The organism is Micromonospora sp. WMMD730, from assembly GCF_049178955.1.
Taxonomy (GTDB): Bacteria; Actinomycetota; Actinomycetes; order Mycobacteriales; family Micromonosporaceae; genus Micromonospora; species Micromonospora wenchangensis.
In genome coordinates, this window is record NZ_JBMHML010000002.1 from 6,300,958 (window position 1) to 6,358,628 (window position 57,671).

Annotated in this window: 49 protein-coding genes and 1 tRNA gene (2 of these 50 only partly in view); 17 read left to right on the plus strand and 33 right to left on the minus strand. The window is 73.6% G+C overall.

Annotated elements, in window-relative coordinates; all coding sequences use genetic code 11:
• A protein-coding gene (locus ACN265_RS26715) for a glycosyltransferase family 4 protein (RefSeq protein ID WP_421410364.1) crosses the window boundary here: on the minus strand, positions 1 to 1,095 show its 5' portion. The gene continues 51 nt to the left of window position 1, outside the view; the window shows 1,095 of its 1,146 coding nt (coding positions 1-1,095); the start codon lies at positions 1,093 to 1,095; its stop codon lies beyond the left edge, outside the window.
• A 151-nt stretch (positions 1,096 to 1,246) separates the two neighbouring features.
• On the opposite strand from ACN265_RS26715, the gene ACN265_RS26720 reads away from it, so the two are divergent.
• Positions 1,247 to 1,936 (plus strand): TIGR03089 family protein, encoded by a 690-nt coding sequence (locus tag ACN265_RS26720; RefSeq protein WP_421410366.1) that lies wholly within the window; start codon positions 1,247 to 1,249, stop codon positions 1,934 to 1,936.
• Positions 1,937 to 2,053: 117 nt separating this feature from the next.
• Here the strand turns inward: ACN265_RS26720 and ACN265_RS26725 are convergent, their stop codons facing one another.
• Both ACN265_RS26725 and ACN265_RS26730 read right to left on the minus strand, forming a co-directional pair.
• Positions 2,054 to 4,030, minus strand: a complete 1,977-nt coding sequence (locus ACN265_RS26725) for an acetoacetate--CoA ligase (RefSeq protein WP_421410367.1) — start codon at positions 4,028 to 4,030, stop codon at positions 2,054 to 2,056.
• A gap of 370 nt (positions 4,031 to 4,400) precedes the next feature.
• The gene (locus ACN265_RS26730; protein ID WP_204928266.1) at positions 4,401 to 4,916 is read right to left on the minus strand and encodes an acyl-CoA thioesterase; all 516 of its coding nucleotides are present in this window, start codon (positions 4,914 to 4,916) and stop codon (positions 4,401 to 4,403) included.
• 23 nt (positions 4,917 to 4,939) lie between these two features.
• On the opposite strand from ACN265_RS26730, the gene ACN265_RS26735 reads away from it, so the two are divergent.
• The gene (locus tag ACN265_RS26735; protein ID WP_421410368.1) at positions 4,940 to 5,611 is read left to right on the plus strand and encodes a hypothetical protein; all 672 of its coding nucleotides are present in this window, start codon (positions 4,940 to 4,942) and stop codon (positions 5,609 to 5,611) included.
• 144 nt (positions 5,612 to 5,755) lie between these two features.
• On the opposite strand, the gene ACN265_RS26740 is transcribed toward ACN265_RS26735, so the two are convergent.
• Complete coding sequence (locus ACN265_RS26740; protein WP_421410370.1) at positions 5,756 to 6,919, minus strand: acyl-CoA dehydrogenase family protein; 1,164 nt, start codon at positions 6,917 to 6,919, stop codon at positions 5,756 to 5,758.
• Between the two features lie 249 nt (positions 6,920 to 7,168).
• Here ACN265_RS26740 and ACN265_RS26745 point away from each other — a divergent pair, with 249 nt between their 5' ends.
• Both ACN265_RS26745 and ACN265_RS26750 read left to right on the plus strand, forming a co-directional pair.
• Complete coding sequence (locus ACN265_RS26745) at positions 7,169 to 8,596, plus strand: UDP-glucose dehydrogenase family protein (RefSeq protein ID WP_204928269.1); 1,428 nt, start codon at positions 7,169 to 7,171, stop codon at positions 8,594 to 8,596.
• Positions 8,597 to 8,752: 156 nt separating this feature from the next.
• A complete protein-coding gene (locus ACN265_RS26750) occupies positions 8,753 to 13,654 on the plus strand; it encodes an SCO7613 C-terminal domain-containing membrane protein (RefSeq protein ID WP_421410373.1) in 4,902 nt (1,633 codons plus the stop codon).
• A 252-nt stretch (positions 13,655 to 13,906) separates the two neighbouring features.
• On the opposite strand, the gene purE is transcribed toward ACN265_RS26750, so the two are convergent.
• From purE to ACN265_RS26765, 3 genes are all read right to left on the minus strand, one after another.
• Positions 13,907 to 14,398, minus strand: coding sequence for a 5-(carboxyamino)imidazole ribonucleotide mutase (gene purE, locus ACN265_RS26755; protein ID WP_204928271.1), 492 nt, complete (start codon positions 14,396 to 14,398; stop codon positions 13,907 to 13,909).
• Complete coding sequence (locus ACN265_RS26760; protein WP_357931756.1) at positions 14,395 to 15,555, minus strand: 5-(carboxyamino)imidazole ribonucleotide synthase; 1,161 nt, start codon at positions 15,553 to 15,555, stop codon at positions 14,395 to 14,397. The genes purE and ACN265_RS26760 overlap by 4 nt, the downstream gene beginning before the upstream one ends.
• A gap of 188 nt (positions 15,556 to 15,743) precedes the next feature.
• A complete protein-coding gene (locus ACN265_RS26765; RefSeq protein ID WP_421410377.1) occupies positions 15,744 to 17,834 on the minus strand; it encodes a thioredoxin domain-containing protein in 2,091 nt (696 codons plus the stop codon).
• Between the two features lie 135 nt (positions 17,835 to 17,969).
• On the opposite strand from ACN265_RS26765, the gene ACN265_RS26770 reads away from it, so the two are divergent.
• Positions 17,970 to 19,004: a phosphatidylinositol-specific phospholipase C domain-containing protein gene (locus tag ACN265_RS26770; protein WP_421410380.1), complete on the plus strand. Its 1,035-nt coding sequence runs from the start codon at positions 17,970 to 17,972 to the stop codon at positions 19,002 to 19,004.
• Between the two features lie 178 nt (positions 19,005 to 19,182).
• On the opposite strand, the gene ACN265_RS26775 is transcribed toward ACN265_RS26770, so the two are convergent.
• The 3 genes from ACN265_RS26775 to mca form a co-directional block, all read right to left on the minus strand.
• Positions 19,183 to 21,657, minus strand: coding sequence for a putative bifunctional diguanylate cyclase/phosphodiesterase (locus ACN265_RS26775; protein WP_421411635.1), 2,475 nt, complete (start codon positions 21,655 to 21,657; stop codon positions 19,183 to 19,185).
• 242 nt (positions 21,658 to 21,899) lie between these two features.
• Positions 21,900 to 22,175, minus strand: a complete 276-nt coding sequence (locus tag ACN265_RS26780; RefSeq protein ID WP_204928275.1) for a hypothetical protein — start codon at positions 22,173 to 22,175, stop codon at positions 21,900 to 21,902.
• Between the two features lie 50 nt (positions 22,176 to 22,225).
• A complete protein-coding gene (mca, locus tag ACN265_RS26785) occupies positions 22,226 to 23,107 on the minus strand; it encodes a mycothiol conjugate amidase Mca (protein ID WP_420117590.1) in 882 nt (293 codons plus the stop codon).
• A 179-nt stretch (positions 23,108 to 23,286) separates the two neighbouring features.
• Here mca and ACN265_RS26790 point away from each other — a divergent pair, with 179 nt between their 5' ends.
• Both ACN265_RS26790 and greA read left to right on the plus strand, forming a co-directional pair.
• Complete coding sequence (locus ACN265_RS26790) at positions 23,287 to 23,721, plus strand: DUF4307 domain-containing protein (RefSeq protein ID WP_421410384.1); 435 nt, start codon at positions 23,287 to 23,289, stop codon at positions 23,719 to 23,721.
• 143 nt (positions 23,722 to 23,864) lie between these two features.
• Complete coding sequence (greA, locus tag ACN265_RS26795) at positions 23,865 to 24,365, plus strand: transcription elongation factor GreA (protein WP_204928278.1); 501 nt, start codon at positions 23,865 to 23,867, stop codon at positions 24,363 to 24,365.
• A gap of 61 nt (positions 24,366 to 24,426) precedes the next feature.
• On the opposite strand, the gene ilvA is transcribed toward greA, so the two are convergent.
• Genes ilvA through ACN265_RS26810 form a run of 3 tightly spaced genes read right to left on the minus strand, consistent with a single transcriptional unit; the run spans position 24,427 to position 28,237 of the window.
• Positions 24,427 to 25,647 (minus strand): threonine ammonia-lyase, encoded by a 1,221-nt coding sequence (gene ilvA, locus ACN265_RS26800; protein WP_420117588.1) that lies wholly within the window; start codon positions 25,645 to 25,647, stop codon positions 24,427 to 24,429.
• On the minus strand, positions 25,644 to 27,080 hold the full coding sequence (locus tag ACN265_RS26805) for an amidase (RefSeq protein WP_204928280.1): 1,437 nt from the start codon (positions 27,078 to 27,080) through the stop codon (positions 25,644 to 25,646). Before ACN265_RS26805 ends, ilvA begins: the two co-directional genes overlap by 4 nt.
• A 17-nt stretch (positions 27,081 to 27,097) precedes the next feature.
• Positions 27,098 to 28,237 carry a cystathionine gamma-synthase gene (locus ACN265_RS26810; RefSeq protein ID WP_420117587.1) on the minus strand — a complete coding sequence of 380 codons (1,140 nt, stop codon included), beginning with the start codon at positions 28,235 to 28,237 and terminating at the stop codon, positions 27,098 to 27,100.
• A gap of 113 nt (positions 28,238 to 28,350) precedes the next feature.
• On the opposite strand from ACN265_RS26810, the gene ACN265_RS26815 reads away from it, so the two are divergent.
• From ACN265_RS26815 to ACN265_RS26835, 5 genes are all read left to right on the plus strand, one after another.
• Positions 28,351 to 28,764, plus strand: coding sequence for an HIT family protein (locus ACN265_RS26815; RefSeq protein WP_421410388.1), 414 nt, complete (start codon positions 28,351 to 28,353; stop codon positions 28,762 to 28,764).
• A gap of 109 nt (positions 28,765 to 28,873) precedes the next feature.
• The gene (gene msrA / locus ACN265_RS26820; protein WP_377684464.1) at positions 28,874 to 29,536 is read left to right on the plus strand and encodes a peptide-methionine (S)-S-oxide reductase MsrA; all 663 of its coding nucleotides are present in this window, start codon (positions 28,874 to 28,876) and stop codon (positions 29,534 to 29,536) included.
• 197 nt (positions 29,537 to 29,733) lie between these two features.
• Positions 29,734 to 31,524 (plus strand): N-acetylglutaminylglutamine amidotransferase, encoded by a 1,791-nt coding sequence (locus ACN265_RS26825; RefSeq protein ID WP_421410390.1) that lies wholly within the window; start codon positions 29,734 to 29,736, stop codon positions 31,522 to 31,524.
• 2 nt (positions 31,525 to 31,526) lie between these two features.
• Complete coding sequence (gene ngg, locus ACN265_RS26830) at positions 31,527 to 33,359, plus strand: N-acetylglutaminylglutamine synthetase (protein ID WP_421410392.1); 1,833 nt, start codon at positions 31,527 to 31,529, stop codon at positions 33,357 to 33,359.
• Positions 33,356 to 34,531, plus strand: coding sequence for an osmoprotectant NAGGN system M42 family peptidase (locus ACN265_RS26835; RefSeq protein WP_421410394.1), 1,176 nt, complete (start codon positions 33,356 to 33,358; stop codon positions 34,529 to 34,531). Before ngg ends, ACN265_RS26835 begins: the two co-directional genes overlap by 4 nt.
• 117 nt (positions 34,532 to 34,648) lie before the next feature.
• Here ACN265_RS26835 and ACN265_RS26840 read toward each other — a convergent pair whose 3' ends face one another.
• Complete coding sequence (locus ACN265_RS26840; RefSeq protein WP_421410396.1) at positions 34,649 to 36,385, minus strand: alpha/beta hydrolase domain-containing protein; 1,737 nt, start codon at positions 36,383 to 36,385, stop codon at positions 34,649 to 34,651.
• 474 nt (positions 36,386 to 36,859) lie between these two features.
• Between ACN265_RS26840 and ACN265_RS26845 the strand changes: the two genes are divergently transcribed.
• Together ACN265_RS26845 and ACN265_RS26850 are read left to right on the plus strand one after the other, a co-directional pair.
• Positions 36,860 to 37,789, plus strand: coding sequence for a ribonuclease Z (locus ACN265_RS26845; RefSeq protein ID WP_421410398.1), 930 nt, complete (start codon positions 36,860 to 36,862; stop codon positions 37,787 to 37,789).
• A complete protein-coding gene (locus ACN265_RS26850) occupies positions 37,786 to 38,304 on the plus strand; it encodes a GNAT family N-acetyltransferase (protein WP_421410400.1) in 519 nt (172 codons plus the stop codon). The genes ACN265_RS26845 and ACN265_RS26850 overlap by 4 nt, the downstream gene beginning before the upstream one ends.
• 10 nt (positions 38,305 to 38,314) lie before the next feature.
• Here ACN265_RS26850 and ACN265_RS26855 read toward each other — a convergent pair whose 3' ends face one another.
• The 3 genes from ACN265_RS26855 to ACN265_RS26865 form a co-directional block, all read right to left on the minus strand.
• Entirely contained in the window at positions 38,315 to 39,223 is a 909-nt protein-coding gene (locus tag ACN265_RS26855) for a hypothetical protein (protein ID WP_421410402.1), read from the minus strand.
• Positions 39,224 to 39,382: 159 nt separating this feature from the next.
• Positions 39,383 to 40,753, minus strand: a complete 1,371-nt coding sequence (locus ACN265_RS26860; RefSeq protein WP_204928291.1) for a cystathionine beta-synthase — start codon at positions 40,751 to 40,753, stop codon at positions 39,383 to 39,385.
• A gap of 75 nt (positions 40,754 to 40,828) precedes the next feature.
• Positions 40,829 to 41,185, minus strand: a complete 357-nt coding sequence (locus ACN265_RS26865) for a YkvA family protein (protein ID WP_204928292.1) — start codon at positions 41,183 to 41,185, stop codon at positions 40,829 to 40,831.
• A gap of 182 nt (positions 41,186 to 41,367) precedes the next feature.
• Here ACN265_RS26865 and ACN265_RS26870 point away from each other — a divergent pair, with 182 nt between their 5' ends.
• From ACN265_RS26870 to ACN265_RS26880, 3 genes are all read left to right on the plus strand, one after another.
• Positions 41,368 to 42,417, plus strand: a complete 1,050-nt coding sequence (locus ACN265_RS26870) for an SGNH/GDSL hydrolase family protein (RefSeq protein WP_204928293.1) — start codon at positions 41,368 to 41,370, stop codon at positions 42,415 to 42,417.
• 85 nt (positions 42,418 to 42,502) lie between these two features.
• Positions 42,503 to 43,306: an SGNH/GDSL hydrolase family protein gene (locus ACN265_RS26875; RefSeq protein WP_420118854.1), complete on the plus strand. Its 804-nt coding sequence runs from the start codon at positions 42,503 to 42,505 to the stop codon at positions 43,304 to 43,306.
• A 133-nt stretch (positions 43,307 to 43,439) separates the two neighbouring features.
• Entirely contained in the window at positions 43,440 to 44,702 is a 1,263-nt protein-coding gene (locus ACN265_RS26880) for an acetyl-CoA C-acetyltransferase (RefSeq protein WP_421410406.1), read from the plus strand.
• 3 nt (positions 44,703 to 44,705) lie between these two features.
• Here the strand turns inward: ACN265_RS26880 and ACN265_RS26885 are convergent, their stop codons facing one another.
• From ACN265_RS26885 to ACN265_RS26960, 16 genes are all read right to left on the minus strand, one after another.
• Positions 44,706 to 45,026 (minus strand): hypothetical protein, encoded by a 321-nt coding sequence (locus ACN265_RS26885; protein ID WP_421410407.1) that lies wholly within the window; start codon positions 45,024 to 45,026, stop codon positions 44,706 to 44,708.
• A gap of 103 nt (positions 45,027 to 45,129) precedes the next feature.
• On the minus strand, positions 45,130 to 45,951 hold the full coding sequence (locus tag ACN265_RS26890) for a Bax inhibitor-1/YccA family protein (RefSeq protein ID WP_088642890.1): 822 nt from the start codon (positions 45,949 to 45,951) through the stop codon (positions 45,130 to 45,132).
• A gap of 108 nt (positions 45,952 to 46,059) precedes the next feature.
• Positions 46,060 to 46,143, minus strand: a tRNA-Leu gene (locus tag ACN265_RS26895).
• 150 nt (positions 46,144 to 46,293) lie between these two features.
• Positions 46,294 to 47,631, minus strand: a complete 1,338-nt coding sequence (locus tag ACN265_RS26900) for an NAD(P)/FAD-dependent oxidoreductase (RefSeq protein WP_420118857.1) — start codon at positions 47,629 to 47,631, stop codon at positions 46,294 to 46,296.
• A gap of 91 nt (positions 47,632 to 47,722) precedes the next feature.
• Positions 47,723 to 48,283, minus strand: coding sequence for a hypothetical protein (locus ACN265_RS26905; protein WP_421411637.1), 561 nt, complete (start codon positions 48,281 to 48,283; stop codon positions 47,723 to 47,725).
• Between the two features lie 5 nt (positions 48,284 to 48,288).
• Complete coding sequence (locus tag ACN265_RS26910; RefSeq protein WP_372444654.1) at positions 48,289 to 49,653, minus strand: DUF58 domain-containing protein; 1,365 nt, start codon at positions 49,651 to 49,653, stop codon at positions 48,289 to 48,291.
• A gap of 5 nt (positions 49,654 to 49,658) precedes the next feature.
• Positions 49,659 to 50,666 carry an AAA family ATPase gene (locus tag ACN265_RS26915; protein ID WP_204928298.1) on the minus strand — a complete coding sequence of 336 codons (1,008 nt, stop codon included), beginning with the start codon at positions 50,664 to 50,666 and terminating at the stop codon, positions 49,659 to 49,661.
• Positions 50,666 to 51,253 carry a hypothetical protein gene (locus ACN265_RS26920; protein ID WP_421410411.1) on the minus strand — a complete coding sequence of 196 codons (588 nt, stop codon included), beginning with the start codon at positions 51,251 to 51,253 and terminating at the stop codon, positions 50,666 to 50,668. The genes ACN265_RS26915 and ACN265_RS26920 overlap by 1 nt, the downstream gene beginning before the upstream one ends.
• Before the next feature lie 34 nt (positions 51,254 to 51,287).
• Positions 51,288 to 52,025: a DUF4129 domain-containing protein gene (locus tag ACN265_RS26925; protein WP_421411639.1), complete on the minus strand. Its 738-nt coding sequence runs from the start codon at positions 52,023 to 52,025 to the stop codon at positions 51,288 to 51,290.
• Between the two features lie 19 nt (positions 52,026 to 52,044).
• Positions 52,045 to 52,818 (minus strand): uracil-DNA glycosylase, encoded by a 774-nt coding sequence (locus ACN265_RS26930; protein WP_421411641.1) that lies wholly within the window; start codon positions 52,816 to 52,818, stop codon positions 52,045 to 52,047.
• Positions 52,819 to 52,837: 19 nt separating this feature from the next.
• The gene (locus tag ACN265_RS26935) at positions 52,838 to 53,524 is read right to left on the minus strand and encodes a dienelactone hydrolase family protein (RefSeq protein ID WP_420118650.1); all 687 of its coding nucleotides are present in this window, start codon (positions 53,522 to 53,524) and stop codon (positions 52,838 to 52,840) included.
• A 239-nt stretch (positions 53,525 to 53,763) separates the two neighbouring features.
• Positions 53,764 to 54,255: an LppU/SCO3897 family protein gene (locus tag ACN265_RS26940; protein WP_232378857.1), complete on the minus strand. Its 492-nt coding sequence runs from the start codon at positions 54,253 to 54,255 to the stop codon at positions 53,764 to 53,766.
• Between the two features lie 108 nt (positions 54,256 to 54,363).
• Entirely contained in the window at positions 54,364 to 55,413 is a 1,050-nt protein-coding gene (locus ACN265_RS26945) for an HAAS signaling domain-containing protein (RefSeq protein ID WP_421410414.1), read from the minus strand.
• Positions 55,410 to 55,742 (minus strand): PadR family transcriptional regulator, encoded by a 333-nt coding sequence (locus ACN265_RS26950; protein ID WP_088642881.1) that lies wholly within the window; start codon positions 55,740 to 55,742, stop codon positions 55,410 to 55,412. Before ACN265_RS26950 ends, ACN265_RS26945 begins: the two co-directional genes overlap by 4 nt.
• A 332-nt stretch (positions 55,743 to 56,074) precedes the next feature.
• Entirely contained in the window at positions 56,075 to 57,010 is a 936-nt protein-coding gene (locus tag ACN265_RS26955; protein WP_421411643.1) for an exopolyphosphatase, read from the minus strand.
• Positions 57,011 to 57,158: 148 nt separating this feature from the next.
• Positions 57,159 to 57,671 carry the end of a hypothetical protein gene (locus tag ACN265_RS26960; protein ID WP_421410417.1) on the minus strand. It continues 729 nt past the right edge of the window, so only the last 513 of its 1,242 coding nucleotides appear in the window; the start codon falls outside the window, past its right edge; the stop codon is at positions 57,159 to 57,161.

Consider the following 57,671-nt stretch of genomic DNA (forward strand, 5'->3'; position numbering starts at 1 on the left):
CCAGGTGAACTCCTTGGCCCGGTCGAAACCGGCCTTGGCCAGCGACGACCGGCGCTGCTCGTCGTCGAGCAGGGCGGCCAGGTCGGTGGCGATCTGGTCCGGGTCCTCGCTGGTGTAGGCGACCGCGTCGCCGCCCACCTCGGGCAGCGAGAGCCGGGGGGTGGTGAGCACCGGCGCGGCGCAGGCCATCGCCTCCAGGATCGGCAGGCCGAACCCCTCACCGTACGACGGGTAGGCGGCGACCAGCGCGCCGCCGAGGAAGCCGGGCAGGTCGGCGTAGCGCAGGTAGCCGGGGCGCAGCAGCCGCAGGTGCGACGGGACCTCGGCCACCGCGCGGTCGATGTCGTCGTCGTGCCCCTGACCACCGGCGACCACCAGGGCCGGCGGGTCCTTCCGGTCGGCCACCGCCCGTGCCCAACCCCGGATCAGGTTGGGTACGTTCTTGCGCGGCTCCTTCGCCCCGAGGAAGGCGACGTAGCTGCTGCCGCCGAGCCCGAGCCGGGCCCGTACCCGTGCCTTCTCCTCCTCGCCCGGAGCGTGGAAGGCCTGCTGGTCGACCCCGTGGTAGGCCACGTCGATCCGGGTCGGGTCGGCGTCGAGCAGCCGGATCAGCTCGTCGCGGGTGGCCTTGCTCGGCACGATCACCCGGCTGGCCCGGCGCAGCGACGTCTTGATCGCGCTGCGGAAGAACGTCCGGCGGGACTTGTCGTAGTGCTCCGGCTCGGTGAAGAACGTCGCGTCGTGCACGGTCACCGTGACCGGGCAGCCGGCCCGCAGCGGGCAGGTGTAGAACGGCGAGTGCAGCACCTCGGCACCGACCTGCTGGGCGAGCAGCGGCAGGCCGGTCTGCTCCCAGGCGAGCCGGGCCGGGCGGTGGGCGACGGCGGCCGGGGCCGGGATCACCTCGGCCTTGGGCAGCATCCGGGTGTAGCGCTCCAGGTCGGTGCGGAGGCTCACCACGACCAGGTCGACCGTCTGACCGCACACTTTGCCCAGGGCGCCGAGCAGGCCATCGACGTATCTACCGACGCCGCCTCGGTCGGCGGGGACACTCGTGGCGTCGATGAGCACGCGGGGCGGGCGACCGGCGGTCACGGGGCGACTCCTTGCAGTGGCGGGTCTGTGGGGAACAACACTCCGGGCAAGCCTACGCCGGAGCGCGGCACGGACGCTGACTCCGACCCGACCGTACGCCGACTTGTCATCGCCATCGAATACGGACGGCAGGGGCGTATCGTTCGCGCCGATGGCCGACAACATTGCCCGGGTGTTCGCCGCCGCGATCGCGGCCGACCCCGCCCGCCCCCTGCTGACCTGGTACGACGACGCCACCGGCGAACGCACCGAACTCTCCGGCGCGACCCTGGCGAACTGGGTGGCCAAGACCGCCAACCTGCTCGTCGACGAGCTGGCGCTGAGCCCCGGCGACCCGGCCGGGGTGCTGCTGCCGCCGCACTGGCAGACCGCTGCGGTGCTGCTCGGCTGCTGGTCCGCCGGGTTGACGGTGCGTGACGAGCCGGGTGCCGTGGACGTGCTCTTCATCGCCGCCGACCGGGTTGCCGAGGCAGACGCCTGGCCGGCCGGCGACCGCTACGCCCTGGCCCTCGCCCCGTTCGCCGCACCGCTGCGCGAGGTCCCCGCCGGGTACGCCGACTACGTGGTCGAGGTACGCACCCAGGGTGACCACTTCACCCCGTCCGGCCAGGGTGGCCCCACCGACGCGGCCCTGCTGGCCGAGGCGGACGCCCGCGCGACGGCCCTCGGTATCTCCCCCGGCGACCGGCTGCTGGTCGACGCGGCGGTCCACCCCGACCCGCGCGACTGGCTGCTCGCCCCGCTGCTGCGGGGGGCGACGGTCGTGCTGACCGGCAACGCCGACCGGTCCCGCCTCGCCAGCCGCGCCGACACCGAACGCACCACCCACACCCTGACCTGACCCCCGCCCCACCGCGCGGCCTGGCCCGGTGATCAAGAGGTTTGCGTCAGGGATAGCGGGTGGGGTGACGCAAAGCTCTTGATCACCGGGGCAGGGCGGGGCCGGGTGGGGGTGGGGTTACGGGGTGGGGCGGGTCTGGGCGAAGGCGACGAAGGCGGTCAGGGACTCAGGGTTGGCCAGGGCACCCTTCGCGGCGGCCGACTCCACCGGGGTGCCGGTGAGGATCTTCTTGACCGGCACCTCCAGCTTCTTGGACGACAGGGTGCGCGGCACCGCCCTGACCTGGTGAATTTCGTCGGGGATGTGCCGGGGCGACAGGGCGGTACGCAGCTCGCGGGCGATCTTCTTCCGCAACGCGTCGTCGAGTTCCAGGCCCTCGGCGAGCACCACGAACAGCAGCAGCTCCCCCGCACCGCCCTCGTCGTCCTCCAGGTGCACCACGACCGAGTCGACCACCTCGTCGAGGCCCTCCACCACCGAGTAGAACTCGGCCGTGCCGAGCCGTACGCCACCCCGGTTGAGGGTGGCGTCGGAACGGCCGGTGATCACGCAGCCGCCCCGCTCGTTGATGGTGATCCAGTCGCCGTGCCGCCACACCCCGGGATAGACGTCGAAGTACGCCTCGGCGTAGCGGCTGCCGTCCGTGTCATTCCAGAACCCCACCGGCATGCTCGGCATCGGCGCGGTGATCACCAACTCGCCCAGTTCGCCGAGGACCGGGGTGCCGTCGGAAGAGCGGGCCTCCACCTTCGCCCCGAGCGCCCGGCAGGTGATCTCCCCGGCGTGCACCGGCAGCAGCGGCACCCCGCCGACGAAACCGGTGCAGACGTCCGTCCCGCCGGACAGGGACTGGAGCTGAAGGTCGGTGCCGACCGTGTCGTACACCCAGGTGAAGCCCTCGGCGGGCAGCGGCGCGCCGGTGGAGCCGACCCCGCGCAGCGCGGACAGGTCGGCGATCTGCTTCGGCACCAGGCCGGACTTGCGGCAGGCCAACAGGAACGGCGCGGACGTGCCGAAATAGGTGGTGCCGGTCTCCTCGGCCAGCCGCCACAGCGCACCCAGGTCAGGGTGGCCGGGGTTGCCGTCGAACAACACGATCGTCGCCCCGACGGCCGGCCCGGAGACCAGGAAGTTCCACATCATCCAGCCGGTGGTGGTGAACCAGAAGAACCGGTCGGCCGGGCCGAGATCGTGGTGCAGGGCCAGCATCTTGAGGTGTTCGAGCAGGATGCCGCCGTGCCCGTGCACGATCGGCTTCGGCAGCCCGGTGGTGCCCGAGGAGTAGAGCACGTAGAGCGGATGGTCGAACGGGACCGGGGTGAAGGTCAACGACTCGTCGGTCTCCGCCGCCAACTCGGCCCAGCTCAGAGCATCCTGCGGTACGTCGGCGGTGCCGCTCGGGTGCAGATAGGGGACGTGGACGGTGCGGGTCAGCGACGGCAGGGCGGCCCGGATGGCGGCCACCTCGGCCCGCCGGTCGACCGGCTTGTCGCCGTACCGGTATCCGTCCACGGCCACCAGGACCTTCGGGGCGATCTGCTGCCAGCGGTCGACGACACTACGGGTGCCGAACTCCGGGGCGCAGGACGAGAAGATCGCCCCGAGGCTGCTGGTCGCCAGCAACAGGACGTACGTCTCGGGGATGTTCGGCGCGTACGCGGCCACCCGGTCCCCGGCGGTGACGCCGAGCCGGCGCAGCCCGGCCGCCACCCGGCGGACCTGCTCCCGCAGCTCGGCGGCGGTCAGGGTGACCGGCGGGCGGGTCTGGGAGTGCGCGACCACCACCGGGTCGTCGTCGGCCCGGCCGGGCATCCGCAGCACGTTCTCGGCGTAGTTGAGCGTCGCGCCGGGGAACCACCGGGCACCGGGCATAGCCGCATCGCTCAGGGTCGCCGTCGGCGGAGTGTGCGCCACCACCGCGAAGTAATCCCAGATCGAGCGCCAGAAGGCGTCCAGGTCGGTGACCGACCACTGCCACAGCGCGTCGTAGTCGGCGAAGTCCAACCCCCGGTGCTCCCGCAGCCACCGCAGGTAGCCCCCGATCCGGGACCGTTCGCGTACGTCCGCCGGCGGCGTCCACAGCACGTCACCCACCGCTCCACCCTCCCTGAGGCCCCACACGGCACTGTGCCCGGCCATGCCGCCATCTTGCCTACCTCGCAGCGCCATCATCCACACCGGGGCCCGACACGGAAACGTGCCCCGCGCACACAATCCGTCCCCACCTGCACACACAGCCCTCCCGAGCCGGGCGGGCTCGGGCCGGGAGCCGGACCCGACTCGCGCCGGGCTCGGGCTCAGGCTCGGGCTGGGCTGGGGCTCGGGCTGGGCTGGGGCTCGGGCTGGGCTCGGTGATCAAGAGATTTGCGTCAGTCTCGCGTCGGATGTTGACGCAAACCTCTTGATCACCGGGACGAGGGCGGGCGGGGAGAGCGGGAGGGGAGGGCCGGGGAGCGGGTGGAGGTCAGGAGGCGCGATGGGCTTGGATGGCGCGGCGTTTGGCGAGGCGGTGGGCGCGGCGGATCTCGGCTTCCTTGTAGCGGCGTTCGTCCTCGGCGGTCTCCGTGAGCACCGGCCGGACCGCCCGGGGCGCGCCGCCCACGTCCACCCCGACGAAGACCAGGTACGCGGTGGCCACCCGGACCGGTTCCTCCTCGGCCGAGTCCCACCGCTCGGCGACCACCTTCACGCCCACCTCCATCGAGGTGTTGCCGGTCCAGTTGACCTGGGCGTGGGCGTGCACCAGATCGCCCACCCGGACGGGTTCGGAGAAGACGATCTCGTCGATCGAGGCGGTCACCGCCGTACCGCCGCTGTGCCGGGCCGCCGCCGCCCCGGCCACGTCGTCGACGAACTTCATCAACACCCCACCGTGCACGGTCCCGTACAGATTGACATCGACAGCGGTCATGATGCGACTCAGCGTGACCCGGGAGTACGACGTCGGCTTGCCGGCAGGGGTGGTGGGGTGCTCGGTCATGGCAGAAACGGTACGGTGCGCCAATGCGACATCTCTGGAGCTTCCTCGCCGGGTTGGTGGTGGCGCCCGTCACGTGGGTGTTGATCACTCTCGGGCAGGACGGGTCGGGCCGCACCGTGGACCGCTGGGTGGAGATCGGTACGTACAGCACGGCCAACCTGATCGAGCCGGCCGTCTACCTCGGCGTCGCCGGCATCCTGCTCGGCCTGGTCGGCACGTTGCGCACCTCGCCGGTCGGCCCGCTCGTCGCCGGGCTGCTGCTGGTCACCCCGTACGTCGGGATGTTCATCGCACCGTTCACCGTGCTCGACCGGATCCCGAGCGACTGGAAGGTGCTCGGTGACCCGCTGCCGCTGCGTCAGCCCGTGCAGGACGGCACCCTGTTCCTGATCGGCCTGCTGCTGCTGGTGGCCGTGTTCAGCGCCCAGCGGTGGCGGCGCTGGCCGCAGCCGGCGACCGGCGCGGAACCGGCCCCGGCCGACGACGACGCCCCGCCGCCGCCCAGTTTCGCCACGAGCGACTGGCCGCCGCCCCCGCCGGCCCGCAGTGAGCCGGACACGGCCCCGCTCACCCTGGGCTACCCCGATCTGGACACCCCCACCGAGCCGCTGCCCCGGCGGACCAGCAGCGAGTCGCCGTGGTCCGCGCCGCCGCGCTACGGCGCGAAGCCGGAGAACAGCACCGACAACCGTTGACGTCGCCGGGTGGGCCGGACTGGAGCCGGCCCACCCGCACCACGATGATCACGGCCGGGTCGCTGTCAGGATGGCCCGGCTCCAGTCCGGCGCCGACCACCTGCGCGGCAGGCGTCCGCCACGGAGGAGTTACGCGTCCGCCCGTCAGTCCTTGAGGAGTTGGCGGGCCATGACGATGCGTTGGACCTGGTTGGTGCCTTCGTAGATTTGGGTGATCTTGGCGTCGCGCATCATGCGTTCGACGGGGTAGTCGCGGGTGTAGCCGTAGCCGCCGAGGAGTTGGACGGCGTCGGTGGTGATCTCCATGGCGGCGTCGGAGGCGAAGCACTTGGCGGCGGCGCCGAAGTAGGTGAGGTCGGCGTCGCCGCGTTCGGACTTCCCGGCCGCCGTATACGTCAACTGGCGGGCGGCTTCGAGTTTCATGCCCATGTCGGCGAGCATGAACTGCACCCCCTGGAACTCCGCGACCGCCTTACCGAACTGCTTGCGCTCCTGCACGTAGCCCTTGGCGTAGTCCAGGGCGCCCTGGGCGATGCCGACGGCCTGGGCGGCGATGGTGACGCGGGTGTGGTCCAGGGTCCGCATCGCGGTGCCGAACCCGGTGCCCTCCGCGCCGATCATCCGGTCGGCGGGGATGCGCACGTTGTCGAGGTAGACCTCCCGGGTGGGGGAGCCCTTGATGCCGAGTTTCTTCTCCGGCGCGCCGAAGCTGACCCCGGGGTCGGACTTCTCCACCACGAACGCGGAGATCCCCCGCGACCGGGCGGCCGGGTCGGTGACGGCGAACACGGTGTAGAACTCCGACACCCCGGCGTTGGTGATCCACCGTTTCACCCCGTTGAGGACCCAGTGGTCCCCGTCCCGGACCGCCCGGGTGGACATCGACGCCGCGTCACTGCCGGCCTCCGGCTCGGACAGGCAGTACGAGAACATCGCCTCACCCGCCGCCACCGGCGTCAGGTAACGCCGCTTCAACTCCTCCGACCCGGCCAGCAGCAACGGCATCGTGCCCAGCTTGTTCACCGCCGGGATCAGCGACGACGAGGCGCACGCCCGCGCCACCTCCTCGATGACGATCGCGGTGGCCAGGGCGTCCGCGCCGGCCCCGCCGTACTCGACGGGGATGTGCGGGGCGTGGAAGTCGGCGGCCCGCAGCGCGTCGTACGAGGACTTGGGGAACTCCCCCGTCTCGTCGGCCTCGGCCGCGTGCGGGGCCACCTTGGCGGCACAGACCTCGCGGACCGCCTCGCGGACCGCGTCGTGCTCCTCGGGCAACCGGTAGACGTCGAACGTCTGTTCTGCGGCCATGTCGGCCCTCCCCTTTCACCGCTATCATGCGCAGTCTGTGTGCCGTCTCCAGGCCGCCGACTGCCGCAGACTGAAGGATAGCCATCGTGGTTCCCCACCACGTTACCGGCCGGTAGGATCGTGCCGGGCAGGCGTCGACAGCGCACAACTACGCTGACCGAACGACAGGTTTTCCATCGGTGCCCGGCCAGGCGCCGCAGCCGATTGCGACGCAGTGAAGCGCCGCCAGTGCGAGCGGAGAAGACAGGCGTGACGATCCCGTACCCGAACATCCAGCCGGCGCCGACCATCTCCCCGGTGGCGCCCCCCTCGGGTGCGCCGCGTCCCCGGGTGACGTTCCTGGGCACCGGCTACCTCGGCGCGACGTACGCCATCTGCTACGCCGAACTGGGCTACGAGGTGCTCGGCTTCGACGTCGACGCCGACAAGATCGCCAAGCTGAACGCGGGCGAGGTGCCGATCCACGAGCCGGGCCTCGACGAGCTGCTGCGGCGCAACCTGGCCGCCGGCCGGCTGCGGTTCTCGACCGACATCGCCGAGACCGCCGAGTTCGGCGACGTGCACTTCATCTGCGTCGGCACCCCGCAGCGGGCCGACGGCATGGGCGCCGACCTGTCGTACGTCGAGGCCTCGGTGACCGCCCTGGCCCAGCAGCTCACCCGCAAGGCGTTGATCGTCGGCAAGTCCACCGTGCCGGTCGGCACCGCCGAGTGGGTGGAGCAGCTCGTCGGCAAGCACACCCCGGACGACCTGGGCGTCGAGGTGGCCTGGAGCCCCGAGTTCCTCCAGGAGGGCTTCGCCGTCGACGACGTGCTGCGCCCCAACCGGATCGTGGTGGGCGTCAAGACCGAGTGGGCCAACGCCATGCTCTACGCCGCCCACAAGGGCGTCTTCGACCTGGCTGCCACCGAGGACCGGGAGGTCCCGCTGGTGGTCACCGACTTCGCCACCGCCGAACTGGTCAAGGTCGCCGCGAACGCCTTCCTGGCCACCAAGATCTCCTTCATCAACGCGATGGCCGAGGTCTGCGAGGCCAGCGGCGGCGACGTCACCCAGCTCGCCCGCGCCATCGGCTACGACCCCCGGATCGGCAACCGGTTCCTCCAGGCCGGACTCGGCTTCGGCGGCGCGTGCCTGCCCAAGGACATCCGCGCCTTCCAGGCCCGCGCCCAGGAGTTGGGCGCCGGTGAGGCGCTGCGCTTCCTGCACGAGGTCGACCTGATCAACCTGCGTCGCCGCACCCGGGTCCTCCAGCTCGCCGCCGACCTGCTCGGCCGCCGGTCCGGCCCGGCCGGCCCCGACTTCTCCGGCACCCGGATCGCGGTGCTCGGCGCGACCTTCAAACCCAACACCGACGACGTCCGCGACGCCCCGGCCCTCGCCGTCGCCGCGCTGCTCGCCAAGGCCGGCGCCGACGTGCACGTGTACGACCCCCAGGGCACCGAGAACGCCCGCCGGGTCGCCCCCGAACTGGTCTACGAGTCCAGCGTGAACGACGCCGTCTCCGGGGCCGACCTGGTCTGCGTACTCACCGAGTGGGCCGACTTCCGCAACGCCGACCCGGTCGCCCTCGGCGAGCTGGCCGCCGGCCGTCGGGTCGTCGACGGCCGCAACTGCCTCGACGCGGCACTGTGGACGCAGGCCGGCTGGGAGTACCGGGGCATGGGTCGCCCCTGACGACACCGCGACGCGCCGGCGCGGGAGGTGATCCTCCCCGCGCCGGCGCGTTTTTTGTACCCCTAACGGAGCGGCAGGTGTCGAAATCCACGCCCGCTCAGGGCATGCTGCGTGGGGGCGGCGTCCACAGTGCGTCCGGCCGGGTGGAGGGATGTCGTGGAGAGCTTCCAGTGCTCCTCGTGCGGGCGGCAGATCAAGCCGGCGGCCCGCTGCCCCAACTGCGGGGCCGAGCAACCGCAGTGGCGCGAACACCTGGCCGAGATCGAACGCTCCATCGCCGAGATGAAGGCCCGCGACGCCGAGATCGCCCGGGAGCAGCGGCAGATCGCCGCCAAGATGCAGGCCGCCCTCTTCCAGCGGGACATCCTCGCCCACGCCGGTGAGGAACGCATCAAGCAGGCCACCCGGCCGCGCCGGGTGCTGCGCCGCAAGGCGGACCGGCGACCGCCCACCGCCACCGCCGGGGCACCGCCCCGGGTGCCCCGGCAGGGTGCCCCCACCGGGCCGGCCGGCCCCGACGAACCACCGCTCCCACCGCCGTACCGGACGGCCACCTGGCTGGGTGCGGACAACCCGGAGCACCCGGCCGAGGCGTCCTCCCGCGAGGTGCAGAACATCCCGCTCGGGCTGGGCGCGCTGGTGCTGGCCGTGGCCGCGGTGGTCTTCGCCGCCGTCGCGACCAGCTCGATGGACGCCCTCGCCCGGCTCGGCATCCTGCTGGTCGCCACCGTCCTGCTGCTGCTCGCCCCGCCGGTGCTGGCCCGCCGGGGGCTGACCTCCACCGCCGAGACGATCTCCACGGTCGGCCTGTTGCTGGTGCCGCTGGCCGGGTACGCGCTGTGGGCGGTCGACCGGATCGGCGCGTCCGGGGCGGTCTTCTCCGGGGTGATCTTCGCGCTGACCACCGGCGTCGCCCTCGCCTACGCGCTGGGCACCGGCCTGCGGGCTCCCCGGTTCGCGGCGGTGCTGGCCGCCCAACCCGTGGTGCCGCTGCTCGTCTACGAGTGGATCGGCGGCCCGACCGGCTGGGCGGTGGTGCTCACCGTGGTGGCCGTGCTCGACCTCGCGCTGGTCCGCTCCGGCATCATGCGGGAACGGCCGGCCGCGCCGGAATCCACCCCCGACCGGCCCGCCGGGCCGCCCCGGCAGCGGGTCGCCCCGGACGGCCGGCCGGAGGGGGCACCCGAGGAGTCGGGCGAGGTGCTCGACGCCACGGCGGCCACCCCGGACAGCGTCCCCCGGCCGGTGCCGTGGCTGGCCCAGACGACCTGGCTGCTGCACGGGGTGGCGGTGGCCCTCGCCCTGGCGTACGCGGTCACCGCGCTGCTGCGGGCGCAGACCGTACCGGCGGCCACCGCTGCCGGCGCGGCGCTGCTGCTGGCCGCGGCGGTGGGCCTGGCCGGCACCCTGCTGCTGCGCCGCGCACCGTTGCCCGACGTGGGCGCCGGCATCCTCACCCTGGCCGTGATCGGCGCGCTGGGACGGGTCGCGTCGGTGGCCTTCCCGGGCCGGGCGCTGCTGCTGATCGCCGCGGTCATCACGGTGACCGGGCTGGCCGTGCGGGCCGTACCGGAAGCCGCCCGGCGGGGGCCGCAGCTCGCCTCCGCGGCGGCGCTGACCGTCAGCGGCCTGGTGGTGGCCGGCGGTGCGCTGCGGGCCGGGCTGGCACCGGTCCAGGCGGCGCTGCCCGCCTGGCGGGCCGACCTGACCGCGTTCCCCGGCGAGGTGGCGGCGGCGGCCGGTCCGTCCGCCGGGCAGCTCGCCGCCAGCGCCCTGCTGCTCACCATCGCGGCGGTGCTCGCCCTGCCGCCGGAGATCCGCCGCGAGTTCGCGGTGGTCGGCGCGGGGCTGACCGCGCTGGCGGTGCCCGCCTCGCTGGGTCTGGGCTGGGCGGCGGCACCCTGGCCGATGGTGCTGGCGGCGGTCGCGATCGGCGTCGCCGGGCTGTGGGCCGGCACCACCCGGGCGGCCGTGGTGCACGCCGGAGCCGCCACCGTGGTCGGGTTCCTCGGGGCCGGTGCCGCGCTGAGCCGACCGGCGCTGACCGCCGCCGCCCTGGCCGTGCTGATGCTGGCCGGCGTGCTGGTGGCGCTCGCGCCCCGGGTCCGGATCGCCCCGGCCGCCGCCGACGTCCTCTCCGGCTGGGCGGCCGGCGGCGCGTCGCTCGCGCTACCCGGCGCGGTCACCGCGTTCGTCGCGGCCACCGAGCCGTCCGGGCCGGTGCTCACCCCGGCGGTGCTGCGGGAGCTGACGGTGCCGATCCTCGCGGCGGGGTTCCTCGCCGTCTGCGTCACCCTCGGCTATGCGGCGATGATGCAGGTGTCGCAGCGGCACCTGAGCCTGCCGCACGCCGTCGGCACCGGGCTGGGTGCGCTGGCGGTGATCGGGGCCGCCTTCTTCGCCCCGGGCCGCACGGCCGCCGACGCCTGGCTCGGCGGGCTGGTGCTGATCGCCACCGTGCTGCTGCTCTTCGCCGGCCGGATCGACGCACGTCGCCGCTCGGATCTGGCGTTGGACGGCGCCGACCTGGCCGCCGCCGCCGTCACCACGGCGCTGATCGCCACCCTCGCCCGGATCACGGCGGTCATCTCACCCGGCGGGCAGCTCGCGGTCGCCGCCGTGCTGGTGCTGGTGGTCGCCGTCGCCGCGCGGGCGATGCCCGAGGAGTGGCGGCGCGGGCCGGTGCTCGGCATCGCCGTCGGCGCCGCCCTGATCGGGGTGCTGGCCGGCTGGTCGGCGCTGCGCGGCGGGGTGGGTGTGCTGGCCACCCCGGGTCCGATCTGGGCCGGTGACCTCACCGGTTGGCCGGCCGCGCCGACCGGCGGCTCGACCTGGCAGGCTCCCGTCGCGCTGGCGCTGCTCGCGCTGGCCGCCGCGATCCTGCTCCCCACCCCCTGGAAGTACGACGTAGCCGGGGTCGGCGTGGTGCTGGCCACCGTCGGCGTCCCGGCCGCCTTCGACCTGCCGTGGTGGTCGCCCGTCCTGGTGGGGCTGACCGTAGCCACCGTCTTCGGTACCGCCGCGGTGGCCTCCGCCGACCCGCGTGCCGGGCTGTCCCGGGCCACCGTGGCCGGGGTGGTCGCGCTGCACGCCGCCGGGGCCGGGCTGGTGCGCCCGTGGACGACCGCGCTCGCCCTGGGCGGCATCGCGCTGATCGGCCTGACCGTGGCGGCGATGGCCCGGTCCCTGGCCCCCTCGCTGGTCGAGGACGTCGAGACCGAGGGGATGCCGCCGCACCTGGTGCAGATCGGTGGTCTGGCGACCGCCGCCGCGCTGCTCGCGCTCCCCGGCGCGGTCGCCGCGCTCGCCGCCGAGTTCGGCCACGGGGCGCAGGTGGTGCTGACCGCCGCGCTGGCCGCGTCCAGCTTCGGGCTCGCCGCGGTGGCCGCCGTCCGCCGGCAGGTCCCGCAGTATCTGCCGTACGCGAGCGCGGCGGTCGCCGGCGGGGCGACCGTCAGCGCCGTGGCCGCCATCTTCGTCGACCTCCCGTCCGGGGTGTTCGCCGCCGCGGCGGCGCTGCTCGGGGTCCTCGCCGAACTGGTCCGGGCGGCGACCGTGCCACCGGTCGGGTCCGCCCAGCCGGTACGTCGCTGGGCGGTCCTGCTGGACGGCGCGCTGCGCCGGCTGCCCGACGACGGCACGCAGCGACGCTGGCGGATCGACCCGGCCGCCGGGGCGCTGGCCGCAGCGGCCGTGCCCACCGTGCTGGCCCTGATCTCCCTCGCGCCGCTGCTGTTCGTGGCGCTGGTCGAGCCGCACCGGATGCTCGCCCACGTCTGGCAGGGGCCACCGCCGCAGTTGCGGACCCCGCCACCGGAACTGGTCGACCCGACACACGTGCTGACCGCGCTGCTGCTCACCGGCACCGCCGCGCTGGCCGCCACCGGCCTGGCCGGTGGCCGCCGGTCCCGGGCGGTGCCGGTGGTGCTGCCCGGTCTCGCGGTGACGCTGCTGATCACCCCGATCGCGTTGGGCATGGCCTGGCCGCAGAACGCCCTGGCCGCCCTCGCCGTCTTCACCATCTCGATGCTGGGGCTGGCGTTGACCCCGCCGCCCCCGCTGGCCGAGCGGGCCCGGTCGCTGCGGCTGGCCCGGGTGCTGGTCTTCGTCATCGGGTTGGCCGGTGGTGGCGCGGGGCTGGCCGGCAGTCTCGCCAGCGAGGGGCTGACCCTGTTCACCCTCGGTGGCGCGGTCGGCGTCGGGGTGGTCGCCGCGCTCTTCGGCACCACCGGGCGGGCCCGCATCCTCGGCTGGCTGTTCGCCTCGCTGATGGCGCAGCTCTTCGTGCTCACCGCCGGTCTGGTGGCCGGTTTCCCCGCCGTCTGGTCGGCGTTCGGTGTGCTCGCGGTGGGCGCGGCGTTGCAGGTGTTCGCCGCGACGCTGCCCCGGCTGCGGCGACCCGAGGCGCACCGGGAAGCCGCCACCGTCGAGTGGAGCGGGTACGCCGCAGCGCTCATCGCCCTGGCGCTGGCGTTCGACTCGCCCCGGCACATCGCCGCCCTGCTCGCCGCCTGGGGCGCCGTGCTGGGGGTGGCCGCCGTCCGGCCGGGGCGGCGACCGGTGGAACGCCGCATCCTGTTCTGGGCCGTGGTCGCCTGCGAGATCGTCGCCTGGTGGATCATGATGCGGGTCGCCGACGTGGCGCTGCCCGAGGCGTACACGTTGCCGTTCGCGGCGCTCGCCCTGCTGGTCGGCATCCTCGAACTGCGCGACCGCCCCGACCTGTCGAGCTGGGTGGCGTACGGCCCGGCGCTGGTCGCGGCGTTCGTGCCGACGCTGGCGATCGTGCTGGCCACCGACTCCAGCATGCTGCGTCAGGTGCTGCTGCTGCTCGGCGCGGTCGCGGTGCTGGTGTACGGCTCGACCAGCCGGCAGCAGGCCCCGGTCATCGTCGGCGCGGCGGTGACCGCGATCGCGGCGGTGCACGCCCTGTTCAGCCTCGGCCCGTGGCTGGTGCTCATCCCGGTCGGCCTGGTCCTGCTGGTGCTCGGGGCGAGCAACGAACGCCGCCGCCGCGCCCAGGACCGGCTCCAGACCGCCCTGCGCTCCATGCGTTGAATCGGAGGGTCACGGCGGGGTCGGACGTGGTCGGGCTCGGTGAGCCAGGTGGTCGTGGGCGGGCGCATCGCGGCCAGGGGTGGACCGGGCGGTCACGCCCCGGCCGGAACAGCCCGGGGCCGGGCACGGTGATCGACTCGCCTGGGACGACGTTGCGGTATCGACGGGGCCGGATACCGCAACATCGGCCCCATTGCGCGGGCTGCCTGGCCCGAAGGGCGGCCCCGCCTCGCGGGCGGTCCCGCCTCAGGGTCAGGTCAGGGAGGCGCGGAGGGCGGCGTCCTTCTCGGCGACCAGGTCCTCCAGATCGGCCTGGAAGGAGACCATCCGGGCGCGCAGGGCCGGGTCGGTCGCGGCCAGGATGCGGACCGCGAGCAGGCCGGCGTTGCGTGCGTTGCCGATCGACACGGTGGCCACCGGGATCCCCGCCGGCATCTGCACGATGGACAGCAGCGAGTCCATCCCGTCCAGGTGCTTGAGCGGCACCGGCACCCCGATCACCGGCAGCGGGGTGACCGAGGCGACCATGCCGGGCAGCGCGGCGGCTCCGCCCGCCCCGGCGATGATCACCTTGAGTCCCCGGTCGGCGGCGTCCCGGCCGTACTCGATCATCTTGACCGGGGTGCGGTGCGCGGAGATCACCGCCACCTCGTACGGGACGTCGAACTCGTCCAGGGTGGCGGCGGCGGCCTTCATCACCGGCCAGTCCGAGTCGCTGCCCATGATCAGCCCGACGGTGCTCACCCGTGCCCCTCCCGCAGCCAGCGGGCGGCCCGCGCCGCCCGCGCCCGTACGTCGTCCAGGTCGTTGCCGAGCACCGTGACGTGCCCGATCTTGCGGCCGGGTCGGACCTGCTTGCCGTACAGGTGGACCCGGGCGCCCGGTTCGGCGGCGAAGAGGTGGTGCAGCCGCTCGTCGAGGGAGATCCCGCCCGGCTCACCGCCGAGCACGTTCGCCATCACCACCACCGGGGCGGTCAGCGAGGTGTCCCCCATCGGGTAGTCGAGCACCGCCCGCAGGTGCTGCTCGAACTGCGAGGTCCGGGCCCCCTCGATGGTCCAGTGCCCGGAGTTGTGCGGGCGCATCGCCAGCTCGTTGACGACCAGCCCGGTGTCGGTCTGGAACAGCTCCACCGCCAGCAGGCCGACCACGCCGAGCGCGGTGGCCAGGTCGATGGCGAGCTGCTGGGCGGCGACGGCCGACTCCTCCGGCAGGCCGGGCGCGGGGGCGAGCACCTCGACGCAGATCCCGTCCCGCTGCACCGTCTCCACCACCGGATACGCGGCGACCTGTCCGAACGGCGAGCGGGCCACCTGCACGGCCAGTTCCCGGCGCAGCGGCACCCGCTCCTCGACGAGCAGCGAGGTGCCCCCGGCGAGCAGGGTCGCGGCCAGTTCGGCGGCCTGCCCGGCGTCGTCGACCAGCCACACGCCACGCCCGTCGTAGCCGCCCCGGGCCGCCTTGAGCACCACCGGCCAGCCGTGCTCCGCGCCGAAGGCGAGCAGGTCCGCCGGGTCCTCCACCGGCCGCCACGCCGGGTTGGGGGCACCGAGCGCGCCGAGCCGTTCCCGCATCACCCGCTTGTCCTGGGCGTGCAGCAACGCGTCGGCGGGCGGGAACAGCTTCACCCCCTCGGCGGCGAGGGTGCGGATGTGTTCGGTCGGGACGTGCTCGTGGTCGAAGGTGACCACGTCGCAGCCCTTGGCGAAGGTGCGCAGCGCGGCGACGTCGGTGTGGTCGCCGTACTGCACGTCGGCGGCGACGAGCGCGGCACCGTCGTCGGGGGCGAGTGCCAGCACACGCAGTGACTGGCCGAGGGCGATGGCGGCCTGGTGGGTCATCCGGGCCAGTTGGCCGCCACCCACCATGCCGACGACGGGCAGACCGGTACGGGAGTCCATAGCGCCGCCAGCCTAACCGGGCCGGCCCGCCGGTCGACCCGAGGGCCACCCGTCCCTGGCCGGCGGCCGTCACCCGGCAGCCCGGAGCCCGGCCGGACCGGGGCCAGGTGGATCATCAGCGTGGAACGGCCGCCGGACGACGCAGGCTACTCCGGCGGCCGACGGCCCGCCGGAGTAGCGCCGATCAGTCAGGTGAGCTGGGCGACCAGGTCCTCGACCGAGGTCACCGGGCGCTGGCAGACGAACCCCCGGCAGACGTACGCGGTGGGCCGCCCGTCGAGCAACGGCCGGTCGGCGAGCAGCGGCACGCCGGGCTGGTCGGGCCGGCCGGCGACCACCACCGCGCCGGGTGGGGCGTGCCGGTGCGCGGCGGCGACCAGCGGGTCCCCGGTCGGGTCGTCGGTGACCACCGCGATCTCGTACGGCCCGGACAGCAGCGCCTCCCCGGTGGTGGCCGCGTACCCGGTGAACCGGGCGTGCCGGCCGACGATCGGCGCGACGGTCGACAGGGCCGCCTCGGCCGCCTCCCGGTAGCGGGTCTCCCCGCTCAACGCCGCGTACGCGGTCAGCGCCGCCGCGATCGCCGACCGGCCCGACGGGGTGGCGTTGTCGGTTGGGTCGGCCGGCCGGGCGACCAGCCGTTCGGCGTCGTCGGCGGTGTCGTAGAACCCGCCGTCGGGCGCGGCGAACCGGGCCAGCGCGACGTCGAGCAGGCCGCCGGCCAGTTCCAGCCAGCGTCCCTCGCCGGTGAGCTGGTGCAGCGCGCAGAACGCCTCGGCGACGCAGCCGTAGTCCTCCAGCACGCCGGCCGGTTCGCCGACGACGCCGTCCCGGGAGGCCCGCCGCAGCCGACCGTCGACCAGGTGCACGTCGGCCAGGTGGGTGGCGGCGTCGCGCAGCGCCCCGTCGGCGACGATGGCGATCCCGTCCATCAGGTTGGCGTCCTCGTCGTCGGAGGTCACCCGGATCGCGACGACCTGGAGGAACTCGACGAGCGCGGTGATCGCCAGGCCGTTCCAGGCGGCCACCACCTTGTCGTCGCGGGCCGGTTGGGGGCGGGTGTCCCGGGCGGCCAGCAGCCGGCCCACCACGCTGCGCCAGCGGTCCCGGATCTGCGGGTCGGCGTCGTCGACGTCCCGGGCCAGCCGCAGCACGCTGGTGCCGGCGGTGCCGTGCCCGGCCGCGTCCGCGCCGCCGTCCGACGCGGCGGCCGGGCGGGGTTCGAAGGTGCCGACCTCGGTGACGTCGAACAGGTCGGCGGCGAAGCGGCCGTCGTCCTCGCCGAGCACCTCGACGAGCTGCGCCGGGGTCCAGACGTAGGTGAGGCCCTCCACCCCGTCGGTGTCGGCGTCGAGCGCGGAGGCGAAACCCCCGCCGGGGCGGTGCAGTTCGTCGGCGAGGAACCGGGCGGTGTCCCGGGCCACCCGGCGGGCCAGCGGGTCGCCGGTGAGCCGCCACAGCTGGGTGTAGACCCGCAGCAGCAGGGCGTTGTCGTAGAGCATCTTCTCGAAGTGCGGCACCGTCCAGTGGGCGTCCACCGAGTAGCGGGCGAACCCGCCGGCGAGCTGGTCGTGCAGGCCGCCCCGGGCCATCGCCTCGGCGGTGTGCCTGACGATCTCCAGGCTGCGCGCCGAGCCGGTCCGTTGGTGGTGCCGGAGCAGGAACAGCAGGTTCATGTGCGGCGGGAACTTCGGTGCGCCCCCGAAGCCGGCGTTGGTCTCGTCGTACTCGGCGGCGAGCTGGTCGGCGGCGGCGTCGAGGAGTCCGGCGGTGAGCGGGGCGGTGGGGCCGCCGACGGCCTGGGCGCCGCCGATCGCCTCGACCACCGCGGCGCCCTGCCGCAGCACGGCCTCCCGCTGCTCCCGCCACGCGGTGCCGACCGACTCCAGCAGCCGGACAAAGTTGGGCTTCGGGAAGTAGGTGCCGCAGAAGAACGGGGTGCCGTCGGGGGTGGCGAAGACCGTCATCGGCCACCCGCCCTGGCCGGTCATCGCCTGGGTGGCGGTCATGTAGACGGCGTCGACGTCGGGCCGTTCCTCACGGTCCACCTTGACCGCCACGAAGCCGGCGTTGAGCAGCGCGCCGACCGTCTCGTCCTCGAACGACTCGTGGGCCATCACGTGGCACCAGTGGCAGGCGGCGTAGCCGACCGAGATGAGCACCGGGACGTCGCGCCGTTTCGCCTCGGCGAACGCCTCGTCGCACCACGGCCACCAGTCGACCGGGTTGTCGGCGTGCTGGAGCAGATACGGCGAGGTGGCCTGGGCGAGTCGGTTCACCCGACGACCCTATCCACCGCCGGGCGCACCCGCCGGGGCAACCGTCCCGCCGGAACCGGGCCTTCCCTCGTTCACATTCATCGTCTTTGATCTGTGCGGGTGCGGTGACCGGCACCGCCCTGCGAGGAGGTATCCATGCGCGGTTCCCGTCTCCTGTCGGCACTCACGTCGGTCGCGGTGGTCGCGGCGGTGTTCAGCACCGCCGCCCCCGCCTCGGCCGCCGTGGACCCCGGCACCCGGGTCTCGGCGACCACCGTGGTCGGCACGCACAACGCGTACGAACGCGGGACGTACACCTATCTGGCGCAGGCGCTCGACGCCCGCCCCGGAATGATCGAGCTGGACGTCTGGCCGGACATCATCACCAAGCAGTGGCGGGTCAGCCACTCCAACCCGCTGGGCAACGACAACAACTGCGTCGCCGCCTCCACCCCCGCGCAGCTCTACACCGGCACCCGCAACAAGAACCTGGAGCACTGCCTGGACGACATCCGGCTCTGGTTCGACGCCCACCCCGACACCGGGCCCCTCCAACTCAAGCTGGAGCTGAAGACCGGCTTCAGCAGCCGTACCGGGCAGGGGCCGGTGCAGCTCGACGCGGTGCTCGCCGCCCGGCTGGGCAGCCGGGTGTTCCGCCCCGCCGACCTGCGCGGCGGGTACGCCACCCTGGATGCCGCCGCCCGCGCGAACGCCTGGCCGACCCGGGGGCAGCTCGCCGGGAAGGTGATCGTGGAGCTGATCCCCGGCACCGTCGAGGAGGGCAACCCCACCGACACCCTCTGGACCGACATCGAGTACGCCCAGCACCTGGCCGGCCTGGCGGCGGCCGGCACCCTCGGTCAGGCGCAGGCGTTCCCGGCGGTGCACCGGGCCCAGTCCGGCGACCCGCGCACCAGGTACGCGGACACCGGCCTGCGCCCGTGGTTCGTCCTGTTCGACGGCGACGCCAGCGCGTACGTCACCGGCGGCATCGACACCTCCTGGTACGACACCAATCACTACCTGCTGGTGATGACCGACGCGCAGAACGTCCCCCCGGCGGTCGGCAACACCGACGTCACGGCTGCCCGCGCCCGTCTCGCCCAGCTCGCCGCCGCCCACGCCAGCGTCGCGTCGGCCGACTGGGCGGCGATGCCGACCGTGGTCGGCGAGGTGGTCTCCCGGGGCTGACCGACCCGCCACGCCCGCCCCGGACCGGCCGGCGTTGCTCACCATGTCGTCGATGTAGCGGTATCCCGGTGCCGGGATACCGCTACATCGGCACCCTTGAGTCGATCACGACCGACCGACCGACCGACCGTGCCGGCGGCCGGGCGGGGCCGTGCCGGGCCTGCGGGGTACGGCGCGGTCAGGAGACGCCGTCGGCGCGCAGCGGGAAGACGTTCGACTCGGCGGAGTCGCGCAGCGAGCCGAGCACCGCGCCGATCTTGTCGGCGGGCATCGGCTTGAAGAAGTGGTAGCCCTGGGCGGCGGTGCAACCCAACGCCACCAGCGCGGCCCGCTGCTCGGCCGTCTCCACCCCCTCGGCGACCACCCGCAACCCCAGCTCGTGGGCGAGCCCGACGGTGGCCCGGACGATCGCCGCCGCCTCCGGCGAGTCGGCCATCCGAATCACGAAGGAGCGGTCCACCTTCAGCTCGTCCACGGCGATCCGGGTCACGAACGACAGCGACGAGAAGCCGGTGCCGAAGTCGTCGACGGCCAGCTGGACGCCCATCCTGCGCAGGTTCGCCAGCACCTCGTCGATCACCTCCAGCTCGCTCATCACCACCGTCTCGGTGATCTCCAGGACCAGCTTGTGCGGCGGCACCTGGTGCCGGCGCAGCGCGTCGGCGATCTCCGCCGGCAGCCGGGGGTCGAGCAGGCTGCGCGCCGACAGGTTCACCGAGATCGGCACGTCCAACCCGTCGCGGGCCCACCCGGCGGCCACCGACAGCGCCTTGTCCAGCACGTACCGGGTGAAGGTGCCGAGCTGTTCGCTGTTCTCCACCGGGCGGATGAAGTCGGCCGGGCCGAGCCAGCCCCGCCGGGGATGCTGCCAGCGGATCAGCGCCTCCACCCCGGTCGGCGCGCCGGTGGCCAGGTCGACCGCCGGTTGCAGGGCCAGCACCAGCTGGTCGTCGGCCTGCAACGCCTCCCGCAGCTCGGCCAGCAGGGCCAACTGGTCGGTGCTGGCGGCGTCCCGGGTGCTGTCGTACGCGGCGACGCTGCCGCCGCCCTCCTTCGCCTGGTACATGGCGATGTCGGCCCGGCGCAGCAGCTCGGTCAGGTCGGCGCTGCCCGCCCCGGCCACCACCACCCCCACCGAGACCTCCACCGACATCCGCACCCCGGCCACCTCGGTCGGCGCGGCCAGCCGCTCGGCGATCTCCCGGGCCTGCCGCAGCGCGTACGCCATCGGGGCGGCCCGGTCGCCGATCACCGGGACCGACGTCAGCAGCAGCGCGAACTCGTCGCCGCCGAGGCGGGCGAGCAGGTCACCGGGACGGGCCAGGGTGCCCAGCCGGTTGCCGGTGAGCCGCAGCAACTGGTCACCGGCGGCGTGCCCGAGGGTGTCGTTGACCTCTTTGAACTGGTCGATGTCGAGCAGCAGCAGGGCCACCGGGTGATCGTGGGCGAGCTGCCGCAACGCCTGGTCGCCCTTGCTCAGCATGGCCGTGCGGTTGGCCAGCCCGGTCAACGCGTCGTGCACCGCGTCGTACGACGAGCGGGCGCTGACCAGCCGCAGCTCCCGGTGGGTGGCCGCGTCGTGCAGGGCGGCGGCCAGGGCGTCGGAGTACGCCGCCAGCGCGTCCCGTTCCCGGTCGTCGGGCGGCCCGGAGACGGGGAACCGGACCCGGATCTGCCCGACCTGGACGTCCCCGACCACCAGCGGCCGGACGAGTTCGTGGGCGTCCGGGGTCGCCGCCGCGGGTGGCCCGGCCTGCCGGTCGCGGACGCGGCCCGACGAGTCACCCCGGTAACGCCGCCACCGGCCGTCGCCCCGGGCCACGTCGACGTCGACCAGGTCCGCGCCGAACAGGGCCAGCGCCCCGGTCACCGCGGCGGTGGCCACCCCCCGCTCGTCGAGCTGGTTGAGGGCGGCGGTGGCCTCCGCGAACGCGCGCCAGGTGCGCTGCTCCTGGTCGGCGCGCAGCCGGTGCCGGTAGGTCTGCTGGAGCAGCCAGAGCAGCGGCGGGAGCAGCAGCAGCCACCGCGGGTCGATCTCCAGCAACGCCACCACGACCAGCCCGACCAGCACGTTGCCGACGAACATCAGCACCTTGCCCCGCAGCGCGACGAGCAGTGCCGGGCCGACCGCCACCCCGTGCCGCAGGGCCAGGGTGGCCCCGCCCAGCCCGGCGGTGGTGAGCAGGTAGGTGACCGCACCGGCGACGAGGGCGGGCACGAGCGTCGGGGTGGGACCGGCCAGGAACGGCTCACCCAGCGCGGTGGCGACGACCACGGCGAGCGCGGTGGCCGCGGTCAGCGCGGCGGCGATCCGGACCAGCTCCACCGGGGGACGACGGTCGGCGGCCAGCGACATCGCCGTCCAGGCCGCGCCGGTGCCGAGCAGCGCGGCGGCCGGCAGCCAGCCGGCCGGCGCCAGGTAGAGGCAGACGATCAGGGCGGCCTCGCCCCAGGTGATGCTCACCATGCCGGTGGCGGTGCGGAACCGCAGCCGGGCGAGCTGGGCCAGGGCGAACACGGCGGCGACGATGCCGAACCGGGCGACGGCCGGGAGCGGGTCGTCGGCCGGCAGGGCGGTGGGCAGGCGCAGGCCGACCAGCACCGCCACCAGGGCGGTCACCGTCACGGCGAGGGTGAGGACGCGCACCCGCAGCGGAGTCTCCGGCGGCGTCGACCCGTCGTCGGACGCGCCGGCCCTGCCGGAGGTCACCGCCCGGCTCCGTCCGCGGGGCCGTCGACGGCGCGACGGACGAACGCGGCTACGACGGTCATGGCACCCCCTCCCGCGCACGGCTCAGGGACTTACGTCCCCCGGCGGAAGGCTAAGCCAATCCGGGTGGCCGCAACAGGGGGCGACGACCCGGATCGGCGTGATTCACGCTTCGGTCACCCCTCTCAGGGCTGCTGGTGGCCGCTGGACGGGTTCGTACGTGATTCCTGCCCCGTCGTCCCGTCCGACGGGCCGGTTGCCGACGAATCGGTCCCGACCGGACCACCCTGGTGGGGGAACCGCTCGGGCAGCCGGCGCAGCCGGGCGTTCATGTTGCGGATGAGCAGGACGGTGGCGGTGCCGAGGAGCACGATGAGGAAGAGGCCCATCGGCCCGGCCAGGCCGCCCGTGCGGGTGTCCCCGAAGTTGTTCTCCGCGAGCACCTGGACAGCGTTCAGCATGGTGTCTTCTCCGATGTGCGGTGGAGTGTCAGCGTAGCCCCGCACCCGGGTCACCCGGCATGGACGGCTTCGCGTACCCCGGCGAACAGGTCGGATTCCGGCAGCGGGGAGTCGACCGTCGAGCGGACGAGCTGGAAGTCCTCGGTCGGCCAGGCGCGCTGCTGCAGCTCCATCGGCACGTGGAACCAGAAGCCGTCCGGGTCGACCTGGGTGGCGTGGGCGCGCAGCGCGTCGTCACGGACCGGGAAGTACTCGGCGCACTCGACCCGGGTGGTGATCCGGGGGCCCTTGTCCGGCCGCTCGTCCCACCGCTTGAGCCAGTCCTCGTACGGCGAGGTGAGGCCGGCGGCCAGCATGCCCTCGTGCAGAGCGGTGATCTTGCCCTTGGAGAAGCCGATGTCGTAGTAGAGCTTCAACGGCTGCCAGGGCGTGCCCAGCTCGGGGTAGCGGTCGGGGTCGCCGGCCGCGTCGAACGCCGCCACGCTGACCCGGTGGCACATGATGTGGTCGGGGTGCGGGTAGCCGCCCTCCTCGTCGTAGGTGGTCACGACGTGCGGACGGAACTCCCGCATCAGCTTCACCAGCGGCCCGGCCGCCACCTCGACGTCCTGGAGGGCGAAACACCCCTCGGGCAGCGGCGGCAGCGGGTCGCCCTCGGGCAGGCCCGAGTCGACGAAGCCCAGCCAGGCCTGCTCGACGCCGAGGACGGCCCGCGCGGCGTCCATCTCGGCCCGCCGGATCTCGCCGATGTTGGCCCACACCTCGGGGCGGTCCAGCTTGGGGTTCAGCACACTGCCCCGTTCACCGCCGGTACAGGTCACGACCAGCACGTCCACCCCCTCGGCGACGTACTTCGCCATGGTGGCGGCGCCCTTGCTGGACTCGTCGTCCGGGTGTGCGTGCACGGCCATGAGACGCAGCTTCTCTGCCAACGTGGGCGCTCCTCGTCTGTGCCCGTCGGCGGCCCGCTCCGGGTCGCTCGCCCGACCTGCCGTGGTGACCTGCCGGCGCGGTTGCCGACCTGCCGGGCCGGGCTCGGCCCCGGGCTGGGAAGATGGACCCTGTCATTCTTGCCGATGCCGCCGACAACAACGCCAGGAGATACCCGCCGGTGACCGAGACGCACGCCACAGTTCCCTCGGCCGCGCCGGTGTTCCCGCCCGGCCGGTACGGACGCCGACGGGAGCCCGAGCGCCGTCGCCCCCTGCTGCGCTGGGTGCTGGCGGCGGTCCTGATCGCCGGGTTGGTGCTGGCCTCGACGCAGCTCTACCAGCGCTACGGCGACCCGGAGTACAAGCCCGAGGTGATCACCTACACCGACGTCGACGACACCGGCGTCCGGGTCGACTTCCGGGTGACCGTGCCCGCGGGCGGCGCGGCGGTGTGCCTGGTCCGGGCCCGCTCGCACGCCGGGGCCGAGGTGGGCCACGAGGAGGTCACGGTGACCGCGGCCCCCGGCCAGCGGCACGTCACCACCCGGCACCGGGTCACCACCACCGAACGCCCGTTCATCGGCGAGGTCGTCCGCTGCCGTCCGGCCGGCTGAACGGCGACGGGACCGGGTCCCGCGTCCCGGCGGGCCGCCGGTGCCGTCGCCCGACCGGGTGATCGACGACGCCCCGGAGTGCGGCCCACTGGTAGGTTGGTAAGTCACCTGTCAGCCAGCACGCACATCCGAGGAGTACGCCTGTGTCCACCAATGACCACAAGGCGCCCGCCACCTGGCTGTCCCAGGACGCGCACGACCGCCTCCAGGCCGAGCTCGACGAGCTGATCGCCAACCGGCCGGTCATCGCCGCCGAGATCAACGCCCGGCGGGAAGAGGGCGACCTGCGGGAGAACGGTGGCTACCACGCCGCCCGCGAGGAGCAGGGCAAGGCCGAGGGCCGCATCCTCTACCTCAAGGAACTACTGCGCACCGCCCAGGTCGGCGAGGCGCCGACGGCCGACGTGGTGTCGCCCGGCATGGTCGTGACGATCTACTTCGACGACGACGAGGGTGACACCGAGACGTTCCTGCTCGGGTCGCGGGAGATCGCCGCCACCACCGAGCTGACGGTCTACAGCCCCGAGTCGGCGCTCGGCAAGGCCATCCTGGGCGGCCGCCCCGGTCAGGCGTGCACCTACACCGCGCCCAGCGGGGCGGACATCAAGGTGACCATCGTCAGCTTCGAGCCGTTCTCCGGCTGAGCCGCACCGCCGCCGGGTCCACCGGGCCCGGCGGCGTCGTCCTCCGGTACACCGCCGCCGCTCACGCCTCGGCCGTGAGGACCACCTGGTAACCGCTTGCCCGTAGGGCGCTGATCAGCGTGTCGGAGTGTTCGACGCCCCGGGTCTCCACCGACAGGGCCACCTCCACCTCGCCGAGCCGCAGGTGCGGGTTGGCCCGCTGGTGCTCCACGTCGACCACGTTCGCCCGGTGCTCGGCGATCTCGGTGAGCAGCGAGGCGAGCTGACCGGGCCGGTCCGAGCAGCGGACGGTGACCCGCAGGTAGCGGCCGGCGGCGGCGAGACCGTGCTCGATCACCCGCATCATCAGCAGCGGGTCGATGTTGCCGCCGGAGAGCACCGCCACCGTCGGGGTCCGTACCTGCACCGCCCCGGCGAGCAGCGCGGCCACCCCGACCGCCCCGGCCGGCTCGACCACCTGCTTGCCCCGTTCCAGCAGCATCAGCAACGCCCGGGAGATGTCCTCCTCGGCGACGGTGACCATCTCGTCGACGAGCTTGCGGACATGGTTGAAGGTGATCTCCCCGGGCCGGCCGACCGCGATGCCGTCCGCGATCGTGGCGAACGCCGGTAGCCGGACGGGTTCCCCGGCGGCCAGGGAGGGCGGGAAGGCGGCGGCGCTTTCCGCCTGGACGCCGATGATCCGCACGTCGGGCCGCAGCGCCTTCGCGGCCACCGCCATCCCGGAGATCAGGCCGCCACCGCCGACCCCCGTGATGATCGTCTCGACCTCGGGACACTGTTCGAGGATCTCCAGCGCGACGGTGCCCTGCCCGGCGATCACGTCCGGATGGTCGAACGGGTGGATGAACACCGCGCCGGTCCGCTCCGCGAAGGTCTGCGCGGCCACCAGCGACTCGTCGACGGTGTTGCCGATCAGCTCGATCCGCGCGCCGTACCCCTTGGTGGCGGCCACCTTCGGCAGCGGCGCGTTGACCGGCATGAAGACGGTGGCGTGGGTGCCGACCAGGCCGGCGGCGAGCGCCACCCCCTGGGCGTGGTTGCCGGCGCTGGCCGCGACCACGCCCCGGTCCCGCTCCCGCGCCGACAACCGGGAGATCCGCACGTACGCGCCACGCACCTTGTACGAGCCGGCGCGTTGCAGGTTCTCGCACTTGAGCCACACCGGCCCGGCCAGTGCCGCGCTCAACGGCCGGGACGGCTCCAGCGGGGTGGTCCGGGTGACCCCGGCGAGCAGCTCCCGGGCGGCCCGTACGTCGGCGAGGTCGACCAGTTCCGTCATGCCCCGATCGTGCCACCAGCCCTCGGCCCGACCGCCGGGGAGGGCGTGTCGACCCGGGGGTAGCCGGGGGCGTGCCGGGCCCACGGGGCCTGCATCTCGAACTGCCCGGCCACCCCGAGCAGCAGCAGCTCCGAGCCGGGCGGGCCGACCAGTTGCGCGGCGACCGGCAGGCCGTCCGGGCGGCGGCCCACCGGCACCACGATCGACGGCAGGCCGGCGACGTTCCACGGGGCGGCGAACGGGGCGTACCGGATGTTGGTCCTCATGTTCGCCAGCCAGGAACGGCCGGACCAGGAGGTGGCCTCCGGCGGCGGCCCGGCCAGCGCCGGGGTGAGCAGCAGGTCGATCCCGTGGTCGGTGAAGAAGCCGACGGAGCGGTCCCGCCAGGCGGCCCGGTCGGCCTCCCGCACGTACCCCCGGCGTTGCGCCCACTCCCCCAGCGCGACGTGCCGGCGGCTGCGCCGTTGCAGGCCGCGCCGGTCGATGCCGGCGGCCCGGACGTCGGACGCGGCGGCGGCGAGCCAGGTGGCGATGCCCTGGAGGCCGAGCGCGGTCGGGTAGACCGGGTCGGCGGGCACGGTGTCGTGGCCGGCGGCGGCGAGCAGCCGGCCGGCGGCGGCCACCGCGTCCCGGTTGGGGGCGTCCGGCGCGACGCCGCGCACCGGGGAGCGCAGTGACACACCGACCCGCAGCCGGGGCGGCGGGACGAGTTTGTCGGGGCGACGCCCGGCGAGCACCTGGAAGCCGACGGCGGCGTCGGCGACGGTGGTGGTGAGCATGCCGTGCTCGGTCAGCCCGAACCAGTCCTCCGCGCCGAGCTGGCACGGGACCACGCCCCGGCCGGGCTTGAGCCCGACCAGGCCGCAGCAGGCGGCCGGGATGCGGATCGACCCGAGCCCGTCGTTGCCGTGCGCGATCGGCACCAGCCCGGCCGCGACCGCCGCGGCGGCCCCGCCGGAGGACCCCCCGGGGGTGTACCGCAGGTCCCACGGGTTACGGGTGACGGCGGTCGCGTCGTCGGTGATCGCCCAGAGTCCCAGCTCCGGCATCCGGGTCACCCCGAGGATCACCGCGCCCGCGCCGCGCAGCCGGCGCACCACCTCGTGGTCGGCCTCCGCCACCGCGGTACGCGCGGCGACCGACCCGTTCCAGGTGGGCAGGCCGGCGACCGGGGTGTTCTCCTTGACCGCCACCGGCACCCCGGCGAGCGGGAGGTTGGCCAGCTCCTCCTGCTCGTCGACCTTCTCCGCCTCCGTGATCGCCTCACCGCCCCGGACCACCCGGAACGCGGACAGTGCGCCGTCGACCCGGCCGACGTGGTCCAGGTGGTCGGCGACGACCTGGGTGGCGGAGACGTCGCCCCGGCGTACCCCCCGGGCGATCTGCTTGGCGGTCGCCCCCACCCAGGTCGGCATGATGTCCTGCACGGCCACCTCTTCCCAGCCCGCGGTCAGCCCAGCGCCTGCTCCAGATCGGCGAGCAGGTCGTCGACCGTCTCGATGCCGACAGACAGTCGCACGAGATCGCCGGGAACTTCAAGCGGCGAGCCGGCAGCACTTGCGTGTGTCATCCGGCCCGGGTGCTCGATCAGCGACTCCACCCCACCGAGCGACTCGGCGAGGACGAACAGCCGGGCCCGGTTGCAGACCTGCACGGCGTGTTCCTCGCCGCCGGCGGCCCGGAAGGAGATCATCCCGCCGAAGCGGCGCATCTGCTTGGCGGCCACCTCGTGCCCCGGGTGCGACGGCAGGCCGGGGTAGATGACCTGGGCGACCTTCGTGTGCCCGTCGAGGAAGGCGGCGATCCGTTCGGCGTTGTCGCAGTGCCGGTCCATCCGTACCCCGAGGGTCTTGATGCCGCGCAGGGTGAGCCAGGCGTCGAACGGGCCGTTGATCGCGCCCATCGCGTTCTGGTGGTAGCGCAGCTCGTCGCCGAGGGTCGGATCGGCGACGATCAACGCGCCACCGACCACGTCGGAGTGCCCGCCGACGTACTTGGTGGTGGAGTGCACCACCACGTCCGCGCCGTGCGCGAGCGGCTGCTGCAGGTACGGCGAGGCGAACGTGTTGTCGACCGCCAGCAGCGCCCCGGCCTCGTGCGCGATCCCGGCCAGGGCGGCGATGTCGGCGATGCCGAGCAGCGGGTTCGTCGGCGTCTCCACCCAGACGATCTTCGTCTCGGGGCGGATCGCGGCCCGGACCGCGTCGACGTCGGAGACCTTCGCCGGGGTGTACGTCAGCCCCCACCGCTCGGCGACCCGGGCGAACAGCCGGTACGTGCCGCCGTACGCGTCGTCGGGGATCACCACGTGGTCGCCGGGCGAGCAGACGGCCCGCAGCAGGGTGTCCTCGGCAGCCAGGCCGCTGGCGAAGGCGAGCCCGACCCGACCTCCCTCCAGCGCGGCCAGGCACTCCTGGAGGGCGTCGCGGGTGGGGTTGCCGGAGCGGCTGTACTCGTAGCCCTGCCGGGGCGCGCCGACGGCGTCCTGGGCGTACGTGCTGGTCTGGTAGATCGGGGGGATCACCGCGCCGGTGCGGGCCTCCGGGTCCTGGCCGGCGTGGATGGCGAGCGTCTCGAAGCCGTGACTCATCCCGCAGACGTTAGTCCGCCGCACCCACCGGTCGACCGGAACCCGTCCCGGCTCACCCCGCACCTGCGCCCCGGTGCGTGGCGGGTGGGCGCGCGGGACCTTAGGCTGCGCGGGTGAGCGGGTGTGTGTTCTGTCAGATCGTGGCCGATGAGGTGCCGGCGTTCCGGGTGGCCGACGAGCCGGACGGGGTGGCGTTCCTGGACACCCGGCCGGTGTTCAAGGGGCACGTCCTGGTGGTGCCCCGTACCCACCTGGTCACCCTGACCGACCTGCCGACGGCCGACCTGCCCGGCTACTTCGGCCTGGTGCAACGCCTGGCCGCGGCCGTGGAATCCGGTCTGGGGGCGGGTGGGACGTTCGTGGCGATGAACAACCGGGTGTCCCAGTCGGTGCCGCACCTGCACACCCACGTGGTGCCGAGGACCAGGGGCGACGGCCTGCGCGGCTTCTTCTGGCCGCGTACCCGCTACGCCGACGACGCCGAGGCCGACTCCTACGCCGGGCGGGTCGCCGCCGCCCTGGCCTGAGACCCGCCGATATTCGGCGGGGCCCGGGGGCGAGAGCCGGGACGCAGCGGGTAAGGAAGCCGGGCCCGCCGGTGTTGCATGCGGGGAGAGGTACGAGAGGAGTTCCACCGTGTTCCTTCGCCGCATGAAGGCCGAGATGATCAGCCCCGACCAGGCCCTGCCCGGCCGCCCGATCGCGATGCCGATCGGGGACCGGCACGAGGTGCTGCCGTCGTCGCTGAAGGGCCCGTTCCCGCAGGGCGCCCGGGTCGCCGTGTTCGGCATGGGGTGCTTCTGGGGTGCCGAGCGGCTGTTCTGGACCCTGCCGGGGGTGCTCACCACCTCGGCCGGTTACGCGGGCGGCTACACCGCCAACCCCACGTACGAGGAGGTGTGTTCGGGGATGACCGGGCACGCCGAGGTGGTCCAGGTGGTCTACGACCCCGCCGTGATCAGCTACGAGGACCTGCTCAAGGTGTTCTGGGAGAACCACGACCCGACCCAGGGCATGCGCCAGGGCAACGACGTCGGCAGCCAGTACCGCTCGACGATCTACACCACCAGCGACGAGCAGTTGGCCACCGCGCAGGCGTCCCGGGACGCGTTCGCGCCGATCGTGGCGCGGGCCGGCAAGGGTGAGATCACCACCGAGATCGCCCCGCTCGGCGACTACTTCTTCGCCGAGGACTACCACCAGCAGTACCTGGCCCCGACGAAGAACCCGAACGGCTACTGCAACCACGGCCCGAACGGGCTGAGCTGCCCGGTCGGGGTGGCCCGTACCGCCGGCTGACCCTGGCGCGGTGACCGGGTCTGCGGTGTTCTTCACACCGTGGGCCCGGCGCATTTCCGGCATCCGTCACCGGGCGGGCAGCAATCGACACCATGACAGGCAACCACCGTCGGTGACGGCGCATCGTAGCAAGCTGTCACACGTTCGTCATCGTCTCAACAGGCGAACTGCAACAACCTCTGGCAGCATTGGCTGGCATGTGCGGACTTGCGGGAGAGTTCCGCCGTGACGGTTCCCGGGCCGATGTGTCGGCGGTGGAACGCATGGCGGCCACGATGAGTGACCGGGGGCCCGACGACAGCGGAGTGTGGTCACAGGGGGCCACCGCCCTCGGGCACCGCCGCTTGAAGATCATCGACCTCTCCGCCGCCAGCGGGCAACCGATCGTCGACCCGGCCGCCGGGCTCACCGGAGTGTTCAACGGTTGCATCTACAACTACCGCGAGCTGCGGCAGGAGTTGCAGGGCAAGGGACACCACTTCTTCTCCTCCGGCGACAGCGAGGTGGTGGTCAAGGCGTACGCCGAGTGGGGGCTCGACTTCGTCGACCACCTGATCGGCATGTTCGCCGTCGCGATCACCGAGCGGGACACCGGCCGCCTGGTACTGGCCCGGGACCGGCTCGGCATCAAGCCGCTCTACCTGGCCGAGACGCCGGGCGTGGTGCGCTTCGCCAGCACCCTGCCCGCCCTGCTGGCCGGCGGCGGGATCGACACCACCATCGACCCGGTGGCGCTGTCGCACTATCTCAGCTTCCACAGCATCGTGCCGCCGCCGCGCACCATCCTGCGCGGTGTCACCAAGCTCCCCCCGGCCACCGTCCGGGTCTACGAGCCGGACGGCCGTACCCACGAGCGGGTCTACTGGGACCCGTCCTTCACCCGGGACGCGTCACGCGCCGACTGGTCGGCCCGCGACTGGGAGGACGCCCTGCTGGAGTCGCTGACCACCGCCGTACGCCGCCGGATGGTCGCCGACGTGCCGGTGGGGGTGCTGCTCTCCGGCGGCCTGGACTCCAGCCTGGTGGTGGCGCTGCTGGCCGGTGAGGGGCAGACCCGCTCCGGGCTGTCCACCTTCTCCATCGGTTTCGACGCCGTCGGCGGCCGGGAGGGCGACGAGTTCGTCTACTCCGACCTGGTGGCGCAGACCTTCGGCACCGACCACCACCAGCTCAAGGTGGCCGCCGGTGACCTGGTGCCGCCGCTGGAGGCGGCGGTGGCCGCGATGAGCGAGCCGATGGTCAGCCACGACTGCGTCGCGTTCTACCTGCTCAGCCAGGAGGTGTCCCGGCACGTCAAGGTGGTCCAGTCCGGCCAGGGCGCGGACGAGATCCTCGGCGGCTACCACTGGTACCCGCCGCTTGCCGGCATCGACCGGGAGCAGGCCCTCGACTCGTACGCGAAGGCGTTCTTCGACCGGGACGCGGCCGGGCTGGCCCGGGTGCTCAACCCGGCGTGGCTGGCCGACGGCGACCCGGCGCGCGAGTTCGTCGCCGCCCACCTGGGCCGGGCCGGGGCGCAGACCGCCGTCGACGCCGGCCTGCGGATCGACACCCAGATCATGCTCACCGACGACCCGGTGAAGCGGGTCGACAACATGACCATGGCACACGGCCTGGAAGCCCGGGTGCCGTTCCTCGACCACGAGTTCGTGGAGCTGGCGGCGAGCTGCCCGCCCGAGCTGAAGCTGGCCCAGGGCGGCAAGGGCGTGCTCAAGGAGATCGGCCGCCGGGTCCTGCCGCACGAGGTGATCGACCGCCCCAAGGGCTACTTCCCGGTGCCCGGCCTGACCCACCTGGAGGGCAAGCTCCTCGACCGGGTCCGCGACGCGCTCACCGCGCCGCAGGCCCGCCGCCGCGACCTGTTCCGTGCCGACTACGTCAATGCGCTGCTCGCCGACCCGAACGCCGAACTGACCCCGTTGAACGGAAACAAACTGTGGCAACTGGGACTCCTGGAAATGTGGCTCCAGAGCCACGGAATCGACTGACCGTGAACGAGACCCTCGCGACCGGCACGGCCCGAACCGACCGGGAGCGGGTGCTCGGCCGCCGCCGGGAACGCATCGGCCCCGGTGGCGACCCGGTCGCCCCGGGGGTCGCCCCGGAGCAGCCGCGCCGGGAACCGGCCGGGCCGTCCGACGTGGTCCTCGACTGCGGCTGGGGGCGGCTGGTCTTCGGCCAGACCTTCGACGAACAGGTCGCCGTGGCCCACGTGCTGCGGTCCGAGGCGGCCGGCGCCCGGGACATCTGCATCTACCTGCGCGACCCGCACGTGCTGGTGTCCCGGCTGCCCGACGAGCTGTTCATCGACCCGTCGCTTACCTACCGGCTGCCGCTGGGCGAGCGCCGCCCGGAGGCCACCGGGCGGATGGAGATCCCGGGGTTGGTCGTCCGGCCGCTGCGCGACGCCGACGACGCCGACGCGGTGAACCGGATCTACGCCCGCAACGGCATGGTCACCGCGCCGGTGGAGGTGCTTGTCGACAACGCCGGCACCGACCGGTTCCTGCACCTGGTGGCCGAGGCGAGCACCGGGGAGATCGTCGGCACCATCACCGGCGTCGACCACGTGGCGGTCTTCGGCGACCGGGAGAACGGCGCGAGCCTGTGGTGCCTGACGGTGGACTTCAACACCGCCCCGCCCGGCACCGGCCAGGCTCTGCTCACCGAGCTGGCCGACCGGCTCGACGAGCGGGGTCGCGCGTTCGTCGACCTGTCGGTGCTGGCCGAGAACTCCGGCGCGATCCGGCTCTACGAGCGGCTGGGCTTCCACCGCACCGGGACGCTCTGCGTCAAGCGGAAGAACCCGATCAACGAACGGCTGTTCCTGCCCTCCGCCCCGGCGGGTTACGACGAGCTGAACCCGTACGCGAAGATCGTCGCCGACGAGGCGATGCGACGCGGCATCCGGGTGGAGGTCACCGACGCGCGCTGGGGTGAGCTGCGGCTGACCAACGGCGGCCGGACGATCGTCACCCGCGAGTCGCTGTCCGAGCTGACCTCGGCGGTGGCGATGAGCCGCTGCGACGACAAGCGGGTCACCCGGCGCATCCTCACCGAGGCGGGCCTGTCGGTGCCGCGCGGCCGGACCGCCACCGGCGACCCCGACGACCTGGCCTTCCTCACCGACGTCGGCCCGGTGGTGGTCAAGCCGGCCCGCGGCGAGCAGGGCAACGGCATCACCGTCGGGGTACGCACCGCCGAGGCGCTGGCCTCGGCCGTCGAGCTGGCCCGCCGGTTCTGCCCCGACGTGCTGATCGAGGAGCTGCGCGCCGGCGAGGACCTGCGGGTGATCGTGATCGACCACGAGGTGGTGGCCGCCGCCGTACGCCGGCCGGCGCAGATCACCGGCGACGGCGTGCACGACGTCACCGAGCTGATCGAGCGGCAGAGCCGGCGACGGGCCGCCGCCACCGGCGGTGAGTCCCGCATCCCGATCGACGAGATGACCCGCGAGGTGGTGGCCGAGGCCGGGCACCGGATGCACGACGTGCTGCCCGAGGGGCAGGTGTTGGCGGTGCGCCGGACGGCGAACCTCCACACCGGTGGCACAATCCACGACGTGACGGCCGAACTGCACCCGGCGATCGCCACTGCCTGCGTGGCGGCGAGCCGGGCCCTGGACATTCCGGTGACCGGGCTGGACCTGCTGGTCCCCGCCCCCGACCAGCCCGAGCACGTGTTCATCGAGGCGAACGAGCGGCCGGGGCTGGCCAACCACGAGCCCCAGCCGACTGCCGAGCGCTTCGTGGACCTGCTATTCCCGGGCACCCGGGCCCCGCAGCGCCTCTGGAGCCCGGCCGGGCCCGGAGGGGTCGCGTGAGCCTCAAGCCCCTGGAGATCGACCTGGACTACCTGCGCCAGGTGCTGGTGGAACTGTTGGACATCCCGAGCCCGTCGGGGCGGACCGACCACGTGCAGCAGTACGTGGGGGAACGGCTGTCCGCGCTGGGCATCCCGTCCACGCTGACCCGGCGGGGGGCGCTCAGCGCCTGCCTGCCCGGCCCCCGGCAGACCGGTGCCGACCGGGCGATCGTGGTGCACACCGACACCATCGGCGGGATGGTCAAGCGGCTCAAGGAGAACGGCCGGCTGGAGCTGAAGACCATCGGCACCCACTCGGCCCGGTTCGCCGAGGGCGCGCACGTGCGGATCTTCACCGACGACCTCGACCGGGTGGTCACCGGGCAGGTGCTGCCGTTGAAGGCCAGCGGGCACCGCTACAACGACGACGTCGACCTGCAGGGCGTCGGTTGGCAGCACGTCGAGGTCCGGGTCGACGAGCCGGTCGAGGACATCGCCGGCCTGCGGGCGCTCGGCATCGACGCGGGCGACTTCGTGGCGTTCCTGCCCAACCCGATGGTCACCCCGTCCGGGTACGTGAAGTCCCGGCACCTGGACGACAAGGCCGGGGTGGCGGCGGTGCTGACCGCGTTCAAGGCGGTGGTGGACGCCGGCATCACCCCCACCGTCACCGCCCATCTGCTGGTCACCGTCACCGAGGAGATCGGCCACGGGGCCAGCCACGGCCTGGACCCGGACGTCGCCGAGATCGTCTCGGTGGACGCGGCGGTGGTCGCGCCGGGCCAGCAGTCCCGGGAGAACGCGGCGACCCTGGCGATGGGCGACGGGGTCGGCCCGTTCGACTACCACCTGACCCGCAACCTGGCCACCATCGCCCGGGAACACGGGGTGGACCTGGTCCGCGACGTCTTCGACTACTACCGCTCCGACGTGGCGGCGGCGGTCGAGGCGGGCGCGCACGCCCGGGTGGCGCTGCTCGGTTTCGGCGTGGACGCCACCCACGGTCACGAGCGCACCCACCTCGACGGGCTGCGTCACCTGACCCAGTTGCTCTGTCTCTATCTCCAGAGCGACCTGGTGTTCCCCGAGTGGGACGCCGAGCCGGAGGGCGACCTGGCCGACTTCCCGTCGCTGGCGGTGCAGCCGGCCAGCGAGGACGGCCCCCGCGAGGGCCCGATCGGCATCGACTGACCGGCTGGTGGCCGCACTGCCGGGCACCGCTGAACGGCGGGCACGACATCACGCGTCGTGCCCGCCGCCCACCGGGCGCCCCGGCCCCTCACCGTGGCGTCGGTCCGCACCGTCGGGTCACCGGTTGCGGCGTTCCGCCGCGTCGAGCAGGGCGATCAGCGCCTCGGTCACCCGCAGCACCGCGTCCCGGGCGGCCGGGTCACCGGTGATCCGCTGCCGCGCCCGGTCGGCCAACTGCCCCAGCAGCTCACCGGCGCGGGCCGCGTTGCCTGCGGTGCCGGCCTGCTCGGCCCGCTGGAGGCGGTCCTCCAGCCGGGCCGCCACGTAGTCGGTGATCCGGCCGGCGGCGACGTACTCGGTGATGAGGTCACGCAGGTCGGAGTACCAGGCGGGGTCGCGGGTGAACGACGCGGGCAGGTAGCCGGCGTCGGCGGCGGCGAGGGTGGCCGCGACGCTGGCGTCCACGTACGCCCCGACGGTCGGGTGGCGGGCGGCGAGCTGTGCGTCGGTCAACGGCACCGAGCTGCCGTCGAGGAAGCAGAAGCCGGGCCCGGTGTTGCTGCCGCTGTTGACCCGTAGCGGCACGTGGTGCTGGGCGAGCCGGATGCCGTCGAGGGCGAGCCCCAGGTCGTCGCGGGCGACGGCCGGCGGGGTCGTCGTGGTCGTCCGGATCGGCGGCGCGCCCGGCGGGGCCACGCCCTGGGCGACCCAGGCGACGGTGTGGTCGTAGACGGCGTTCTGCACCATGTGCTGCGGGATCCGCGACAGCGAGGGCAGCGTGCAGGTCTGCGGTTCGCCCGGGTAGCCACCCGGGTAGCTGCCGATGTCGCGCTTGCGCAGCGGACCGTAGTCGGTGATCAGCTTCCAGTCGCCGTGCGACGCGCCGGCGACCTCCCAGGACCGCAGGACCGGTGAGTCGGCCTGGGCGCGGGCCGCCGCGGGCAGGATGCCGCTGGCCACGTCCCCCTCGGAGTTGATCCGGAACACCGGTGTGGCCAGGTCGGTGCGCAGCACCCCGCCACCGCCGTGCAGGACGACCGCGTCGAGGACGTTGGCCGACTGCTGGACGCCGTTGTAGTAGTTGGCGAGCCGACCGGCCGACTGCGAGTGGCCGGTGGCGATCACGTACTGCGGGGCGGGCAGCTTGCCCAGCGGGTCGACGCCCGTCGGGTTGCGGACCGCCTTCACCGCCTGGCTGAAGATGTCGTACGAGAGGCTGTCGTCGGTGACGGTGCCGCCCACGGTGACGTCCAGCGGGCCGTACCGGGCGGGGCTCCACGCCTTGAGCCCGGTGGCCGAGTGCAGCCCGGCCCGCTGGGCGGAGACCCCGACCCAGGCGTAGCCCGAGCGGATCAGGTGCTCGTGCGACTGGAACCAGTCGACCTCCTGGTCCCACTGGTTGCTGACGTTGTTCCACTCGGCGATCACCACGCCGTTGAACTTCCTGGTGTTGGCCGGTCGCCTCACCACCAGCCGGGTGCCGTACGGCTGGTCGGTGGCGATGGTCGTGGCGTTCTGGGTGCCCTGCACGGCGTACCGGGTGGCGGTGCCGAAGAGGAAGAACTCCTCCTCGACGTAGCCGGCGGCGGCCAGGTTGACGTCGGTGGCGAGGAACGGGTAGCCGTGGCCGGGGTCGCCGACCGGGGTGGTCCGGGCGATCGGCCCGGCGACCACCGGGTTCGCCACGGTCGCGCCGGTGGCGGTGGACGGCCGGGTGGTGGCCGGCGTGGCGGCGCCCGCCTCGGGGACCGGGCCGGCGGTGACGGCCAGCGCGCCGACCAGGCCGAGGGTCAGGGATCGTCGGATGGTCGTGGATCGTCGGGGGGTCCTGCGGGTGGTGGACGAAACGGGCACGGTTCACCTCACGGGGGAGCGACCGAGGGGACGACTCGGGCGGACAGCGGCGGGAGGTGGCCGCTGTGGAGCAGACAGTAATGCTCACTTCAGGCGAAATATAGGCCAGATGAGCACGAACTTTCGCTTCGTTGAGCAAAAGTCGATCCGATCCTCCGGGCGGCGGCCGGCGGTCCCCCGGCCGCAGGATCGCGCGAAAAATCACTACCGGCACCCCGGGTGCAGTGGGTAGCGTGGCGGTACACGGGAAAGGAGGTGGTCCAGACTTGTATAGCAATCGGACTCGTGAGGTGGCTGTCCGCTAGCCGCTGTCCTCGACAGTGAACGACCAAGCATGATCGTCGAGACCGTGTGGCAGCGGTGCGGCGAATCCACGACAGCCACCCGACCCCCGGGGTGCCGACCCAGTCCAGTCGGCCCGTGCGCGAGCACGGAAGCCCCGGGGGTCGCTTCGTCTCCGGGGGAGGTCCGGCCGTGTCCATGCGGGAGCTGACCGTGCTCGGCACGGCCAGCCAGACCCCCACCCGGCTGCGCAACCACAACGGCTACGTGCTGCGCTGGGACGACGAGGTGATCCTCTTCGACCCCGGCGAGGGCAGCCAGCGGCAACTCCTGCACACCGGGATCACCGCCACCGACCTCACCCGGATCTGCGTCACCCACTTCCACGGCGACCACTGCCTCGGCCTGCCCGGCACCATCCAGCGCCTCTCCCTGGACCGGGTGCCGCACCCGGTGGCGGTGCACTTCCCCGCCGGTGGCGCGGAATACTTCGCCCGGCTGCGGCACGCCAGCAGCTTCCACGAGACCGCCGAGCTGGCCGTCGAGCCGATCACCGCCGACGGACAGCGGATCACCCTGGGCGTCGGCACGCTGGAGGCCCGCCGGCTGCGGCACCCGATCGAGACGTACGGGTACCGGCTGGTCGAGCCGGACGGCTGCCGGATGCTGCCGGAGCGGCTGTCCGCGTACGGCATCGGTGGGCCGGCGGTCGGCGAGCTGCTGCGCGTCGGACACCTGGACGTCGACGGACGCCGCGTCACCCGGGACGAGGTGAGCGTGGTCCGGCCGGGGCAGCGGTTCGCCTTCGTGATGGACACCGGCCTCTGCGACGGGGTGTACGCCCTCGCCGAGCACGCCGACCTGCTGGTCATCGAGTCGACGTTCCTGGAATCGGAGGCCGCGCTCGCCGCCGAGGTCGGCCACCTGACCGCCGGCCAGGCCGCCCGGGTCGCCACCGAGTCGGGGGTACGCACCCTGGTGCTCACCCACTTCTCCCAGCGGTACGCCGACCCGCGCCGCTTCCACGACGAGGCCCGTGAGCACTTCGCCGGGGAACTGGTGATCGCCGAGGACCTGACCACCGTGCCGGTCCCGCCCCGGCGGGTAGCCTCGGCCGGGTGACCGTCACGCTCCGTCCCGCCGTCGCCGACGACCTGATGTCGGTGGGCGCCCTGCACCAGCGGTCCCGGATCGCGGCGTACTCGTCGTTCCTGCCGCCTGCGGCGTTGGCCGAACCGACGCCCGAGGCGATGGGCGCCTACTGGGTCGAGCGGTGGACGTGGGAACGCGACGAGCACCTGATGACCGTGGCCGAGCGGGACGGCCGGCTGGTCGGGTTCAGCTATCTCGGCCCGGACGACGAGGGCGACCCGGCGACCGGGCTGCTCAACGCCATCCACCTCGACCCGGCCGAACGGGGCCGGGGCACCGGCCGGGCACTGATGGTGGACGCGCTGGACACCATGCGGGCCCGGGGCTGGCGGCGGGCGGTGCTGTGGGTGCTGGAGAGCAACGCCCCGGCCCGGCACTTCTACGAGCGCGGCGGCTGGCAGGCCACCGGCGATCGTCGGGAGGAACGGATCGGCCCCACCCGCACCCCACAGCTGCGCTACGCCCGGCAGCTACCCGGCTGCTGACGCGGGCGGGTCAGGTGCCGTCCTGGTCCGCGTCGACCGAGAAGTTGATCACTGAGAGATACCCGTCGCCGTCCTCGACCACCTTCATCAGCATGGTCTCGGCAAAGATGTTGTCGTTGTCGTTGAAGGTGTCCCGCCCGGTGTGCGCGGCGTACGGCGCGGCGGCGTACACCCGGCTGTTGAGGGCCTCGTCGAACATCATCTGGGTGGTGAGCACCCGGTCGTCGCCCACGTGCACCATCGCGTGGATGTGCGTGGTGCGGCCCCGGTACCAGCCCGGCCAGACGGTGGTGAACTCGACGATCCCGTCGGCGTTGGTGACCTGCGCGCCGCGCAGGTAGCGCTTGTCGTCGGTCGGCGTCAGGTCCCCCGCCGACCCCGCGCCGCCGCCACCCGGGGCCGCCCCACCGCCGGGCGGGCTACCGGTGGGCGGGTTGCCACCCGACGCGCCGCCTGGCGGATTGCCGCCGGACGGAGCGCCGCCGCCCGAGGCCCCGGACGACTGCGCCTCGGCGCCCGAGTACAGGCCCTCGGCGTCACAGTGCCAGATCTCCACGACCGCGTTGGCCAGCGGCCCGCACTGCTCGCTGTCCTGCACCCGGATCGCCACCCGCAGCCGGGTGCCCGCCCGGTCCTCCCGGATGTCACTGCGGATCCTGTCGGCGTCGAAGTAGTACGGGCCCTGGGTGGTGCTCGCGGTCAACGTGCAGGTGTTCGCCGCGCCGAACAGCGCGGCCAGGTCCGCCGACGTGCCGGCGGTCGCCTGCGGGGACACGGTCTGACCGGTCGACGTGGTGACGGTGCCGCCGTCCCGGCCGCAGGCGGCGAGCAGACCGGCCAACCCGATCGAGCCGACTCCGGCGATCAACCGGCGGCGGCTGACCCGCTGCCCCTCGTGGTGGTCGAGGTCGTGGCGCATGTCGTTCCTCCCGTGGGTCGGTGCCTCTCGGCTGGTCCCGACGGTAGGCAGGCTGCACGGACGCCCTCTGTGCCGCTCCTGTGCCACGACTGTGAATGGTCACCCCGGACGCACCTGCGGGGCCCCTCCCGGTGGGAGGGGCCCCGCAGGTGCGTCGGGTCAGTGCGCGCCGAGGTGGGCGAGCAGGTCCTGCCGGGTCAGCACGCCCTTGGGCTTGCCGTCGACCAGCACCAGAGCCGCGTCGGACTTCTCCAGCATGCTCACCGCCTCGCTCACCGGCTGACCGCCTCCGATCATCGGCAGCGGGTCGGCCATGTGCCGCTCGATGGTGTCGTGCAGGTGCGCCTGGCCGGTGAACAGGGCGTCCAGCAGATCCCGCTCGGCGATCGAACCGGCCACCTCGCCGGTCACCACCGGCGGCTCGGCCTTGAGCACCGGAAGCTGGGAGACGCCGTACTCGCGCATGTAGTCGATGGCGTCGCGGACGGTCTCGGTCGGGTGCACGTGCACCAGCTCGGGCAGGCCGCCCGGCTTGCTGGCCAGCGCGTCGGCGACCGTCGGCTCGGTGCCGGAGTGGTCCAGGAAGCCGTACCGGGCCATCCACCGGTCGTTGAAGATCTTGGACAGGTAACCCTTGCCGCTGTCCGGCAGCAGCACCACGACCACGTCGTCCGGGCCGGCGGCGCGGGCCACCTCCAGCGCCGCCACCACCGCCATCCCGCAGGAGCCGCCGACCAGCAGGCCCTCCTCGCGGGCCAGCCGCCTGGTCATCTCGAAGGACGCCTTGTCGGAGACCTCGACGATCTCGTCGGCGATCCCCCGGTCGTACGTCTCCGGCCAGAAGTCCTCACCGACCCCCTCGACGAGGTAGGGCCGGCCGGTGCCGCCGGAGTAGACCGACCCCTCCGGGTCCGCCCCGATCACCTTCACCCGCCCCTCGGACGCCTCCTTGAGGTAGCGCCCGATGCCGGAGATGGTGCCGCCGGTGCCGACCCCGGCAACGAAGTGGGTGAGCCCGCCCCCGGTCTGCTTCCACAGCTCCGGCCCGGTCGTCTCGTAGTGCGAACGCGGGTTGGCCGGGTTGCTGTACTGGTCGGGCTTCCACGCGCCGGGGATCTCCCGGGCCAGCCGGTCGGAGACGTTGTAGTAGGAACGCGGGTCCTCCGGGGCGACGGCGGTCGGGCAGACCACCACCTCGGCCCCGTACGCCCGCAGCACGTCCTGCTTGTCCTGGCTGACCTTGTCGGGGCAGACGAAGACGCAGTGGTAGCCCTTGAGCTGGGCGACCAGCGCCAGCCCGACCCCGGTGTTGCCGCTGGTCGGCTCGACGATCGTGCCCCCGGGCCGGAGGATCCCGGCGGCCTCGGCGTCCTCCACCATCCGCAGGGCGATCCGGTCCTTCACCGAGCCGCCCGGGTTGAGGTACTCCACCTTGGCCAGCACGGTCGCCCGGATGCCCGCGGTGACGTTGCGCAGCCGCACCAGCGGGGTGTTACCGATCAGGTCGACGACGTTGTCGTAGTACTGCACCTCGTTGTGCCCTTCGTTGCGGCGCCGGGGACGGCGGCCTGGCAGACGGTCCTTCGTCGCTCAGCGTACGTGCCCTCAGAGGGTCACATGACCGGGGATGACGGAGGCCCGGCGGGCCTCCCACTCCAGGAAGCGCTCGGTCTCCGACAGCACGCTGCCGGCCAGCCAGGTGACCATGACCGCGTCGTCCACCAGACCGAGCACGGTCAGGAACAGCTCCGGCACCAGGTCGACGGGCGACACGACGTAGACCGTCGCCGCCGTCATCATCGCCAGCCGCAGGCCGCCGTCGTACTCGCCCCGGGCGGTGGCCCGGATCATCCGGGGCAGCGCCGCCAGCCGGGCGCCCAGCGACGGACCGCCCCGGGCACCGGCCGCCAGCGACCGGGCCAGCGCCGTGAAGGCCGCGGTGCGCTTCAATGTCCTACCCATCTCATCCAGCCCCTCTCCACCGACCAGCGTGACTGGCCCGCGCAAGTCGTCGCCACCTGCGGCGGGCGACCACGGATGGGCCCCGCCCCCGGATCAGGTACCCAGAACCGTCGCCGCCCAGCCCCGAAAACCGGCCGTCCCGACGGAAGCGGGGTGACGCTGCGGCGCGATAATGTCGCTGTATGGGGGTGGCAGGTTCCGTCGTACCGCCCGGTCCGCGCTGGCACCGCGCCCGGCAGGTGGCCCGGCTGGCGGCGATCGGCACGGGTGCCACCGCGGCGGCCGTCGCCGCGACCGGCGGCGTGCTGCTCGGGCAGGCCCGGCAGGCCCGGCGCACCATTCCGATGGCGCAGGCCCCTCCCCCGCGCTGCGACGGCGTCTACGCTGCCAAGATCCCCGGGCCACCGCTGACCATGGTGATCCTCGGCGACTCCTCCGCCGCCAGCTACGGGGTGGCGCGGCGACGCGAGACCCTGGGCTCGCTGCTGGCCACCGGGCTGTCCCGACGGCTGCACCGGGCCGTACGGGTGCACCGCTTCGCCGTGGTCGGCGCGCTCTCCGCCGGGCTGCGCCCACAGGTCGAGGCGGCCCTGGAGTGCACGCCGGACGTCGCGGTGATCCTGGTCGGCGGCAACGACATCACCAACCGCACGCCCTACTCCGTCGCGGTCCGCCACCTGGTCGACGCGGTCCGCACGCTGCGCGCCGCCGGTTGCGAGGTGGTCGTCGGGACCTGCCCCGACCTGGGGGCGATCCGGCCGATCCAGCCCCCGTTGCGCTGGCTGGCCCGCCGGTGGAGCCGGCAGCTCGCCACCGCCCAGACGGTCGCGGTGGTCGAGGCGGGCGGGTGGACGGTCTCCCTCGGTGACCTGCTCGGCCCCCGGTTCGCCGCCGAGCCGACCCGGATGTTCGCCTGGGACCGGTTCCACCCCTCCGCCGAGGGTTACGCGATGGCCGCCGCCGCGCTCCTGCCGACCGTGCTGTCGGCGCTCGGTAGCGGGGAGCGCCGGCCGACGCTGGCCCCGGGCGAGGGCGTACGGTCGCTGCCCCAGGCGGCCCACGAGGCGGCCCGCAACGCCGGCACGGAGGTCAGCGGCACGCAGGTCCGGGGCCGGGACCACGGCCCGGCCGGCCGCTGGGCGCAGCTACGGCGGCGGGCCTTCTTCGGCGTCGGCCCGGTGCCGCAACCCGGCACCGCCGCCGACTCACCCCAACTGGAGGGACTGGCATGAGCGAGCACAGCGAGCGAACCACCGGGTGCCGCGGGTGCCCCGCCGGGCCGGTCACCGCCGCCGTGGGCACCCGGGCGGTGACACCGTGACCGGCCGCTCGCTCGGCGGCGAGCTGGCCGTACGCCTCGGCAAGGCCGCGGCGGTCTCCCTGGTCGCCGGGACGCTCGGCGGCGCGGCGGTGCTCGCCGGTCAGGCGGTGGCGGCCCGTAACCGCGACTACGCCCAGCCGGAGCTGGGGCTGGCGCTGCGGGCCACGGTCGGCCGGGTCGGTGCCCCGCTGCTGCGGCTGGTGCTGCTCGGTGACTCCTCGGCGCTCGGCGTCGGGGTGGCCCGCTTCGACGAGACGGTCGGCGGTCAGCTCGCCCACCTGCTGACCGAGGGGCCGACCGGCCGTCGGGTGCACCTGTCCAGCGTGGGGGTGTCCGGGTCCCGCTCCACCGACCTGTCCACCCAGGTGGCCCGGGCGCTGCTGGGTGACCGGCCGGACGTCGCGGTGGTGCTGATCGGGGCGAACGACGCCACGGCGATGAGCCGGCCGGCGGAGGCGGCGGCGTACCTCGCCTCGGCGGTGCGCCGGCTGCGGGAGGCCCGGGTCGAGGTCGTCGTCGGCACCTGCCCGGACCTGGGCGCGGTGCGCGCGGTGGCCCCGCCGCTGCGGCAGGTGATCGGCTGGTCGGGCCGGCGGGTCGCGCGGGCGCAGACCGCCGCCGTGCTGGAGGCCGGCGGCACGGTCGTCGACCTGGGTACGGAGACCGGCCCGGTGTTCCGGGCCGACGCCGGGACGCTCTGCCACGACGGCTTCCACCCGTCCGCCGACGGGTACCGGGTCTGGGCGCACGCCCTGTTGCCGGCGGTCGTCGCCGCCGCGAACGTCGCCTCCCGGCACTGACCGGCGTCGATCCCGTCCCGCCGGCTGCGACGTGTCGCGGCCGGCGGGCGGGTCCGGCCGGGCCGGCACGGGTGACATTTCCCGCTGGTCGGCGTCCTTCCGCGCCAAGTTACCGTCAAGTTAACGTTGGTTCATGCCGATTGAGTCGTCCCGCGACGCCGTCATCGTCGCCACCGCCCGGTCCCCCATCGGCCGCGCGTTCAAGGGTTCGCTGCGCGAGGTCCGCCCGGACGACCTCGCCGCCACCATCGTCCAGGCCGCGCTGGACAAGGTTCCCGGGCTCGACCCGACCACCATCGACGACCTCTACCTCGGGTGCGGGCTGCCCGGCGGCGAGCAGGGCTTCAACATGGCCCGGGTGGTCGCCACCCTGATGGGCCTGGACGGGCTGCCCGGAGCCACGCTGACCCGCTACTGCGCGTCGTCGTTGCAGACCACCCGGATGGCGATGCACGCGATCCGGGCCGGGGAGGGCGACGTCTTCGTCTCCGCCGGGGTCGAGATGGTGTCCCGGTACGCCCGGGGCAACTCCGACACCCTGCCACCCGAGGCGCAGGCGCTGGTCGGCGGCGGTTGGGAGAACCCGCGCTTCGCCGAGGCGCAGCAGCGGTCGGCGGCCCGCGCGCAGGGCGACGCCGAGGTGTGGACCGACCCGCGCGAGGTCGGGCAGCTCCCCGACATCTACCTCGCCATGGGGCAGACGGCGGAGAACCTGGCCCAGGTGTACGACGTCACCCGGGAGGAGATGGACGCGTTCGGCGTCCGCAGCCAGAACCTCGCCGAGAAGGCCATCGCCGACGGCTTCTGGGCCCGGGAGATCACCCCGGTCACCACCCCGGACGGCAGCGTGGTCGACACCGACGACGGGCCGCGTGCCGGGGTCACCCCGGAGGCGGTGGCCGGGCTGAAGCCGGTCTTCCGCCCGGACGGCCGGATCACCGCCGGCAACTGCTGCCCGCTCAACGACGGGGCCGCCGCCGTGGTGGTGATGAGCGCCCAGCGGGCCGACGAGCTGGGGTTGACCCCGCTGGCCCGGATCGTCTCCACCGGCGTCACCGCCCTGTCGCCGGAGATCATGGGCCTCGGCCCGGTCGAGGCGTCCCGGCAGGCGCTGCGCCGGGCCGGGATGACCGTCGACGACGTCGACCTGGTCGAGATCAACGAGGCGTTCGCCGCCCAGGTGATCCCGTCGTACCGGCAGCTCGGCATCCCGCAGGACAAGGTCAACGTGATGGGCGGGGCGATCGCCGTCGGCCACCCGTTCGGGATGACCGGTGCCCGGATCACCGGCACCCTGCTCAACGCCCTGCAGTGGCACGACGCGACGATCGGCCTGGAGACCATGTGCGTCGGCGGCGGTCAGGGCATGGCGATGGTGCTCGAACGGCTCAGCTGAGCCCTACAGCGCGCCGCGGGTCGCCGTCACCAGGGCGGCGGCCCCGGCCAGCACCGCCTCCGGCGGACCGGCCGCGACCAGGTCCGCCGCGACCACCCGGAGCTGGTCGGGCAGCGCCATCGGATGCGCCAGCCGGGGCACGTCCCGCCGTGGCCCGCCCTCCGCGTCGGCCGCCAGGTCGGCGACCTCCTGCACCAGCTTGTGCACCAGGTCGGCCCGGGACACGTTGCCGCCCGCGGCGACCGCCGCCCACCGCGGCTGCTGCCAGTGGCCCACCTGACGGACCAGCGACGTCACCGCCCGGTCCAACTCCGCTGCGCTCATCGTCGGCGAGTCTACGCACCACCGGCCGGCCCCGGGCCGGCCGCGCAGACGACGACGCCCGCCACCGCAGGGTCGCGGTGGCGGGCGTCGGGTGCGACAACCGTCAGTCGTCGCCCTGGAAGTAGCTGATCAGGCGCAGCATCTCCAGGTAGAGCCAGACCAGGCTCACCACGATGCCGAACGCGGCGGTCCAGGAGTAACGGGCCGGCAGCCCCATCCGGACGCCGTCCTCGACCTCCTTGAAGCTGAGCACGAAGCTCAGCGAGGCGACCACGATGCAGACCAGGCTGAACCCGATGGCCAGCGGGCTGCCGTCGCGCAGGCCGGTGTTCACGCCGAACAGCGCGAGCACCAGGTTGATCAGCATGACGGCGAACAGGCCGGCCATCACGGCGATCATGCCCTTGACGAACTTGGGGGTGGCCCGGATGACGCGCGCCTTGTAGAGCATGGTCATCACGAAGAAGACGCCGAAGGTGGCGACCACGGCCTGGAGCACGATGCCCTGGTAGGCCGTCTCGTAGACCTTGCTGACCAGGCCGACGAACGCGCCCTCGACGATCGCGTACGCGACGACCAGGGCCGGGTTGGCGACCCGGGAGAACGAGATGATCAGGCCGAGGACCAGGCCGACCATCGCGGCGCCGATCCAGGCGACGCCGAGCACCGAATCCGGCACCACGATCCAGGCGGCGGCGGCGGAGACGCCGAGGATGGCCAGGAGCGCGACGGTCTTGACGACGACGTCGTCGACGGTCATCGTGCCGGACACCGTCGGGGCGACCGGGGAGCCCGGCTGGCCCGGGTACTGCTGCGGAATGCCGGGCTGTCCGTAACCGTACGGCCCGGGCTGGGCGTACCCGGCGGAACGCTCCCGCTCGGCCGCCTGGCCGAGCCGGGCGAGCACCGGGTTCGAGGTCTTCACTGTCTCAGGCCTCCCTCAGGGGGTCAGTCGCACGCAAACGTGCTCTTCCAGGGTAAACGGCGGGGCACGACCGCCGCCGGTCGGGAGGCTGTGGGAAAGCTGAGAGTGTGGTGCCCGGGGCGGGTCTCGAACCCGCACGCCTTGCGGCAGCCGCTTTTAAGGCGGCCGTGTCTGCCGTTCCACCACCCGGGCAGGGGCGCGTCACGTCGATGCGCGACGGTGCAGTCTCACGGTAGCCGTTCCGCGTCGCCCCGGCGTACCCCGTCGACCCGTGCCGGACGGTGAACGCCGGTCGCCCCCACCCGGGAGCGGGCGGGGGCGACCGGCGCGTCGGTGCGGCGGTCAGGCCGCCCTGCTGGTGATCGGGATCGGCTGCGACGCCTCGGCGAACTCCTCGCGCGGGTCGTGCAGCTGGCCGAGCGCGACCACCTCACGCTTGAGGAAGAAGGCCAGCGACCAGTCCACCACAACCCGGACCTTGCGGTTGAACGACGGGATCCGGCTCATGTGGTACGTCCGGTGCATGAACCAGGCCGGCCAACCCGTCATCTTGATGCCGTACACCTGGGCGACGCCCTTGTGCAGACCGAGGCTGGCCACGCTGCCGGCGTGCTTGTGCTTGTAGTCGACAGGCTCCCGGCCCCGCACCACCAGCGCGATGTTGTCGGCCATCCGGGCGGCCTGCCGCACCGCGTGCTGGGCGCTCGGCGAGCAGTAGTTGCCCGGCTCCTTGGTGAGGTCCGGGACGGCCGCGCAGTCGCCGGCGCTCCACGCCCCCTCGACCACCCGGTCGCCGTCGACCACCTGGAGGGTCGGCAGGCAGGTGACCCGCCGCCGCTCGTCGCGGGGGAAGTCGGTGCGGTCCAGCATCGGCGACGGCTTCACCCCGGCCGTCCAGACGATGGTGTCGGAGCGGAAGCTGTCGCCGTCGGAGAGCTTCACCACACCGTCGACGCAGGACTCCAGCCGGGTGTCCAGCCGGATGTCCATGTTCCGCTTGAGCAACTGCTGCACCGTGTACGCGCCCATGTCCCGGTCGACCTCGGGCAGCACCCGCTGGGTCGCCTCGACCAGCACCCAGCGCATGTCGTCGGGCTCCAGCTCCGGGTAGTAGCGCAGCGCGTCGCGGGCCATGTCCTCCATCTCGGCCAACGCCTCGATGCCGGCGTAGCCGCCACCGACGAAGGTGAAGGTCAGCGCGGAGCGACGGACCTCGGGGTCCGGCGTGGCGGCGGCCACGTCGAGCCGGTCCAGCACGTGGTTGCGCAGGTAGATGGCCTCGCCGATGGTCTTGAAGCCGATCCCGTGCTCGTGCAGCCCGGGGATCGGCAGGGTGCGGGACACCGAGCCGGGAGCGACGACCACGTGGTCGTAGGGGATCTCCCGGGTCGGGCCGGAGATCGGCTGCACCACGGCGGTCTTGCGACTGTGGTCGATCCGGGTCACCGCGCCCGCGACGACCTTGCACTTGCGCAACTCCCGCCGCAGCGGCACCACGGAGTGCCGGGGCGAGATGTTGCCGGCCGCCGCCTCGGGCAGGAACGGCTGGTACGTCATGTGCGGCTGCGGGTCGACCACGACGACCTCGGCCTCACGGGAGCTCAGCTTCTTGGACAGGCGCAGAGCGGCGTACAGGCCCACGTGCCCGGCACCCACGACAAGGATCCGCTTCGGATTCACGTATCCATCTTTCCCCGGGCGGCTGCGGTAATACCCCTCGAGACCCCCATCTGTGACGGAGCACAACACCTGTGAGCTGCGCAACGTCGCGCTATCTGCGGCGCAGCAGCCAGCCCAGCAACCCGGTCAGACCCACCGCCACCAGCAGTCCCACCACCGTGGCGGTCTGGAAACCGTCATCCGGGCCGAGTTGCCCCGAGCGGGTCAGCAGCACCCCGATCACCGCCGAAGCCAGCACCACCGCGCCGGCCCGGATGAGCCAGCGCAGCACGACGTCCGGGTCGATCGCCCCGTCGTAGGGCAGCACGGCCAGCAGGGCGCAGAGCGTGTGTCCGAGGTAGAGCAGGGTCGCGACCGCCAACAACCGCCACAACGTGATCGGCCGGTCGTAACCGGCCGAGGCGAACACCCAACCGCCGACCGTGACCAGCGCGGCGAAGGTCGGCCAGATCCGGCGCGGGGCCACCGCCGGCAGCACCGCCACCACCGTCAGCGCGAGCAGCGACCGGGCCTGGAACAGCTCCACCGGGTACGCCAGCAGCAGCCCGGCCAGCACCACCAGGAAGGCGAGCCCGCGCACCAGCAACGGCAGCAGGGCCACCCGGCGTACCGCCGTGCGCGCCGCCCGGACCCGCTCCCGGGCCGCGTCCACCGGGCTCACCGGCCACCCACCCGGGGTGCGGTCGCCAGCCGGGCGACGTCCCGCAGCACCTGGTCCAGGCTGCCCGCGCCCGCCCAGCCCACCACCGGCACGCCGTGCTCCCGCAGCTGCGTGATCATCGTGTCCCGGTCCAGCCGCCACAGCCGGTACGCCACCGGCGCCCAGCCCCGCTCACCGGGCGGGGCGAGATCGGTCGGCAGGGTGTCCACCGCCACCACGAACCGGCCGCCCCGGGCCAGCCGGGCCAGCATCTGCGCGGACCGCTCGTCGAGCAGCGGGGTCAGCACCACCACCAGCGCGTCGGCGGAGAGCACCTGCGGGCCGAAGACCTGGTCGTACGGCTCGTGCGGGGAGGACTCGGCGTGCACGTCGAGCAGCCACTCCAGGACGGTCAGGTACTGCCGGCGGCCGGTGGCGGGGCGCAGCCGACGGGCCGCCGGGCCGTACTCCAGCAGGGCCACCCGGTCACCCCGGTGCAGGTAGTGCTCGGCGATCGCGGCGGCGGCCCGGACCGTGGTGTCCAACACGGACGCCGCCCCGGCCACCCCGCCGGAACGCCCCGCCTCGGCCAGCACGTCGAGCAGCACGACCACCTCGGCGTCCCGGTCGGACAGGGTCGACGCCACGTGCAGTTGCCGGGTGCGCAGCGACACCCGCCAGTCGATGCGGCGCAGCCGGTCCCCCGGCCCGAAGACGCGTACCCCGGCCAGTTCGCCGCCCTCCCCCGGCCGCCGCGAGTGGTGCGCGCCGACCAGCCCGGCGGCCCGGGGCATCGCCTCCACCGCCTCGAACGGTTCGGTCTTCGGGTACACCCGCATCCGCACCGGCTCGGTGAGCACCGCGCGGGAGACCAGCAGCCCGTCGGCGGCGGCGGCGCGGGCACCGGCCGGCCCGATCGGGTGCCGCCCCCAGCGCAGCGCGGTGCCGGTCAGCTCCAGGTCGACGGCGGTGCCGCTGGACAGCGCGGTGACGAACGGGCGGTCGGCCCCACCGGCGCGGCTGACGTCCAACCCGATCCCGCCGAAGTCGGCCCGGCGTACCGACAGCCACGGCGAGACCCGGGTCCGAACCACCACCACGTCGTACGGCACCGTGTCCGGGTTGCCCACCACCACCGCGCCGGCCAGATCGCCGCCCTCGACCAGCTGGGCGTCCCCGGCGGTGATCTCCAACTGCGGGGCGGCGGTGGGCCGGCGGCGCAGCGCGTACGCGGTGCCGAGCGCGAACGGGGTGGCCAGCACGACCAGGTCGACCCGGCCGAGCAGCACCGCGGCGATCAGCAGCAGCCCGGTGAGCAGCACCGCCCGGCCGAGCGCCCAGGTGGGCGACCAGCCCGCCGCCGGCTCCTGACGGTCAGGCACGACGATCAGCGCCCGGCCCGGCCGGCCGCGTAGCTGGGCAGCGCGCCGCTGGCCGGCGCCGGGGTCTGCTCCAGCACCTCACCGACCACGAACGACGGGTCGACCCGACGCAGCCACATCTCCGGGCGCAGCGTGATCCGGTGCGCCAACGCGGGGGCCGCCACCTCCTTGACGTCCTCCGGCACCACGTAGTCGCGGCCGGCGAAGACGGCCCGGACCCGGGCCAGCAGCAGCAGCGCCAGCGAACCCCGGGGGGAGGCCCCGACCAGCACCGACGGGTGTTCCCGGGTGGCCGCGGTGAGGTCCACGATGTACTTGCCGACGGAGTCCTCCACCACGACGTCCTCCAGCGCGGCCTGCATGGCCCGCAGGGTGCCGGCGTCGACCACCGGCTCGATCTGCGCCTCCTCGCGGCGGCGGTCCATCCGGCGGCGCAGCACCTCCCACTCCTCGTCGCGCTGCGGGTAGCCGAACGACACCCGCAGCAGGAACCGGTCGAGCTGCGCCTCGGGCAGCGGGTACGTCCCCTCGTACTCGATCGGGTTGGCGGTGGCCAGGACGTGGAACGGCTCGTCGAGCCGGTAGGTGACGCCCTCGACGGAGACCTGCTTCTCCTGCATCGCCTCCAGCAGCGCCGACTGGGTCTTCGGCGGGGTCCGGTTGATCTCGTCGGCGAGCAGCAGGTTGGTGAACAGCGGGCCGGCCCGGAAGGAGAAGTCGCCGCTGCGCTGGTCGTAGAGGAACGAACCGGTGACGTCGGCGGGCAGCAGGTCGGGGGTGAACTGGAGCCGGCGGAAGTCCAGCCCGAGGGCCTGGGCGAAGGAACGCGCGGTCAGCGTCTTGCCCAACCCCGGCAGGTCCTCCAGCAGCACGTGCCCGCCGGCCAGGATGCCGGCGAGCACGAGTTCCAGGGCCTCCCGCTTGCCGACCACGACCGTGCCGACCGCGTCCAGCACCGCCCGGGCCAGGTGGCCGACCTCCGTGGCGGGAATGCTGCGGTCCACGTCGTTCATCAGATCTTCTCCAGTTCGGCGACGATCGCCGCGAGGTCGCGCGGCGACGGGGGACGGCGGGAGGGGGTGTCGAGGAAACTCCACAGCGGCTCCCCGAGCAGGGCCCGGGCCCGGGGCGGGTCGGACTCCCGGGTCAGGCCGTGGCGTTGGCGCAGCCGCTCGTCGGCCAGCTCGCCGAGGCGGGGCAGGATGCGTTCGGTGAACCGTTCGGCGTTGTCCGAGGACCAGTCCAGCGGGCGTTCCCAGCCGTTGATGGCGGCCCGCAGCGCGTCCCGGGCCGCCCAGTTGTAGGTGCCCGGCTCCTCACCGGCGGGGGCGCGGGCACCGCCCCGGGGCGGGGGCGGTGGGGCCAGCGCGGCGGTGACCCGGCGGACGGCGAGCACCGCCAGCACCCCGGCCACCACGATCCCGAGCGACAGTTGCAGGCCGACCGCGCGCAGCCCGACCACGACCACGGCGGTCACCCCGGCGGCGGTCAGCAGCAGCCGGAACACCTGCCGGGCGCGTCCGCCCCGGGCCCGGCCCGTCCGGGCCGGCGGCTCCTCCTCGAAGGAGAACAGGTCGTCGAGGCCGGTCGACTCGCTCACCATGCCACCTCACCGGGTGCGCCGTGGCGGGCGGTCACGCCGGCACCTGCGGGTCGGCCAGGGCGGTGAGTTCACCGCGCAGCCGGCGCAGCGCCCCCCGGGCCTGGTCCCGCATCCGGGCGTCGACGGCCCGGGTGGCGTAGCGGGCCTCGCGGTAGACGTGGGCGAAGCCGTCCAGCACGTCGGCGCTGGCGATGGCGGGCACGCCGGCCGCCGGGTCGCCGCGCAGCAGCCGGGTGACCAGGTCGGTCGGGGTGTCCCCGGTGAGCCTCGGCACGCCGGCCTCGGTGGCGGCCTCCTCCAGCCGCACCCAGCAGGCGATGACTGCGGTACGCGGGTCGGTGTCGGCGTCGTCCAACTCCTCCAGGCCGGCGTCGAGCGCGGCCACCACCTCCCGCGCGGTGCCCTCGGCGGTACGTCGGGCCCGCGCCACCGGCACCGTCCGGGTGGTCCGCCGCAGCGCGCCGCGCAGCAGGGTGAAGGCCAGGTAGCCCAGGGCGGCCAGGATCGCCGTGGCGAGCAGCCCGATCGCCGCCGTGGCGATCCACTGCGGGACGCTCGGCCGGGTCTGCGCGGCCTCGGTACGCGGCTCGACCGGGATCGACCGGGCCGGCTCGGCGGAGGGGTATTCCGGTACGTAAGGGATGTTGTCGGCGGCCGGAGGGATGCGGCTGGCCCCGATCGACGAGTGCCCGGCGGCGAGCGCGGCGGCCAGCAGCAGCAGCGTCACCAGGGCGACGGGCCACCACCTGCGCAGTACGCCGAGGTCCATCGCCACCGTCCCACGCTGCTCAGTCCACCCCCGCGAGCTGTTTCGCCCGGGCGAACACATCGTCAAGCATCTGTGTGGTCAACCGCCCGGTGAAGGTGTTCTGCTGGCTGACGTGGTAGCAACCGAGCAGATCGGGAGCGGCCGACCCGGACCAGTGTGCCCCATGGCCGAAGACCGGTCGCGGGCTGGGCGGCCGGACGCCGTACACCTGGCGTAGCACCGGCCACCACGCCGCCCAGGCGAACGCGCCGAGCGCGACGACCACCCGCAGGGTGGGTCGGATCAGCGCCACCTCCCGGTGCACCCACGGGGCGCAGGTGTCCCGCTCGGCCGGCGTGGGCTTGTTGTCCGGCGGGGCGCAACGCACGGCGGCGAAGATCCGGACGCCGGTGAGGGCGAGGCCGTCGTCGGCGGCGACGCTTGTCGGCTGGTTGGCCAGCCCCGCCCGGTGCAGGGCGGCGAAGAGCACGTCGCCGGAGCGGTCGCCGGTGAAGACCCGGCCGGTCCGGTTGCCGCCGTGCGCGGCCGGGGCCAGGCCGAGGATCCCGATCCGGGGTTCGGACACCGGGCCGGGCGGGGTGGCCGGCGGGCCCGCGCCGCCGCGCCCGGTGCGGTTGTCCGGGGCGCCGAAGCCGGGCACCGGGCGGCCCCAGTAGTCCTGGTCGCGGAACGCGGCACGCTTGGTCCGGGCGACCTCCTCCCGCCAGTCGACCAGGCGCGGGCAGGCGAAACAGTCGCTGACCGCCGCGTCGAGGTCGGCCAGGTCGGTCGCCCGCGCGGCGCGGGCGACCACCTCGGCGGGGGTACGGGACTCAGCCAAGCTTGGCCCGGAAGAGTTCGAGGGTACGGGCCCAGGCGGTGGCGGCGGCCCGCTGGTCGAAGTTCTCCGGCCGGTCCTCGTTGAAGAACGCGTGCGCGGTGCCCGGGTAGTCGTACGTCTGGCAGGTGCCGCCGGCGTTCTCCACGGCCCGGCGCACGGTCTGTACGCCGTCGGCGGCGGACAGGCCGTCGGCCTCGGAGCAGTGCACGACGGCCGCCTTGCCCGCGTAGTCGGTCCACTCGGTGGGCATCCCGTCCCACGGCAGCCGGGGGTAGAAGGCGGCGGTGGCGACGATCCGCTCGGCCCGGGTGGCCGCCCACAACGCCAGGCTGGCCCCGGCGCAGAAGCCGGCGCAGCCCACCTTGCCGGTCACCTCGGCCCGGCCGGCGAGGTATTCCGCCGCCACGGCGATGTCGGCCGCCGCCTCGTCCATCTGGACGCTGTTGAGCATCTGCCGGGGCTCGCTCGGCTTGCTGGCGGGCTGGCCGTGCCGGAAGTCGGGGGCCAGCGCGACGAAGCCGGCGTCGGCGAACCGGTCCACCACCGAACGGATGTGCGGGACGAGGCCCCACCAGTCCTGGATGACGATGACCGCCGGGCTGGCCGTGCCGCTGGACGGTATCGCGAGATACCCCTCGCCGGTCCCCGCGTCGCGGCGGTAACGCACCATCTCGCCCATCGGCCCGTCCTCCTGTCGGTCAGTCATCGTTGGCTGGTCGCAGGGCGTTCCTACGTGTCGGTAGCCTGCCACGCCGTACGCGTGCCGGGAAGATGCCGGAACAGTGGCATATACCTCCCGTTCACCGAACGGTGGCGTGCAACACGCCGACGGCGGCGCGGGAATCCCGCGCCGCCGTCGGCGGATCGTCGTACCGGCCCGGTCAGGCCCTGCCGGCCGACCCGGTCAGGCCCTGCCGGTCACGCCTTCTTGGTCAGGCAGAGCAGGTAGCCCTTGCCGCCCGGGGCGATGTTGTAGAAGACGTAGCCGTCCTCACCCTCCTTGATGTACTGCTCGCACGCCTTGCCGGTCTTGGCCTGCGCCTCGGTCTGCTCCTCGACCCGGCCGACCACGTTGTATACGGCCTCGGTCGAGGTGCACTTCACCACCTTGGCGTCGCTGACCGACTTCTCCTGCGTGCCGGTCACCTCCGGCAGCTCGGCGATGCAGTCGCCGGCCTTCGCCTCGGCCGTCTCGTCGGGGTTGAGGAAGTTGCCGATGGCGCTGGCGACGCCGAACTTCAGCGCCGCGATCACCAGGAAGGCGACGATCGCGCCGATGATGCCGAGCGCCTTCTTCGCGCCGCCACCCTTCGGCTCCTCCGGCTGCGCGGCGGTGGCCGGGGTCACCGGTTCGGGCTGGCCCACCTGCTCTGCCTGCGGCGCGGGGGACGATGCGACCTGCTCTGACACTGAATTTCCTTCCGAGGGGTGAATGAGCAGACGACAACGTAGCGACGAAGATCAGCGCGTGCTGCCCCGCCCCCATCGTCCGTTCAGCTATTTCCCAGGAACGACAGGTCAACCGGTGACGGTGGGCAGGGGTGCCCCCGCCGGCCCGGACACCGAGGGCGACGCGACCGGCACGGATCCGGTGGGCACCGGGGTGCCCGGTGCGGTGGCCGTCGGCAGAGGGGTACCCGGTGCGGTCGGCGACGGCGACCCGCCGGGGTCCACGCCGGACCCGGGCGGGAGCGGGGCGACGGCCGGCGGACGCGGCCGGAACGGCGCCTGCTGCGGGCAGTACGGGTAACCGCGCTGCACCGGGTTGACGTCGGGCAGGGCGGGATCGTCGCAGGCCGGCCAGCCCAGCCGGATCGGGGTGCCGTTCTGGTCGAAGAGCCGGGCGTTCTCCACCAACCGCCCCTCGCTGTCGTAGACGTAGACGTCCTGCACCTCGTTGTACGGGTTGTCCACCGAGGTCGACTCGTAGCCGTACTCGTAACCGGAACGGGCGTGGTCGTCCACGTTCGCCACCGCGCCGATCGCGAACATCGCCAGCACCGCCGAACTGGCGTGCAACGCCCAGCGCCGCCAGGACCGCAGCTCGGGGGTGCGCCGACCCAACCAGACGGAGCCGTAGAGCAGGCCGGCGAACATCAGCAGGCCGACGAACTCGTTGCCGTCGAGCCGGGGCAGCAGGCCGAGCGGGCCGTCGGTGCTGATCCCGGTGAGCAGCATCGCGGCCAGGTAGGCGCGGGCCACCCACCACGCCGGGCGCAACAGCCGCAGGAACTCCCCCGCCGTGGCGTGGCCGAACACGGGGCCGAACCGGCTGTCGAGCCGGTCGATCCGGGCCCGGGCCCGCCCCAGCACGGCGGCGATCCGCCGTTCCAGCACCCGCCGGCCGGCCGCCGGGTCACCCGCCCCGGCGGCGGCGCGCAGCTCCGCCGCGTACGCCTCGGGGGTGCCGAGCCGGTCGACCAGCGAACCGTCGGCCTCGGCGGCGACCTCGGCGAGGTGTTCCGGGAGGTCTTCCGTCAGCTCCTCGCGGACCTGCGGTGGCAGGTCGGCCAGTGCCGCCCGCACCCGCTCGACGTAGTCCGTTATCTCCTGCCCAGTGACGGTCATGCCGCCATCCCCCGATCGTCGAGCAGCTGGTCCATCGTCGTGGCGAACGCGCGCCAGGTCTTGCCGGAGCGGGTGAGCTGGTCACGGCCGGCGGCGTTGAGCGCGTAGTACTTGCGGTGCGGGCCGGCCTCGCTCGGCACGACGTAGGTGGTGAGCAGGCCGGCGGCGAAGAGCCGGCGCAGGGTGCCGTAGACCGAGGCGTCGCCGACCTCCTCCAGCCCGGCCTCGCGCAGCCGGCGCAGGATGTCGTAGCCGTAGCCGTCGGAATCCCGCAGCACGGCGAGCACGGCCAGGTCGAGCACACCCTTGAGCAGTTGTGTGGTGTCCACGCATCACACACTACTGTGCAATGCGCACTACCGTCAACAACGCGATACCAGGCCCGAACTCCCGCCTCACCCTGCCCCCTGCTCCCGCTCCGACCCCTGCTCCCGCTCCGCCCCAGCTCCAGTGATCAAGAGGTTCGAGTCATCCCCGCCCCAAATTTCGGCGCAAACCTCTTGATCACCACACCCTTGCCCCGGTGATCAAGAAGTTTGCGTCACCCCCGACGGGGTTTTCTGACGCAAACCTCTTGATCACCGGGCTCGACGTCGAGCGGGCGAGGGCGGGGAGAGGGCCGGGAGGAGAGAGAGGGCCGGGGGAGGGTGTTGGTCAGGGGTCAGACGGGTTGCTGACTCCAGGCGATGCCGTCGAGGATGTCGTGTTCGGAGGCGACCACCGAGGACATCCCGGCCCGCTCCATGATCACCTTGAGCACCAGCGCGCCCGCCCCGATCACGTCCGCGCGGCCCGGGTGCATCACCGGGATCGCCAACCGCTGCGCGGCGGTCCGGCCCAGCAGGTCGGCGGTCACCCCGGCAACCCGCTCGTACGGCACCCGGGCGTGGTGGATGCGCTGCGGGTCGTACTCCTGCAGGTCCTGGGCGATGGCGACGACGGTGGTGACCGAACCGGCGAGCCCGACCAGCGTGGCGGCCTCCCGGCCGGGGACGGCGGCGAGCGCCCGGTCGACGGCGGCGGCGATGTCGGCCTGCGCGGCGGCGACCTCGTCGACGGACGGCGGGTCGCCGTGCAGGTGCCGTTCGGTCATCCGGACGCAGCCGATGTCGACCGAGATCGCCGCCTGCACCCCGGAGTCGCGGGTGCCCACCACGAACTCGGTCGAGCCGCCCCCGATGTCAACCACCAGGTACGGCGGCTCCGCGTCGGCGGGCAGCCCCCGCACCGCGCCGGTGAACGACAGCCGGGCCTCCTCGTCGCCGCTGACCACCTCGGGCGCGACCCCGAGGGTCTGCTCCACCATGGCCCGGAAGTCGGCCGCGTTGCTGGCGTCCCGGGACGCCGAGGTGGCGCACATCCGCACCCGGTCGACGCCCAGCTTGTCGATCTCGGCGGCGTACCCGGCCAGCGCCACCCGGGTCCGCTCGATCGCCTCCGGGGCCAGCCGACCGGTCCGGTCGACGCCCTGACCGAGCCGGACGATCTCCATCCGGCGGGCCAGGTCGACCAGTGGGGCCTGCGGCCCGGCCGACGGATCGGGCAGGTCGGCGACCAGCAGACGGATGGAGTTGGTCCCGCAGTCGATGGCGGCCACACGCGTCGTCACGGCAGCAACCCTACGGCAGCCGCCGGCCGCCCACCCCGGCACCGACCGCGCACGCGCAGCCCCCGACCGGGCACGGGGGCACCGACCGCGCAGACCCAGCCCCCGACCGGCCACGGCCGGCACCGACCGGCGGCGGTCACCGACGCCGGGACAGTCGTCGCAGCAGCAGCCACGGCACCCAGGCCAGCACGGCGAGCAGCACCAGCAGCGCCACCAGCGGCGCCCGCCACCACGGGTCCACCGTCGCCGGTGGCGGGTCGGCGGGCGCGGACACCCACGGGCGGGCGGTCTTCGACCAGGCCAGGAAGGCGTCGCCGATCGGGAGCAGGCCGAAGGCGTACCGGCGGGTGTGCGGGGTGTCCAGCGGAAAGCCGACCAGTTCGCCGTAGTTGGCCAACGCCCCGGCCAGCGCGTCGTCGCCCTGCACCTGGGCCGCGCCGAGGGTCACCACGGTGGCGGAGAAGCTCACCCCGAGCGGCAGCGGCCCCGAGTCGACGTCCCCCGGACCGTCCAGACCGCGTGGATACTCCCGCACGGCCGGACCGAGCCCCAGCGGCGACACCACGAACCCGGTGCGGAAGCGCAGGTACTGCTCGCGGGCGAAGGTCGGGTCGATCTCCGGCAGGAACCGCTGGATGACGCTCTGCGA

Bases quoted from the DNA above. Each gene is read 5' to 3' on its own strand.
- ACN265_RS26770 (WP_421410380.1), top strand. From the start codon at position 17,970: ATGCGCGGTTCCCGTCTCCTGTCGGCACTCACGTCGGTCGCGGTGGTC.
- ACN265_RS26855 (WP_421410402.1), bottom strand. From the start codon at position 39,223: ATGCGCCACGACCTCGACCACCACGAGGGGCAGCGGGTCAGCCGCCGC.
- ACN265_RS26945 (WP_421410414.1), bottom strand. From the start codon at position 55,413: ATGACCGTCACTGGGCAGGAGATAACGGACTACGTCGAGCGGGTGCGG.
- ilvA (WP_420117588.1), bottom strand. From the start codon at position 25,647: ATGACGGAACTGGTCGACCTCGCCGACGTACGGGCCGCCCGGGAGCTG.
- ACN265_RS26735 (WP_421410368.1), top strand. From the start codon at position 4,940: ATGCGACATCTCTGGAGCTTCCTCGCCGGGTTGGTGGTGGCGCCCGTC.
- ACN265_RS26825 (WP_421410390.1), top strand. From the start codon at position 29,734: ATGTGCGGACTTGCGGGAGAGTTCCGCCGTGACGGTTCCCGGGCCGAT.
- ACN265_RS26730 (WP_204928266.1), bottom strand. From the start codon at position 4,916: ATGACCGAGCACCCCACCACCCCTGCCGGCAAGCCGACGTCGTACTCC.
- ACN265_RS26880 (WP_421410406.1), top strand. From the start codon at position 43,440: ATGCCGATTGAGTCGTCCCGCGACGCCGTCATCGTCGCCACCGCCCGG.
- ACN265_RS26865 (WP_204928292.1), bottom strand. From the start codon at position 41,185: ATGGGTAGGACATTGAAGCGCACCGCGGCCTTCACGGCGCTGGCCCGG.
- ACN265_RS26885 (WP_421410407.1), bottom strand. From the start codon at position 45,026: ATGAGCGCAGCGGAGTTGGACCGGGCGGTGACGTCGCTGGTCCGTCAG.
- ACN265_RS26870 (WP_204928293.1), top strand. From the start codon at position 41,368: ATGGGGGTGGCAGGTTCCGTCGTACCGCCCGGTCCGCGCTGGCACCGC.
- ACN265_RS26925 (WP_421411639.1), bottom strand. From the start codon at position 52,025: ATGGACCTCGGCGTACTGCGCAGGTGGTGGCCCGTCGCCCTGGTGACG.
- ACN265_RS26740 (WP_421410370.1), bottom strand. From the start codon at position 6,919: ATGGCCGCAGAACAGACGTTCGACGTCTACCGGTTGCCCGAGGAGCAC.
- ACN265_RS26810 (WP_420117587.1), bottom strand. From the start codon at position 28,237: ATGAGTCACGGCTTCGAGACGCTCGCCATCCACGCCGGCCAGGACCCG.
- ACN265_RS26915 (WP_204928298.1), bottom strand. From the start codon at position 50,666: ATGAACGACGTGGACCGCAGCATTCCCGCCACGGAGGTCGGCCACCTG.
- ACN265_RS26780 (WP_204928275.1), bottom strand. From the start codon at position 22,175: ATGCTGAACGCTGTCCAGGTGCTCGCGGAGAACAACTTCGGGGACACC.
- ACN265_RS26760 (WP_357931756.1), bottom strand. From the start codon at position 15,555: ATGGACTCCCGTACCGGTCTGCCCGTCGTCGGCATGGTGGGTGGCGGC.
- ACN265_RS26935 (WP_420118650.1), bottom strand. From the start codon at position 53,524: ATGGGCGAGATGGTGCGTTACCGCCGCGACGCGGGGACCGGCGAGGGG.
- ACN265_RS26720 (WP_421410366.1), top strand. From the start codon at position 1,247: ATGGCCGACAACATTGCCCGGGTGTTCGCCGCCGCGATCGCGGCCGAC.